Genomic DNA, 57,048 nt, shown 5'->3' on the forward strand with positions numbered 1-57,048 from the left:
CGGTTCGGCCGCCGAGTTCCCGAAGCCCGAGAAGTACGTGGCGCCGATCGCGTACAACGTGCTGCCGCTGGCCGGGTCCATCGTCGACGACGGTCTGCACGAGACGGACGAGGAGCAGAAGCTCCGCAACGAGTCCCGCAAGATCCTGGAGATCCCGGAGCTGAAGGTGTCCGGCACCTGTGTGCGCGTGCCCGTCTTCAGCGGCCACTCCCTGCAGATCAACGCCCGTTTCGCCCGCCCGATCAGCGTGGAGCGCGCCAAGGAGCTGCTGGCCGGCGCCCCCGGCGTGGCGCTCACCGAGGTGCCGACCCCGCTCCAGGCGGCCGGCCAGGACCCGTCCTACGTGGGCCGGATCCGCCAGGACGAGACCGTGGACAACGGCCTCGCCCTGTTCGTCTCCAACGACAACCTGCGCAAGGGCGCGGCCCTGAACGCGGTGCAGATCGCGGAGCTGGTGGCGGCGGAGCTGAAGGGCTGACGAGCTGGGCCCTCAGCCCCGCCTGACCTCGTAGAGGAAGCAGCCGTACTCGACGGCCCGGACGTGGACGAACGCCACGGCCGGGTCGTCGAACGCTTCCCGGAGGGCGTACGCGAAGGCGCCGGGGTCCCCGATCAGCCGCCCGCCCAGGATGTGCCCGTGGGCGGAGTAGCGGCGCAGGACGCGGTGCGAGTTGGTGAAGGGGAGGCGGTCCGTCTCCGGCCCCGCGCACTCCTCGGCGTGGACGAAGACCGGCCCCTGCTCGTCGTAGGGGCCCGGATCGGCGCCCGTGGCCGCCGCCCAGCGGCGCAGCGGGGCGTAGGAGACGAGCGCGATCCGCTCGCCGGCGCGGCTGTGGCGCAGGCAGCAGCGCAGCGGGGCGCCGCCCTCGTGGTCGGTCACGGGAGCGGGGACGCGGCCCGCGTCGTCGGCGGCGCGGAGTTCCTTGAGCACGTCCGGCGGGACGGGGTGTGCGGTGTGGCCTTTCATGGGACCAGGCTCGCGCGTAGGCGCGCCGCGCACCGGCGGGAAATGGACATCGCGTTCCGTCCCGGCCACGTGGAAGGATGGCGCAACCCACACATAACGAGGAGATGACCGCGTGCCTGGCACAAACCTGACTCGCGAAGAGGCGCGGCAGCGGGCGACGCTGCTGACCGTTGACTCGTACGAGATCGATCTCGACCTCACCGGCGCGCAGGAGGGCGGCACCTACCGGTCCGTGACCACGGTGCGCTTCGACGTCGCCGAGGGCGGCGGCGAGTCCTTCATCGACCTGGTCGCGCCGACGGTCCACGAGGTGACGCTGAACGGCGACGCCCTCGACCCCGCCGAGGTGTTCCAGGACTCCCGCATCGCCCTGCCGGGGCTGCTGCCGGGCCGCAACGTGCTGCGCGTGGTCGCGGACTGCGCGTACACCAACACCGGCGAGGGCCTGCACCGCTTCGTCGACCCGGTGGACGACCAGGCGTACCTGTACACCCAGTTCGAGGTGCCGGACGCGCGCCGGGTCTTCGCGAGCTTCGAGCAGCCGGACCTGAAGGCGACGTTCCGGTTCACCGTGAAGGCCCCCGAGGGCTGGACGGTCGTCTCCAACTCCCCGACCCCCGAACCGAAGGACAACGTCTGGGAGTTCGAGCCGACCCCGCGCATCTCGTCGTACATCACGGCGCTGATCGTCGGCCCGTACCACTCGGTGCACAGCGTGTACGAGAAGGACGGCCAGTCCGTGCCGCTCGGCATCTACTGCCGTCCCTCGCTCGCCGAGCACCTGGACGCGGACGCCATCTTCGAGGTCACCCGGCAGGGCTTCGACTGGTTCCAGGAGAAGTTCGACTACGCCTACCCGTTCAAGAAGTACGACCAGCTCTTCGTGCCGGAGTTCAACGCGGGCGCGATGGAGAACGCGGGCGCGGTGACCATCCGGGACCAGTACGTGTTCCGTTCCAAGGTGACGGACGCCGCGTACGAGGGCCGGGCGGCCACGATCCTGCACGAGCTGGCGCACATGTGGTTCGGCGACCTGGTCACCATGGAGTGGTGGAACGACCTGTGGCTGAACGAGTCGTTCGCCACCTACTCCGAGGCCGCCTGCCAGGCCGCCGCGCCCGGCTCGAAGTGGCCGCACTCCTGGACGACGTTCGCCAACCAGATGAAGACCTGGGCGTACCGGCAGGACCAGCTGCCGTCCACCCACCCGATCATGGCGGACATCAACGACCTGGACGACGTGCTGGTCAACTTCGACGGCATCACGTACGCCAAGGGCGCCAGCGTGCTCAAGCAGCTCGTCGCGTACGTCGGTGAGGACGCGTTCTTCCGGGGCGTGCAGGCGTACTTCAAGCGGCACGCGTTCGGCAACACCCGCCTGTCCGACCTGCTGGGCGCGCTGGAGGAGACCTCGGGGCGCGACCTCAAGACCTGGTCGAAGGCGTGGCTGGAGACGGCCGGCATCAACGTGCTGCGCCCGGAGATCGAGACGGACGCCGAGGGTGTCATCACCTCCTTCGCCATCCGCCAGGAGGCCCCCGCGCTGCCCGCCGGGGCGAAGGGCGAGCCGACCCTGCGCCCGCACCGCATCGCGATCGGCGCCTACGACCTCGACGGCGACGGCAGGCTGGTGCGCGGCGACCGCGTCGAGCTGGACGTCGACGGCGAGCTGACGGACGTACCGCAGCTGGTCGGCAAGGCCCGCCCGGCGGTGCTCCTGCTCAACGACGACGACCTGTCGTACGCCAAGGTCCGCCTGGACGAGCAGTCGCTCGCCGTGGTCACCGAGCACCTCGGCGACTTCACCGAGTCGCTGCCGCGCGCCCTGTGCTGGGCGTCGGCCTGGGACATGACCCGGGACGCGGAGCTGGCCACCCGCGACTACCTGTCGCTGGTGCTGTCCGGCATCGGCAAGGAGTCCGACATCGGCGTGGTGCAGTCGCTGCAGCGCCAGGTGAAGCTGGCCATCGACCAGTACGCCGCCCCGACCGCCCGCGAGGCGCTGCTCACCCGCTGGACCGAGGCCACGCTGGCCCACCTGCGCGCCGCCGAGGCGGGCAGCGACCACCAGCTGGCGTGGGCGCGGGCGTTCGCGGCGACGGCCAGGACGCCGGAGCAGCTGGACCTGCTCGACGCGCTGCTCGACGGCACGCAGACGATCGAGGGCCTGGCCGTCGACACCGAGCTGCGCTGGGCGTTCGTGCAGCGGCTGGCGGCCGTGGGCCGGTTCGGCAGTTCGGAGATCGCCGCCGAGTACGAGCGGGACAAGACCGCCGCCGGTGAGCGCCACGCGGCCACCGCGCGGGCCGCCCGCCCGACCGAGGCGGCCAAGGCGGAGGCCTGGGAGTCGGTAGTGGAGTCCGACAAGCTGCCGAACGCCGTCCAGGAGGCGGTCATCGCCGGTTTCGTCCAGACCGACCAGCGCGAGCTGCTGGCGGCGTACGCGGAGCGGTACTTCGAGGCGCTGAAGGGCGTCTGGGAGTCCCGGTCCCACGAGATGGCCCAGCAGATCGCGGTCGGCCTGTACCCGGCGGTGCAGGTGTCCCAGGAGACCCTGGACCGCACGGACGCGTGGCTGGCCTCCGCCGAGCCGAACGCGGCCCTGCGCCGACTGGTCTCGGAGTCCCGCTCCGGCATCGAGCGCGCACTGAAGGCGCAGGCGGCGGACGCGGCGGCGGCCGAGTAGGCGGTCGCCGAGCAGGCGGGGCGTCCGGTGTCGCACCGGGCGCCCCTTGCCCGTGCCGGTGCGGCGTCCGGTGTTCAGGGGCGCGCGTCCGCCGCCGTGTGCAGGGCCGTGAGTACGGTCGCGACGGCGGCGCCCTGCTCCGCGCCCTTGCGCACGGCCGCGACCACGTGCCGGACGGGGCGGTCCTCGCGGAGTTCGCGCATCACCACCCCGTCCCGGGGGACGGCCGCCATGCGCGGGACCAGGGCGACGCCCATGCCCGCCTCGACCATGGCGAGGATGGCCGGCCAGCCGGCCGCCGCGTGCCCCTGGTGTGGCCGGAACCCGGCGGCCTCGCAGGCGCCGCGCGTGATGTCGGACCAGGGCCCGCTGGCGCCGAAGATCCACGGCTCGGCGGCGAGGTCGGCCAGCCGCAGCCGCTCCGCGCGGGCCAGCGGGTGGTCGCCGGGGAGGGCGACGTCCAGCGGGTCGGCGAGCAGCGGGACGCGGGTGAAGCGCGGGTCGACGACGCTCGGCGCCTGCGCGGCCAGCGACAGCGCGAGGTCCACCTCCCCGGTGGCCAGCAGCTCGTACGCCTCCTGCGCCTCGGCTTCCCGCACCCGCACCGCGATCGCCGGGTGCGTGCCGCGCAGCGCGGTGACGGCCGGAACGACGAGGGCGGGTACGGCGGTGGAGAAGGCGCCGACCCGGACCTCGCCCGCCTCTCCCCGGACATGTGCCGCCAACTCGGCGTCGGCGCGCTCCAGTTGCTCGAACACGGCCTCGGCGTGCCGCAGCACCAGGCGCGCCGCGTCCGTCAGCCGGACCCTCCGGCCGTGGGCCCGGAGCAGTTCCACCCCGAGTTGCTTGGAGAGGTTCGTCAGCTGCTGGGAGACGGCGGACGGCGTCATGTGCAGCGCCTCGGCCGTCGCGGTCACCGTGCCCCTCTCGCGCAGCGTCCGCAGGATGTGCAGCTTGCGGATGTCCCAGTCGGCCATGGCGGCAACCTACCGGCGGACCCCGCGACCTACCGGCGGGCCCCCGCGCCCAGGACGACACCACCGAGGATCAGCGCCATGCAGCCCGCCTGCGCCCAGCCGGTCGGCTCGGCGAGCAGGGCCCAGGACAGCAGGGCGACGCACACCGGCTGGAGGTAGTAGACGACCCCGGCGCGGGTCGGTCCGATCAGGGAGATCGCCTTGTTCCAGGCGAAGAAGGCGACGGCGGACGAGGCGACGCCGACGTACAGCAGCGGCCAGACGGTGCCCGGTGCCGGGTGGAAGCCGCCCTGGACGGCGAGGCTGACGGCCTGGGCGGGCAGCAGCAGGACCGTGCCGAACAGGAACGTGGTGAACAGGAACGCCACCCCGTCCAGCCCCGCGGGCCTGCGGCGCAGCAGCGCGCTGTACGAGCCGAAGCAGCAGGCGGCGGCGATCATCCACAGGTCACCGGCCGAGAAGGCCGCCCCGTCCCCTCCGACGAGCAGCAGGACGCCCGCGCAGGCGACGGCCAGCCCGGCGATCCGGCGGGCGCCGAGCCGCACCCCGCCCGCGCGTTCGTAGAGGGCCATGAGCACCGGGGACGCCGCCATGATCATGCCCATGTTGGCGGCGGGGGTGGTGACGCCGGCCTGGTTGACGAGGGTGTTGTAGACGGTCACGCCGAGCAGGGAGGCGAGGACCACGAAGCCGAGGTGGCGCCGGATCAGGGCGCGCTGCCGCCAGGCCCGCCGGGCGCCGAAGGGGGCGACGACGGCGAGGGCCACCACCCAGCGCCAGAACGCGTGCTGGACGGGCGGGACGCTGTCGCCGAGGGCGCGCGAGGTGACGAAGCTGCCGGACCAGACGAGGGTGGCGAGGACGGCGAGCCCGAGCCCGAGGGCGACCGGCGCCGTCGACCGCGCCGGAGCGGTGGCCTGGTGAGCGGACTTTCCCTGGGCGGTGCTGCGGTGGGCGGCTGTGGCCACGAAGGTCCTTTTCCGGTCGGCGGTCTGGCGGGGTCCACTTACCGTCGCAGGGCCGGATCCGTCAGGTCCATCGAATCTTTTCGACCATTCCTTGAAGCAGAACTGAAGGGACAACCGAAAGAGAGAAGTGAAGGGAGAAGGGAAGGGAGAGGTGAAGGGAGGAGTGAAGGGTCGGGCCTTGCGGGGTCGAGAGGAGGCCGACGGAAGATACTCGTCGCATGACTGAACGCCCCTCGCAGCCCGGACCGCGCAAGGACCCCGTCGACGTGATCATCGACCAGTGGGCGGCGGTGCGGCCCGACCTGGACACGGCCGGCATGGAGGTCTTCGGCCGGATCTTCCGGCTGGCGCGTGCGATGGGCGACCGGATGGAGCAGGCGTACGCGCGCTTCGGCATCTCGCGCGGGGAGTTCGACGCGCTGGCCACCCTGCGCCGCTCCGGCGAGCCGTACACGCTCTCCCCGCGGCAGCTCTCGGCGACGCTGATGCTCACCACCGGCGGCATGACCGGCCGGCTGGACAAGCTGGAGCGGGCGGGACTGCTGCGCCGCTCGCCCGACCCGCACGACCGCCGGGGACTGCAGGTCACGCTCACCGAACGGGGTCTTGAGCTGATCGACGAGGCGGTCGGCGCGGGCCTCGCCGTCCAGACCGAGGCGCTGGCCTCGCTCGACGCGGAACGGGCCGGTCAGCTGGCCGACCTGCTGCGGGACCTCCTCGCCGGCACGGAGGAGTAGGGGCCGCCCGCACGAGCGCCGAAGGGCGCCGTCCCCTCCGCGTGCGTGCGGTGGGGCCGGCGCCCTCGGTGAAGTGGGGGGGGGGAGGTCAGGCCTTGGCGCCGACCTTCGCCTTGGCCTTGGCCTTCGTGCCGGGAGTCGACACCCGGTGGTCCGGGTGGGACCGGTCCAGGACCATGACCAGACCCGCGATGATTGCGAACAGGGCGATCGGGGCCAGGACGTAGAGACCCAGCGTCTCGACGACGCTCAGGCCGGTGCCGGGGTCGTCGCCGTCGTCGCGCGTCAGCGCGAGCGCGGGGGACGACATGAGCAGCATCATCAGCGTCGTACCGGCTGCCAGGGCGCCGGCGCGCAGGGCGTTCTTCTTGTCCACGGTGCAAAGTTAGCGAACGGTCCGGGCGACCGCGCGTCCGGGGTGCCCGTACGGGGCCCGCGGGCGTCCGGCGGGGCCGCCCCGTTCAGCCGTCCCGGTCGCGTACGACGTCGATCAGTGCGTGCAGCCGGGGCGAGGCGGCCAGGTCCTCCAGCGTCACCGGACGGCCCTCGGCGTCGGCGACGGGCAGCCGCCAGTTCGGGTACTGGTCCCAGGTGCCGGGCAGGTTCTGCGGGCGGCGGTCGCCGACGGCGTCCGGGAGCCAGATGCCGACCATCCGGGCGGGGGTGCGCAGCAGGAAGCGGTGCACGGCCTGGATCTCCGCCTCCTCGGCGGGCGTTCCGGTGTCGCCGCCGGTGCCGTGCAGCAGCCCGAGCCGGGCCAGTACGTCGAGCCACTCCGCCGTGTCCGCGGCGGCCTCGGCCCGTTCCTCCTCCAGCGGGCGGGTGAGCAGGCCGAGCCGGTCGCGCAGTTCGACGTGCTCGCCGGTGAGGCGGGCGGCGGTGGACGGCAGGTCGTGGGTGGTGGCGGTGGCCAGGCAGTCGGCCCGCCAGCGCTCGGGCGGCAGGGGGCGGCCGTCGCCGGTCCAGTCCCGTTCGAACCACAGCACCGAGGTGCCCAGCACCCCGCGTTCGCGCAGCGCCTCGCGCACCCCGGGCTCCACGGTGCCCAGGTCCTCGCCGATGACGACGGCACCGGCCCGGTGGGCCTCCAGGACGAGGACGGCGAGCATGGCCTCGGCGTCGTAGTGGACGTAGGTGCCCTCGGTGGGCGGCCGTCCCTCGGGCACCCACCAGAGCCGGAACAGGCCCATGACGTGGTCGACGCGCAGGGCGCCGGCGTACCGGAAGAGGCCCCGCAGCAGCCCCCGGAACGGCGCGTACCCGGACCCGGCGAGGCGGTCCGGGCGCCAGGGCGGCAGCCCCCAGTCTTGGCCGCGGGAGTTGAAGGCGTCCGGCGGTGCGCCCGCCGACATGCCGGCGGCGAAGTACTCCTGCTGGGCCCAGGAGTCGGCGCCGTGCGGGTGCACGCCGACGGCGAGGTCGTGGACGATCCCGACCGGCATGCCGGCCTCGCGGGCGGTGCGCTGGGCGGCGGTGAGCTGGGTGTCGGTGAGCCAGGTGAGGCGGGAGTGGAAGTCGACGCGGTCCATCAGTTCGCGGCGGGCCCGGTCGGTCTCGGCCGAGCGGGGGTCGCGCAGGCCCGCGGGCCAGCGGTGCCAGTCGGAGCCGTGCACCTCGGCGAGCGCGCACCAGGTGGCGTGGTCCTCCAGGGCGGTGCCCTGTTCGGCGAGGTAGTCGCAGTAGGCGGCGCGGCGGCCGGGGCCGAGGGGGACCTCGCGGAGCAGTTCCAGCGCCTCGCGCTTCAGCTCCCACACGGCGTCCCGGTCGATCAGGGCGCCCTTCTCCAGCACGCCCTCGCGCAGCCGCCCGGCCCGTTCCCGCAGTGTGCGGGCGCGCTCGGGGTCGGTGACGTACGCGAACTCGGGCACGTCCTCGATCCGCAGGTGCACCGGGTCGGGGAAGCGGCGCGAGGACGGCCGGTACGGGGACGGGTCGGTCGGGGCGCCGGGCACCGCCGCGTGCAGCGGGTTGACCTGGACGAATCCGGCGCCGAGGGCGCGCCCGGCCCAGGCGGCCAGCTCGCCGAGGTCGCCGAGGTCGCCCATGCCCCAGGAGCGGCGGGAGAGGAGGGAGTAGAGCTGGACGAGGAGGCCGTGGCAGCGGGCGGCGGGGGCGGGCAGCCGGGCGGGCGCGACGATCAGGTGCGCCTCGGCGGTACGGCCGTCGGGCGCGTCGGCGGTCAGCCGGTGGACCCCGTGCGCCAGCCCTTCGACTCCGTCGCGGCGCTCGCCCTGCTCGGTCTCGACGCGCAGGCGGGTGCCGGCGGGCAGGGCGGTCAGTGCGGCCGGGGTGCCGCCGCCGTCCCAGCGGACGACGGTGGGCGGCAGCAGCCGTTCGCGCAGCTCGGCCTCGCGGGCGGCGAGCGCGGCCCGTACGGCCCCGGGGCCGCTCGTGTCCACGCCGAGCGCGGCCAGCGCGAGGGTGACGGCGGTGGCCGAGGCCGGGACGGTGCGGTCCGGGGAGGGGCGGTAGGAGGTGGCGACGCCGTGCAGGGCGGCGAGCCTGGTCAGATCCTCGGGAAGGTCCTCGGTGGGCGGCTCGGCCGGCTGGGCTGCGGGCATCTGCTTCCTCTACGACCTCGTGGGTTCCGGGACGGGAACGGCGAAGGAGGGGCCGCCCTGCTCCGGCACGTCGGCCGTGAGTTCGGGCGAGGACTCGCTGGTCAGCGGTACCGCGTCGGTGAACGGCGACTCGCTGGTGAGGGGCTCGGCGTCGGGCAGCGGCGGTTCGCTGGTCAGGGGCGTCTCGGCGCAGCTGCCGGTGGCGCCGAAGACGCAGTAGTGCGGGGTCTCGGAGGCGGCGGAGGGCTCCGCCCAGGGGGTGGACGGCTCCGCCACGGGTTTGGAGGGGGCCGGCAGCAGAAGGGGCGCCAGTGCAGCCACGGGGGTCTCCTTTGGATCAGGCTCTGGGTCGGACGGTGGTTCGGGCTCTGGATGGGGCTCTGGATCGGGCTCTGGGTAAGGCGTCGTACCGAGCACGCTCGTGGCGAGTTACGCCAGCCCCTACCCAGTCCACGCGAGGACAGACGCCCCGACACGGACAACGTGACCCTGGTCACACCCACCCCCTTCCGAACACCTACAGACCCGGCCAGAAAATCCCCTATCCCACCCACAGACCACCCAAACCGACCACCGGTCCCGGCCCAGCACGGACACTCACCGTCTCGGGAACTGCGCCCCGGGGGCCGATCGTCGAAGGAACACATGACGTCACCGCCGCATCGGCTCCTCCAGGCACTCGACCGGTTCAACGCCGTTCACCCCTGGGACCACAACGCCCACTACCACCGCTGGATCCTGCGGCAGCTCCCCCGCCGGTTCGGGAGCGCGCTGGACGTCGGTTCCGGCGCCGGTGACCTGGCCCGCCTGCTCGCCACCCGCGCCGACGCGGTCCACGGCGTCGATTCGGATCCGGTGATCACCGCACGGGCGCGCGCGCTGACTGCCGCGCCGACGGCGGCCTCCTTCACCGTCGCCGACGCCCTGACCGACCTTCCCGCCGGGCCCCACGACGTCATCACCTGCGTCGCCACGATCCACCACCTGCCGTTCGCCGATGCCCTCGACGCCTTCCGTCGGCACCTGGCTCCCGGCGGCACCCTGGTCGTCGTCGGCCTCTACCGGCCGCGGACCGCCACGGACCACCTGCTGGGCGCGGCCGCCGTCCTCCCCAACGCCGTCATCGGGTGGCTCAAGAACAGGGGCCGGCCCGCCGCCGCCCCGCCCACCTCGATGACCGCCCGGACCCGGCCGGCCGACATGTCCTTCTCCGACATCACCGCGAAGGCCCACACGCTTCTGCCCGGCGCCGGGTGCGCCGCCGTCTCTTCTGGCGCTACACCCTTGTCTGGCGCCGTCCCTGACCACCCCGGTTTCCCTGCACCGAGGCCGAGGACCCCCGCAGATCCGGAGGAGTGCGTCGAGGTCACCTCGTACGACTCGGACGCCGACCGGCGCGGGCCGGAGCAGGAGCAAGCGGAGGCCCGGACGTCAGGCGGAGATGCCGTCGATCCGGGCCATGGCGTCCTCCGCGCCGTACGGCTGCAAGTACGGCAGCCAGCGCGGGTCCCGGTGCCCGGTGCCGATGATGCGCCAGGCCAGACCGGTGGGCGGGGCCGGTTTGTGGCGCAGGCGCCAGCCCAGCTCGACCAGGTGGCGGTCGGCCTTGACGTGGTTGCAGCGGCGGCAGGACGCCACCACGTTGTCCCACGCGTGCAGACCCCCGCGACTGCGCGGGATGACGTGGTCGACGCTGGTGGCGACGGCGCCGCAGTACATGCAGCGGCCCCCGTCGCGGGCGAACAGGGCACGGCGCGTGAGCGGGACGGGGCCCCGGTAGGGCACCCGTACGAACCGCTTGAGCCGGACCACGCTGGGTGCGGGCACGGTGACGGTCGCGCTGTGCAGGTAGGCGCCGGACTCCTCGAGGCACACGGCCTTGTTCTCCAGGACGAGGACGAGCGCGCGGCGGAGCGGTACGACGCCGAGTGGCTCGTACGACGCGTTGAGGACCAGGACATGCGGCACGGGTGCCTCCTTGGGCGTCGGCGGCGCGTGGCTCGCGCCGGGACGATCTGGTTCAGTCTCCCCTCATGCCTGGTCGTAGCGCCACCATGTCCCGGTAACGGGCTGGGAGTGTTTTCGACCACACGGTGTCCGCGGTCGCGGGCGTGACCAGTTCAGGCGTGGGTGAGCAGCGTCTCGCCCGCCCGTTTCGGGCCGAACCGCGTCCGGTGCCCCGTTAGTGTGGTGCATCTGCCCGTCCGGTGACCTTTCCGTGACCTTGGACCGGACCTCGGACCGGACCGCGCAGGACGGGCCGCCGCACCTGGAGGTTTCCGCCGTGTCCCTGTCCGCCGCCGTCCTGCCCCTGCTGGCCGCCGGTCCGTCGCCGACGCCGACGGCGCCGACCGTGCCCTCGCTGAAGGAGGCCCACGAGAGCGCCACCAACGCCGCGGGCTGGGTCGAGGAGAACTGGTCGACGTGGCTCGCGATCGGGCTGCGGGTGCTGCTGATCGTGGTGATCGCGCTGGTGCTGCGCGCCGTGGTGCGGCGGGCGATCACCAAGCTGATAGAGCGGATGAACCGCAGGACCGGGTCGTCGACCGCCACCGCGCTGAGCGGCCTGCTGGTCAACGCCGAGCGGCGCCGGCAGCGGTCGGAGGCGATCGGCTCCGTGCTGCGCTCGGTGGCCAGCTTCCTCATCCTCGGCACCGCCGCCCTGATGGTGCTCGGCACCTTCCAGATCAACCTGGCCCCGCTGCTGGCCTCCGCCGGTGTCGCCGGTGTCGCGATCGGCTTCGGCGCCCGCAACCTGGTCACCGACTTCCTGTCCGGCGTCTTCATGATCCTGGAGGACCAGTACGGCGTCGGCGACAGCATCGACGCGGGCGTGGCCTCCGGCGAGGTGATCGAGGTCGGGCTGCGGGTGACCAAGCTGCGCGGCGTCGACGGCGAGATCTGGTACGTCCGCAACGGCGAGGTCAAGCGCATCGGCAACCTCTCCCAGGGCTGGTCCACGGCCGGCGTCGACGTCACCGTCCGCTCCGACGAGGACCTGGACAAGGTGAAGGAGACCCTTGCCGCGGTCGGCGAGCGGATGAGCAAGGAAGAGCCCTGGAACGAGATGCTCTGGGGGCCGATCGAGACCCTCGGGCTGGATTCCGTCCTGCTGGACTCGATGGTGGTGCGGGTCTCCGCGAAGACCATGCCCGGCAAGTCGCTCACCGTCGAGCGCGAACTGCGCTGGCGCATCAAGCGGGCCTTCGACGCGGCCGGCATCGCCATCGTCGGCGGCGCCACCGTCCCGCTGGAGGGCGCCCCGGCCGCCGCTGACCCGACGGCGGGCGTCGCCGCGCCGTCGGCGTACGCGAGCACCGTGTCGCCGCAGTCCATGGCGGCCTCCCCGATCCCGCCGCCCAGCACCAGCAAGTAGCCACCCGGCCCGTGCGCTTCCCGCCCCCGAGGTAACGACTGCGTTGCCTCGGGGGCGGTCTCTTGACGGCTCCTTGCGGGCGGGCCTACGTTCTCCAGCCAACAGGAAACTTTCCTAACAGACCCTCTGGCAGGCGTTTCCCGTGATCCGCGCGGTGGACTTCCCCACCGCCCCCTGAAAAGCTGAGCGGTCGAGAGGCAGGTGTGGACACGCATGGCAGGAACCGCCGGTACGCCGGGCACCCCGCGCGTCCTGCGCGCCATGAACGACCGGGCCGCACTCGACCTCCTGCTGGAGCACGGGCCGCTGTCCCGGACCCGGATCGGCAAGCTGACCGGTCTGTCGAAGCCGACCGCCTCGCAGTTGCTGGCCCGGCTGGAGGCGGCGGGGCTGGTCCTGGCGGGCGGCACCACCGAGGGGCGTCCGGGCCCCGGCGCCCAGCTCTACGAGGTGAACCCGGCCGCCGCGCACGCCGCGGGCCTCGACGTCACCCCGGACCGCATCCTGGCCGCGGTCGCCGACGTCACCGGGCGCACGGTCGGCCGGTACGAGCTGCCCACCCCGGGCCGGCGCCCCGCCACCCCCGTCGTCCAGCAGGTCACCGACGCGCTCGACGGCGCGGTGAAGGCGGCGGGGCTGGACCGCGGCGCCGTGCACCGGCTCGTCATCGGCACCCCGGGCGCCTTCGACCCGGGCACCGGCCGGCTGCGCTACGCCTCCCACCTGCCCGGCTGGCACTCCCCCGCCCTCCTGGACGAACTCGCCGCCGCCCTGCCGATGCCGGTGGAGTACGAGAACGACGTGAACCTGGCCGCCGTGGCCGAACAGCGGCTCGGCGCGGCCCGGGGGCACGAGGACTTCGTCCTGCTGTGGAACCAGGAGGGCCTGGGCGCCGCCCTGGTCCTCGGCGGCCGGCTGCACCGCGGCTGGACCGGCGGCGCCGGGGAGGTCGGGTTCCTGCCGGTGCCGGGCGCCCCGCTGGTCCGCAAGGTCAGCCGCACCGGCAGCGGCGGCTTCCAGGAGCTGGCCGGTTCGCAGGCCCTGCCGGGACTGGCCCGGGAGCTGGGCGTCGCCGACGTGCCCTCGGGGGCGTACACCGAGGTCGCCGCCGCCCTGGTGGCCCGCGCGGCGCGGACCGGCGCCGACGACGATCCGCACCGCAGGCTGCTGCGGACCTACGCCACCCGGCTGGCCACCGGTCTCGCCTCCCTCGTCTCGGTCCTGGACCCCGAGCTGGTGGTCCTCAGCGGCACCTCCCTCACCGCGGGCGGCGAGGTGCTGCGCGACCTGGTGCGGGACGAGCTGGAGGAACTGGCCGCCTCCCGGCCCCGGCTCGCCGTCGGTGACGTGACCGAGGACCCCGTCCTGCGCGGCGCGCTGGAGAGCGCGCTCGCGACCACCCGCGACGAGGTCTTCGACACCTCGCGCTGACCCCCGCGCCGCCCGCCGACCCCCGCGCCACCCCACTGGCTTGACCCCGCCCCACCCACCACCTGTCCCCACCCTGCCCCTGGGAGCTTCGCCATGCCCGGAATATCCAGGAAAGCGGCCCTCGCGGTCGCCGCCTCCGCCTCCCTCGCCCTGCTCGCCACCGCCTGTACCGGCCAGTCCGAATCCGGCGCCTCCGACGACCCGAACGCCGAGACCACCATCACCTTCTGGCACGGCTGGAGCGCGCCCGCCGAGGTGAAGGCCGTCCAGGCCAACGTGGACCGCTTCGAGAAGGCGCACCCCAACATCAAGGTGAAGGTCGTCGGCAACATCAACGACGACAAGCTCAACCAGGCCCTGCGCGCGGGCGGTTCGAACGGCCCCGACGTGGTGTCCTCGTTCACCACCTCCAACATCGGCAAGTTCTGCTCCTCGGGCGCCTTCCTCGACCTGAAGCCGTTCATCGAGAAGTCCAAGCTCGACCTCGACGCCCTCATCCCGAAGCCGATGCTGGACTACACCCAGTTCGAGGGGACGCGCTGCGCCCTGCCGCTGCTCGGCGACGCCTACGGCCTCTACTACAACAAGGACGCCTTCGAGGCGGCCGGGATCAAGGCCCCGCCCAAGACCTGGTCCGAGTTCGCCCAGGTGGCGAAGAAGCTGACGAAGACCAAGGGCGACGGGTACCAGCAGCTGGGCTTCATGCCGAACTACCACGGCTACGAGACCGTCGTCGACCACTACATGTCCCAGTGGGACCACGCCTACTTCGACGCGGACGGCAAGTCCAACGTCGCCAAGGACCCGGCGTTCGCCGAGATGTTCACGTACCAGAAGAAGCTCGTCGACGACCTCGGCGGCTTCGAGAAGCTGGAGAAGTACCGCAACACCTTCGGCGACGAGTGGGGCGCCAAGCACCCCTTCCAGACCGGTCAGGTCGCCATGCAGCTGGACGGCGAGTGGCGGCTCGGCATGGCGAAGGACGCGGGTGTCGACTTCGAGATCGGCACCGCGCCGATGCCCGTCGCCGACGACGAGGCGGACGAGTACGGCAAGGGCTTCCTGTCCGGCACCGTCATGGGCATCGCCCCGCAGAGCAAGAAGCAGAACGCCGCGTGGGAGCTGGTGAAGTACATGACGACCGACACCGACGCCGTCGTCGCCTTCGCCAACGCCATCCGCAACGTGCCCTCCACCTTCCCGGCCCTCAAGTCGCCCGACCTGAAGACCGACCCGGCGTTCAAGACCTTCCTGGACATCGCCCAGCACCCCGAGTCGAACTCCCCGCCGGCCTCCGTCAACGGCGCCACCTACCAGCTGACCCTCCAGGACTTCGGCTACCAGTACGAGTCGGGCAAGGCGACGGACCTCAAGGCCGGTCTGGAGAAGACCGCCGCGCAGATCGACCGCGACATCGCACAGGCGAAGTAGCGGACATGACCACGTCCATGTCCGCCAACACGCTCCGCGCCAAGCGCCGTTCCTCGGCGCTTCGGACGGCGGCCTTCATGTCGCCGTGGCTCGTCGGGTTCGGCGTCTTCTTCGCCTATCCCCTGGTGTCCACCGTGTACTTCTCGCTGATGAAGTACGACGGCTTCGGCGTCCCGGAGTTCCGGGGCCTGGAGAACTGGGCGTACGTCTTCCAGGACTACCCGCTGTTCTGGCCAGCGCTGCGCAACACGCTCTGGCTGGTCCTGGTGATGGTGACCTGCCGGGTGGTGTTCGGGCTCGGGGTCGGGCTGCTGATCACGAAGATCAAGACGGGCGCGGGGGTCTTCCGCACCCTCTTCTACCTGCCCTACCTCGCCCCGCCCGTCGCCGCGACGCTCGCCTTCGTCTTCCTGCTCAACCCCGGTACCGGACCGGTCAACTCGGTCCTGGAGGGCCTGGGCGTACCGGCGCCCGGCTGGTTCACGGACGCCGCCTGGTCCAAGCCCGCGCTGACCGCGCTCGCGGTGTGGGGCGTGGGCGACCTGATGGTGATCTTCATGGCCGCGCTGCTCGACGTGCCGAAGGAGCAGTACGAGGCGGCCGAGCTGGACGGGGCGTCGGCCTGGCAGCGGTTCCGGTTCGTGACGCTGCCGAACATCTCGCCGATCGTGCTGTTCGCCGTGGTCACGGGCGTGATCCAGACCATGCAGTACTACACGCAGCCGCTGGTCGCCGGGAAGGTCGCCTCCGGGATCATCGGCGGCTCCGGACAGTCCTTCGAGCCCGGCTATCCCGACAAGTCGACCCTCACCCTCCCCCAGCTCGTCTACAACCTCGGCTTCCAGCGCTTCGACTACGGCTCGGCCTGTGTGGTCGCGCTCGTGCTGTTCGCGCTGGCCATGGCGTTCACCGCGCTGCTGATGCGCCGCCGGGGCGGTCTGATCCAGGCAGGTGACCGATGACCACCCAGGTACCGACGGCCCAGGTGCCGGCCCGGCCCGCCGCGGCCGCCGGCCCGCCGCCCACCGAGGAGCGCACCGCCCGCCGGCGCGTGCTGCTGCACTGGATCGCCGTCCACTCGCTCGGCGTGGCCGCCGCGCTCTTCTTCACGCTGCCGTTCGTCTTCGTGGTGCTCACCTCGCTGATGAGCGACCAGCAGGCGCTCACCCGCGACCTGTGGCCGCACACCTGGGAGTGGGGCAACTACCGCGCGGTCCTGGACACGCCCGGCTTCCTGACCTGGTGGAAGAACACGCTGCTGTACGCGGGGCTCGGCACCGTGCTGACCGTGGCGTCGTCGATCCCGGTGGCGTACGCACTGGCCAAGTTCCGCTTCCGGGGGCGGCACCTGTCCCTGATGCTGGTGATCTCGATGATGATGCTGCCCCCGCAGGTGATCATCATCCCGATGTACCTGTTCTGGGCGAAGCAGCTGGACCTGTCCGGCACGCTGTGGCCGCTGATCATCCCGATGGCCTTCGGCGACGCGTTCTCCATCTTCCTGCTGCGCCAGTTCCTGCTGACCATCCCGGACGAGTACCTGGACGCGGCGAAGGTCGACGGCTGCGGGGAGCTGCGCACCCTGCTCAAGGTCGTCCTGCCGATGGCGAAGCCGGGGATCGCCGCGGTGGCCCTCTTCCAGTTCTTCTACGCCTGGAACGACTACTTCGGCCCCCAGATCTACGCCTCCGAGAACCCCGGCGCCTGGACCCTCTCCTACGGCCTGGAGTCCTTCAAGGGCGCCCACCACACCGACTGGAACCTCACCATGGCCGCCACCGTGCTGGTCATGGCCCCCGTGATCCTCGTGTTCTTCTTCGCGCAGAAGGCGTTCGTCGAGGGCGTCACACTGACCGGAGTAAAGGGTTGATGACTTCATGAAACTCACCGTGGTCGGCGGCGGTTCGACCTACACGCCCGAACTGATCGACGGCTTCGCCCGGTTGCGGGACACACTCCCGGTGGCGGAGCTGGTGCTCGTCGACCCGGCGGCGGACCGGCTGGAGCTGGTGGGCGGCCTCGCCCGGCGCATCTTCGCCAGGCAGGGGCACACCGGCCGCGTGGTCACCACCTCCGACCTGGACGCGGCCGTCGACGGCGCCGACGCCGTCCTGCTCCAGCTGCGGGTCGGCGGCCAGGCCGCCAGGCAGCAGGACGAGACCTGGCCGCTGGAGTGCGGCTGCGTCGGCCAGGAGACGACCGGCGCGGGCGGCCTCGCCAAGGCGCTGCGCACGGTGCCGGTGGTGCTGGACATCGCCGAGCGGGTCCGGCGCGCCAACCCGGACGCCTGGATCATCGACTTCACCAACCCGGTCGGCATCGTCACCCGCGCCCTGCTCCAGGCCGGGCACCGGGCGGTCGGGCTGTGCAACGTGGCGATCGGACTGCAGCGCAAGTTCGCCGCGCTGCTCGGGGTGGCGCCCACCGACGTCCACCTGGACCACGTCGGCCTCAACCACCTCACCTGGGAGACCGGCGTACGGCTCGGCGGGCCCGAGGGCGAGGACGTGCTGCCCCGGCTGCTGGCCGAGCACGGGGACACGGTCGCCGCCGACCTGCGCCTGCCCCGGCCGCTCCTGGACCGCCTGGGCGTCGTCCCCTCCTACTACCTGCGCTACTACTACGCCCACGACGAGGTCGTCGACGAGCTGCGCAGCAAGCCGTCCCGGGCCGCCGAGGTGGCGGAGATGGAGCGGCAGTTGCTGGAGATGTACGGCGACCCGGCCCTGGACGAGAAGCCCGCGCTGCTCGCCAAGCGCGGCGGCGCCTACTACTCCGAGGCGGCCGTCGACCTGGCCGCCGCCCTGCTCGGCGGCGCGGGTTCCCCGTACCAGGTGGTGAACACCTACAACCGGGGCACGCTGCCCTTCCTCCCCGACGACGCGGTGATCGAGGTCCCGGCGGCCGTGGGAGGCAAGGGCGCCTCCCCGCTGCCGGTGGCGGACGTGGACCCGCTGTACGCGGGGCTGATGGCGCACGTGACCGCGTACGAGGACCTGGCCCTGGACGCGGCCCTGCGCGGCGGGCGGGACCGGGTCTTCCGGGCGCTGCTGGCCCACCCGCTCGTCGGCCAGTACGCGTACGCCGAGCAGCTCACCGACCGGCTGATCGCGCACAACCGGGAGCACCTGGCGTGGGCCTGAGCGCGAGCGTCCTCGCCGTCGACGCGGGCAACAGCAAGACCGACGTGGCCGTGGTGGCCGCGGACGGGGAGGTTCTCGGCACGGCCCGCGGCGGGGCCTTCCGGCCGCCCGCGGTCGGTGTCGAGCGGGCCGTGGACGCCCTGGCGGACGCGGTGGCGCGGGCCTTCGCCGCGGCCGGGGTGGCCTCCGTCGGCCATGTGTCGGCGTGCCTGGCCAACGCCGATCTGCCCGTGGAGGAGGAGCAGCTGGCGGCCGCGCTGCACGCGCGGGCGTGGGGCCCGAGCGTCGAGGTCCGCAACGACACGTTCGCGATCCTGCGCGCGGGGGTCGCCGAGCCGTTGGGCGTCGCCGTCGTCTGCGGGGCGGGCGTGAACTGCGTCGGCATGCGTCCCGACGGCCGCACCGCCCGCTTCCCGGCCATCGGCCGCATCTCCGGCGACTGGGGCGGCGGCTGGGGGCTGGCCGAGGAGGCGCTGTGGCACGCCGCGCGCGCGGAGGACGGCCGGGGCGAGCCGACGGAACTGGCCCGCACCCTGCCGGCGCACTTCGGCCTCGGCTCGATGTACGCCCTCATCGAGGCCCTGCACCTGCGGCACGTCGAGCCCGCACGGCGGCACGAGCTGACCCCCGTGCTGTTCGCCACGGCGGCGGGCGGCGACCCGCTCGCCCGGTCGATCGTGGACCGGCAGGCCGACGAGGTGGTGGCCATGGCGGTGGTCGCGCTGACCCGCCTCGACCTGCTGTCCGAACCCGCGCCGGTCCTGCTCGGCGGCAGCGTGCTGGCGGCCCGGCATCCGCAGCTGGACGGGCGGATACGGGAACTGCTGGCGGCCCGCGCCCCCAAGGCCGTGCCCCGGGTGGTGACGGCCCGGCCCGTGCTGGGCGCGGTGCTGCTGGGCCTCGACCACCTGGGCGCCGGGCCCGGAGCCGGGGAGCGGGCCCGCGCGCACTTCGCCGCCTGAACCGCCCGAGCCTGCCCGGGCCGCCTGAATCGCCCGCAACCGCCTGAGCTGCCCGAGCCGCCACGGGAACCGAACCGGTTCCCGTGGCGTATTCATGGGCAGGGGTGGTGCGTTGCACCGGGACCACATCAAGATCGGGTGAAGGCCGGTGCGAATGTCGGTGCGGACAGCGATACTTGCGGCGACGGATGACCATGGGGGAGGTCAGCAGTGACTCAACCGCCGAAGGGCAGCGCGGCACCGCCGCCGGACACGGCGCCGCGCCGTACCGCCTTCGCCGAGGGCGTGGACCGGCTGCGCGCGGCGGCGGTCACCGAGCCGGGGCGGCTGCGCATCATCGGCGCGGTGCTCGCCCTGCTCGTCGTCGCCTTCGGTACCGTCACCGCCTGGCAGATGAACGCGCGGGCCACGGCCGCCGACGACGTGCTCACCCGCAGCCAGCCGCTCAGCTCCGCCGCGGCCGACATCTACCGCTCCCTGGCCGAGGCCAACACCGCGGCCTCCAGCGGCTTCCTGGCCGGCGGCCAGGAGACGGAGGACTCCCGCACCCGCTACGACAACGGGATCCGCACGGCCGCCGAGGGACTGGTGACGGCCGCCGCCAACTCCGAACCGAAGTCACCGGCGGCGACGACCATCGCGAAGCTCAACCGCCTGCTGCCCGAGTACAAGGGCCTGGTCGAGCGCGCCCGCACCTACAACCGGCAGGGCTTCCCGGTCGGCGGTGCCTATTTGCGCTACGCCAACGAGAAGATGCAGAAGGAGATGCTCCCGGCGGCGGAGGACCTCTACACCAAGGAGAACCAGCGGCTGAGCGCCGACTACGGCGACGCCAAGCCCTACCCCTGGGCGGCGATCGCCCTCGGCGTCGTCCTGCTCGCCGCGCTGGCCTGGGCCCAGCACCGCAACTACCGGCGCACCAACCGGGTCCTGAACCACGGCCTGGTCGCCGCGACCGCCGCCTCCGCGGTGGTGCTGCTCTGGCTGGTCGTCGGCCACAGCGTCGCCCGGTCGAACCTGACCGACTCCTACGAACACGGCGTACGCTCCCTGAACGCGCTGAACGAGGCCCGCATCGCCTCCCTCAAGGCGCGGGGCAACGAAAACCTGACCCTGGTCTCCCGCGGCGCGGAGACCACCAAGGTGGGCGACACCACGTACGACTCCTACGACCTGGCCTTCGGCAAGAACATGGACAGCCTCGGCACGGCACTGGCCGAGGCCGGGCGGCTCGCCGACGACACGTCCGGCGAACAGCCGGTCGCCACGGCGAACGGCAACATGGCGGAGTGGAAGAAGCGCCACACCTCGGCCCGTACGCAGGACGAGAACGGCAACTACCAGCAGGCGCTGAACCTGGTCATCGGCGGTGAAGGCGCCACGGTGGAGTGCTTCGACGGCGTCGACGAGGCGCTCGCCACCGCCCTGAAGCACGAGAAGGCGGAGTTCGAGCAGGCGGCGGGCGACGGTCTGGACGCGATGGGCTACCTGCCCCAGGGCGCGGGCGTGCTCGCCGCGCTGGGGGCGGCCGGCGCGCTCATAGGCATCGGCCGCAGGCTGTCGGAGTACCGGTGAGGCGGGGTGCGGGCCCGGCGGGCCGGTGGGAAGGGGTGACCGTGGAGCCCGTTGAGTCGGTCGAGCCCGGCGAGCCCGTCGGGGCAGGACCCGTGAGAGGGGGCGTGAGGATGCGTGCGGGACGGTTGCGGACCGGTCTGAAGGGCTGGGGCGGCGTGGGGGCGATGGCCTTCGCCTGCGTCCTCGCGGTGCTGGCGGCGCTGCTCCTGCCGATGGTGCCCTGGCACGGCTCGGGCGGTGGCGGCGGTGCGGACGACGACGGCCACGGCGTGGCCCGCGGCAGCCAGGCGCGGGCCGCCGAGGAGTGCACGGCCCCGGAGAAGCAGACCCTCGCCCCGTCCGGGGACGACGGGCCCACCATCGATGAGATCCGCGCCCGCAAGGGCGAGAAGCGCAAGCTGGTCGTCGGCGTCGACCAGAACAGCTACCGCTGGGGCTACCGCGACCCGAACAGCGGCGGCGACGCCGAGCTGGAGGGCTTCGACATCGACCTGGCGCACCGGATCGCGAAGGACATCCTCGGCGACGAGGACGCCGTGCAGTTCAAGGCGATCCCCACCGACCAGCGCGTCCCCGCGATCCAGGACGGCCGGGTCGACATGGTGGTGCGCACGATGACCATCAACTGCGACCGGCTCCAGGACGTCGCGTTCTCCGCCCCCTACTTCAGGACCGGCCAGCAGGTGCTGGCCCCCAAGTCCTCGAAGATCACCGGGTACAACAGCACGCTGGCCGGCAAGGAGATCTGCACGGCGGCGGGTTCGACGGCGCTGAGCACGCTGGAGCAGGACCAGCAGGACGGCAGGCTCGCCGAGGGCGTCGACCTGCGCACCACCGTCCCCAACCAGCTGGACTGCCTGGTGCGGCTCCAGCTCGGCGAGGTGGACGCGGTGGTCACCGACGGCGCGCTCGCCGCGAGCCAGGCCGCGCAGGACCCGACGGTCGAGCTGAAGGGCGACGCCTTCACCACCGAGTACTACGGCGTGGCGATGAAGAAGGACGCCGACGATCTGGTACGCCGGGTCAACCGGGTCCTCGAGGAGTGGCGCGCGGACCGGGCCGGCGGCTGGCAGCACTCGTACGACGAGTGGCTGTCGGAGACCATGGACGACGCGGCGAAGTCGCTGCCGCCGACCCCGCAGTACCTGCGCCGCAGCTGACCGGCGGCGGCGCAGGAGAAGACAGAGCACACGCACGGCACACGCAAGTCCGCGACGGCGAGAGGTGATCGATGGGCGACACGGGACCCACCGGGCCGGTGATGGACCGGGACGAGGTGGACCGTGCGCTGGCGCGGCTCGGCGCGGAGCACGAGGCGATCGAGACCTCGCTCCTCGCCCTCCAGGACCACGCGGGCCGCAGACTCCTGGAGGGCGCCGAACTGACCGGCGTCACCGCCGAACGCTGGAGCGCCGCCGAGGCGTCGATCACGCTGCTGTGGACCTACTTCGACGCGTACACCGGCGCGCTGCGCACCGCCCGCGAGATCCGCGCCCGGCGCCGCTGGTCCAGCCGCGAGGACCTGGCGGAGCTGACGGAGCTGCTGCGCGGCGAGGCCGTCACGGTGGCCGGCTCGGCCGCCGCCACCGCCAACGCGCCCACCCTGAACGGCGGTCCGGGCCGGCTCAGCGAGCGGTACTCGCTGGCGGCACTGGTGGACCGGATGAACCAGCTCTACGCCACCTCCCTGGACATGGTGGTCGCCGCCGACGCGGTGTGGTCGGCGCTGCCCGCCCGGATCGATCTGCTCGCCGCCGAGCTGCAGCGCACCCGCAAGCTGGCCCACTCCGTGGGCGTGCGCCCCGGCGAGCACCCGGCCGGCGACGACCTGGAGCGGATCACCCGCACCCTGACCCGGCTGCGGGAACAGGTGATCTCCGATCCGCTGGCCTTCTGGACGCCCGCCCAGGGGAGTTCGGCGCCGGGCGGCGGCCGTCCCGACACCACGGTGTACGACCGGGAGGCGCGCGCCCTGGAGGAGGTGCGCCGCGAGATCGACGCGGTGCTGGCGGTGCGCCAGGACGCCGAGCAGCGGATCGTGCGGCTGCGGGACGTGCTCTCGCGCGCGGACCGCACCCTCGCCGAGGCCCGTACCGCGCGCGGCGAGGTGCTGGCGAAGATCGCCGCGACCGAGGTGCCGGTGGTCGGCGGACCGCCGATCGTGCTCCAGGAGCAGCTGGCGGCGGCCGCCGAGTACCGCAGGCACGCCCAGTGGCACCGGCTGTCGCCGCTCCTGGAGTCCCTGGAGGAGAAGGCCGAGGACGAACTGCTGCGGGCCCGCGAGTCGTTGACCGCGGTCACCGCGCCGCTCGCGGTCCGTGCCGAGCTGCGCGGCCGGCTCGACGCGTACAAGGCCAAGATGGCCCGGTTGGGCCACGCCGAGGATCCCGAGCTGGCCGAGAAGTACGAGAAGGCGCGCCGCATGCTGTGGAGCGCGCCCTGCGACCTGCGCGTCGCCGAGCAGGCCGTGCTGCGCTACCAGCAGGCGGCGGCCGAACTGCTCGGCGCCGCGCGGCGCGTGCCCGGCCAGGGCGGGCCGGTGGACCGGACGGGACCCGGCGCGTGAACGAGAAGGGGGAGGCAGCGTCATGAGCGAGGCAGGGCGGACGTGTCAGCGTCCCGGCTGCGACGGGACCTACGAGGACATGGGCGGCGGCGAGCTGTACTGCGACACGTGCGGTCTCGCACCGGTCGTCGCGGCGGGCGGCGCGCTCGGCTCGACACCGACCGGCATCACCGCGGGCGGCGGCGCGGGCCCGGGTTCGCGCGGTTCGTCGGGCAGTGGCGGCTCCCGCTCCAGCGCCCGCAGTTCGCGTACGTCGTCCCAGTCGTCGCGCTCGTCGAAGTCCCGGCGCTCGGTGTCCGGCCGGCTCTCCCGGGCGGTCTCGGGCCGCTCCACGGGGCGTTCGGTGTCGGTGCGCAGCTCCGGTTCGGGCGCCGGTTCCACGGGGCGCGGACGGCTGGGCGTCGGTCTGGTCGAGGTGCCGGCGGTGCCGCGGCCGGACCCGCGCGTGATGGTGATGGACCGCCCGGAGGTGCCCGAGCGCAAGCGGTTCTGCTCCCGCTCGGACTGCGGGGCGCCGGTGGGGCGGTCGCGCGGCGAGCGGCCGGGCCGTACGGAGGGCTTCTGCACCAAGTGCGGCCACCCGTACTCGTTCGTGCCCAAGCTGAAGGCCGGGGACGTGGTGCACGGCCAGTACGAGGTGGTGGGCTGCCTCGCGCACGGCGGCCTCGGCTGGATCTACCTCGCCGTGGACAAGGCGGTCTCCGACCGCTGGGTGGTCCTCAAGGGCCTGCTGGACACCGGCGACCAGGACGCGATGGCGGCGGCGATCTCCGAGCGGCGCTTCCTCGCCGAGATCGAGCACGCCAACATCGTGCGGATCTACAACTTCGTCGAGCACCTCGACCAGCGCACCGGCTCCCTCGACGGCTACATCGTCATGGAGTACGTCGGCGGCAAGTCGCTCAAGGAGATCGCCAACGCCCGCCGCTCCCCCGAGGGCCGCCGCGACCCGCTGCCGGTCGAGCAGGCCTGCGCGTACGGCATCGAGGCGCTGGAGGCGCTCGGCCACCTGCACAGCCGCAAGCTGCTGTACTGCGACTTCAAGGTCGACAACGCCATCCAGACCGAGGACCAGCTCAAGCTCATCGACATGGGCGCGGTGCGCCGCATGGACGACGACGAGTCGGCCATCTACGGCACGGTGGGCTACCAGGCCCCGGAGGTCGCCGAGGTCGGCCCGTCGGTGGCGTCCGACCTGTACACGGTCGGACGGACCCTCGCCGTGCTGACGTTCGGCTTCCAGGGCTACACCACCGTCTACGCGGACTCGCTGCCCGACCCGGACGGCATCGAGGTCTTCCGGCAGTACGAGTCGTTCTACCGGCTGCTGGTGCGGGCCACCGACCCGGACCCGGCCCGCAGGTTCGCCTCCGCGCAGGAGATGGCGGAGCAGTTGACGGGTGTGCTGCGCGAGGTGGTCTCGCTGCAGACGGGCCGTGCCAGGCCCGCCGTCTCCACGCTGTTCGGGCCCGAGGTCCGGGTCACGGACACGGAGTTGTTCCCGCGTCTGGACGGCGAGGTGTCACGGCTGGGGGCCAGGGTGCCCGCTGCGCGAGGGCGGCGGGGCGGCTCCGGTACGGCGGCCCTGCCGGGCGGGGCCGGGCCCGGGCTGCCGGGCGGGTCAGGACCCGCCGTGGGCGCGCCGGGCGGGACCGTCGCGCACGCCCCGCCGGTCGGCGCGGGTGCGGGTGCCGGTGCGGGACCGGGGTCTGCGGGCGCGGCGGTGGCCGGGCCCGGGGGCGCGAGCGCCTCGCTGCCGGGCGCGGTCGGTGCGGTCGGCGGGCCCGGCACCGGGCCGGGCGGCCTGGTCAAGGGCGCCGACGCGCCCACCGCCTCGCTGGCGCTGCCGGTCCCCCGGGTCGACGCCGGCGACCCCAACGCGGGCTTCCTGGCAGGCCTGATGGCCTCCGCCCCGGCCGAGCTGCTGACCGCGCTGGCCGCCGCCCCGGCGCCGTCGACCGAGACCCGGCTGCGGCAGATCCGGGCCCGGCTGGAGAACGGCGACGCGTCCGGCGCTCTTGAGGCGCTGGGCACCCTGGAGGCCGAGCGTCCCGACGACTGGCGGGTGGTCTGGTACCGCGGTCTTGCCGCGCTGGTGACCGGCGCCCACGAGGACGCCGCGCTGGCCTTCGACGCGATCTACGACGCCTTCCCCGGCGAGATCGCGCCGAAGCTGGCGCTCGCCCTGTGCGCGGAGGTGCTGGGGCAGCTCGACAACGCCGCCGAGTACTACCGGCTGGTGTGGTCCTCCGACCCGAGCCACGTCAGCGCCGCGTTCGGTCTCGCCCGGGTCCAGCTGGCCGCGGGCGACCGGACCGGCGCCGTACGGACGTTGGAGTCGGTGCCGGAGTCGTCCGTCCACTGCACCGCGGCGCGGGTGGCGGCCGTACGGGCGCGGCTGCGGCAGCGCACCGCGGCCGCGGGCGACCTGGAGTTCCTGGACGACCTGATCGCCGCCGCGCGGCAGGTCGAGGCGCTGGACGTGTACGGTCTGGATCCGGCGCGACGCGAGCAGCTGTCGGCCGAGGTCCTCGGTTGCGCGCTGGACTGGGTACTCTCCGGAGGTCGGGGTTCCGTCCCTCCCGCCGCCGGGGGACGGACGCTGCTCGGCAGCGGCCTGGACGAACGCGGCCTGCGCTTCGGCCTGGAGCGTTCGTACCGCACGCTGGCCCGGCTGGCGCGGGGCGGCGAGGAGAGGATCGACCTGGTGGAACGTGCCAATCGTTACCGCCCCCGGACGTGGGTGTAGTTGATGTCGCAGATGCCCCAGCAGGCCGCTGTGTCGAAGTGCCCGAGCTGCGAGGAACCCCTCGAGTCGGGTGACCGTTTCTGCGGTGCCTGCGGATACGACCTGTCCGCCGTGCCCGCGCGGCCCGTGGACAGCCCGACCCTCGCCATCCACGGCGTGGTGCCCGCGCCGGAGGGCGTGGACTGGCCCGTGGCCCGGGACTCGGACGGCCACGGCCACCCCGCCCCGGTCCACGCGGCGGCCGAACTGCCGGGCACCGACTCGGGCGGCTCCCCGCTGCCGCCGCCCCCGCCCGCGGCTCCGGCGGTCGCGGCCGGGGCACCGGCGTCCGGGGTGCGGTTCGACCGGCCCGGCGAGCCCGACGAGTACCCCTTGCAGGCGCCCGACCCGCGGCTGACCGCCGAACCGGCCCCGGTCCCCGGACAGCCCCCGGCACCCGGACCGGCCGCGGCTGCCGGGCAGTTTGCTCCCGCCGGGCCGGCCGCGGCCGAGAAGGTGTGCGTGGCCTGCCGCGCGGGCCGGGTCGACGACGACGGCTACTGCGAGAACTGCGGCCACGCCCAGCCCCGCGAACGCGACCACATGGAGCAGGAGTCGGGACCGGTCGCCGCCGTCAGCGACCGCGGCCTGCGCCACCACCGCAACGAGGACGCGTTCTCGGTGGGCTGCACCGCGCTGCCCGACGGCGCCCCCGCCTCCGTGGCGATCGTCTGCGACGGCGTGTCCTCGGCGACCCGCCCCGACGACGCCTCCCTGGCCGCGTCCCGGGCGGCCGGCGAGTCGCTGCTGGGCGCCCTGCCGCGCGGCACGCACCCGCAGCAGGCCATGCACGACGCCATCCTCGCCGCCTCGCAGGCCGTCAACGCGCTGGCCGAGGAGCCCGCCACCGCCCGCGAGCAGGCCCCGCACCAGAACGCGCCCGCCTGCACCCTGGTCGGCGCCGTGGTCACCGCGGGCCTGCTGGTCGTCGGCTGGGTCGGCGACAGCCGCGTCTACTGGGTCCCGGCCGACCGCACCACCCCGCCCGCCCGGCTCACCGAGGACGACTCGTGGGCCGCCCAGATGGTCGCCGCCGGCCTGATGAGCGAGGCGGAGGCCTACGCCGACGAGCGCGCCCACGCGATCACCGGGTGGCTGGGCGCCGACGCCTACGAACTGGAGCCGCACACCGCGTCGTTCAAACCGGACCGCGCCGGTGTGGTCGTGGTCTGCACGGACGGCCTGTGGAACTACGCGGAGTCCGCCGAGGAGATGGCCGAGGCCATGCCCCCGGACGCCGCCGCCCGTCCGCTGCATGGCGCCCGCGTTCTGGTCGGCCACGCCCTGGACGGCGGGGGCCACGACAACGTAACAGTGGCCCTCCTGCCGTTCCCGGCCCCGTCCCAGGGGGCAGGATCGGCCTGAGGCCCCCCGCACGGACACGGGTGGCGGGGCGGCCTCACGGACCGCAGGGGGCGGTCCGCACCAGCAGAGCCAAGACCCCCGCCACTGGGGGGACGTAGAGGGGGATGCGATCCGGCATGGCCAATTTCTCGAAGTCGAACGTGCCGCAGTTCGCGGTGGACGTCTACCAGAACGAGTACCTGCCCGAAGGCGGCCGTGAGGTCAACGCCATCGTGACGGTCACCGCGACCGGCGGCGGCACGGTCGGGAGCGCGGTCACCGCGCCCCACCTGTACTCGCCCGGACAGGGGCCGTCCGCAGCCGTGGCGCTGATGGTCGACTGCTCGGGCTCGATGGACTACCCGCCGACCAAGATGCGCAACGCCCGCGACGCCACGTCCGCGGCGATCGACACCCTGCGCGACGGCGTGCACTTCGCCGTGGTCGGCGGCACACACGTGGCCAAGGAGGTCTACCCGGGCGGCGGCCGGCTCGCGGTCGCCGACGCCACCACCCGGGCGCAGGCCAAGCAGGCGCTGCGCAGCCTGAGCGCGGGCGGCGGCACCGCCATCGGCACCTGGCTGCGGCTGGCCGACCGGCTGCTGTCCACCGCGGACGTCGCCATCCGGCACGGCATCCTGCTCACCGACGGCCGCAACGAGCACGAGTCACCCGAGGACCTCAAGGCGGCGCTGGACGCCTGCGCCGGGCGTTTCACCTGCGACGCCCGTGGCGTGGGCACCGACTGGGAAGTGAAAGAAGTCACAGGGATCGCCTCCGCCCTGCTCGGCACCGCCGACATCGTCGCCGATCCGGCGGGCCTGGCCGCCGACTTCACGCAGATGATGGAGACGGCCATGGGCAAGGAGGTCGCGGACGTGGCGCTGCGGCTGTGGACCCCGCTCGGCACCACGGTGAAGTTCGTCAAGCAGGTCGCCCCGACGGTCGAGGAACTGACCGGCCGCCGCAGCGAGGCGGGGCCGCGGGCCGGTGACTACCCCACCGGTTCCTGGGGCGACGAGTCCCGTGACTACCACATCTGCGTGGAGGTACCGGCCGCGGGCATCGGCCAGGAGATGCTGGCCGCCCGCGTCTCCCTGGTCATCCCGGAGCCCGGCGGCAGCGTGCAGAACCTCGGCGCGCAGGGTCTCGTACGGGCCGTGTGGACGGACGACATGACGGCCTCGACGTCGATCAACCCGCAAGTCGCCCACTACACCGGGCAGGCCGAACTGGCACAAGCCATCCAGCAAGGGCTGGATCTTCGCAAAGCGGGAGACATCGACGGAGCAACGGCCAAACTGGGCCGCGCGGTTCAGCTCGCCGGAGCCTCCGGAAACGCCGATACGGCGAAACTGCTTGCGAAGGTGGTGGACGTGGTGGACGCGGCGGCAGGTACTGTGCGACTGAAAGCGAAGGTCGAGGAGGCCGACGAGATGACTCTCGAGACCCGGTCGACAAAGACTGTTCGTGTAAAGAAGTGACGCACAACAACCGCGCGACACGCCCGCAAGAGAGGGAAGCTCCGACATGCCGACCTGCCCGAACGGACACCAGTCGGGTTCCGACGACTGGTGCGAGGTCTGCGGTCACCGCATGGCCGGTGCCGTGCCGCCCCCTCCGCCGCCACCGCCGCCCGGCGGCGGCTACGGCTTCCCGCCGCCCGCCGGTCAGGGCGGGCCGGGCGGCGGTCCCGGTGGCGGTCCGGGCGGTCCCGGCGGCGAGCCGCAGTTGTGCCCGCAGTGCCGCACGCCGCGCGAGGGCGGTGCGCCGTTCTGCGAGGAGTGCCGGTGGAACTTCCTGACCAACACCGCCACCTCGTACACCCCGGCCGCGCCGCGCCCGCCGGCCTCCGGCGGCCCGGCGCCGCACTTCGGGCAGCCGCCGGCCGGTCCGTCGTACGGCGGCGGTGACTCGTACGACTACCAGGGCTCCCGCCCGTCCCAGGTGAACCGTCCCGCAGAACCGATCCCGCCGGGCCCGCCGCCCTTCGGCGCCGACCCGTCGGGCCGCGGCGGCCCGGGCGGACCCGGTGGCCCCGCGGGCGGTCCCGGCGGCCCCTTCGGCTCTGGCGGACCCGGGGGCGCCGACAGGCCTGGGGGTCCCGGTGGGCCTGGTGGGCCTGGTGGGCCTGGTGGGCCTGGTGGGCCTGGTGGTTTCGGCGGCCCCGACGGGCCCAGCCGGCCCGGCGGGTTCGGTGGGCCCGGCGGGCCCAATGGTCCGGGCGGTCCCAACGGCCCGGGCGGTCCCGGCGGTCCGGGCGGCCCTGACGGGCCCGGCGGTTTCGGCGGCCCCAACGGCCCGGGCGGTCCGGGCGGCCCCAACGGTCCCGGTGGCCCCGCGGGCGGTCCCGGTGGCCCGGGTGGCTTCAACGGTCCGGGCGGCCCCGGCGGTCCGAACGGCCCCTCCGGCCCTCCGGCCCCGCCCGGTTTCGGCAGCGATCCCTCGCGTCCGGTCCCGCCTCCGCCCGGCCCCGTCCCGCCCCCGCCCGGCGGGCCCGGCGGCCCCGGTGGCGCTCCGCAGGGGTTCCAGTCCGGTCCCCCGGCCCCGCCCGCCTTCCCGCAGGAGACCAACCGCCCGCAGCAGGGCGGCCCGTCCTTCGGCGGCGGTGACGACGACTGGGTGCTCTCCCCGCCGTCGTCGACCGGCCCGGGCGGTCCTGGCGGTCCGGCTGGCCCCGGCGGGCCGAACGGCCGCGGCCCGGCCCAGGGCGGCTACGGCTACCCGCAGCCCGGCGCCACCCAGGCCCCGCCCGGCCAGGGCTTCCCGCAGCAGCCGCAGCGGCCCCAGCAGCCCACGACCTGGTCGGCGACGATCGGCCCGGACCGCGAGTACTTCATGGCGATGATGCAGCGCTCCGGCCCCGAGGCCGCGGGCCTGAACCTGCCCGCGTACTCGCCCGAGCAGCAGCGCACGCTCACCGGCAACCAGATCACCATCGGCCGCCGCAGGCACTCCACCGGCGACACCCCGGACATCGATCTGGCCGTGCCGCCGGAGGACCCGGGCGTCTCGCACCAGCACGCGGTGCTGGTGCAGCAGCCGGACGGCAGCTGGGCGGTCGTCGACCAGAACTCGACGAACGGCACCACGGTCAACGGCGGCGAGGAGCCGATCCAGCCCTTCGTGCCGGTGCCGCTCCAGGACGGCGACCGGGTGCACGTGGGCGCCTGGACGACGATCACGATCCGCCGCGGATAGCCGCGGCGCTGGACCCGGGGGGCCGCGTCAGGCGAACGGCCAGGCGTACGGCCCCTCGGGGTCGTCCAGCCACGCCCAGGCCCGTTCGCCGCTGACGGTGATGCCGTAGCGCTCGCGGCGCGGGGCGTCCTCGCGGTCCCACAGCGCGTACGCCTCCTGCGGGTCGAGCCGGCCCCGGCTCAGCGCCAGCAGGAAGCGGAACAGGTCGTCCTCCCGGGCCCGGCGCGGTACGCCGCCCAGGCCCGGCGTCTCGGGCTCCGCGCGGTCCGCGCCGCGCAGCGGCACGAAGTACGCGGGCGTGTGCAGGAAGCGTCCCTCGGCGTGCTCGGCGTCGCGGACGGTGAGCACGACGAGGCCGGTGGCCAGCGGGGTCAGGATCCGGCCGCCGGGACGGCACTGGGCCAGCCAGGCGCGCGGCACCGAGGGCAGTGTGCAGGTGGCGAGGATCCGGTCGTAGGGGGCGCGCTCGGGGACGCCGCGGGCGCCGTCGCCCGTGACGACGGCCGGGTGGTACCCGGCGGTGTCCAGGTGCCGGCGGGCCGACTCGGTGATCTCGGGGTCCAGGTCGACGGTGGTGACCAGGTCGTCGTCGCCCAGGCGATGGGCGAGCAGGGCGGCGTTGTAGCCGGTGCCGGCGCCGATCTCCAGGACCCGGTGACCCTCGCCCACGTCCAGCTCCACCAGCATCATCGCCATCAGCGAGGGCTGGCTGCTGGAGGAGAGCAGTTCGCCGTCGCGCAGCCGGGTCGCCAGCGGGGCGTCGGCGTAGGCGCCGCGCACCCAGCGCTCGCGGGCGCCGGGGTCGGGGTGCTCGCCCCACCGGCGTTCGTAGCCGCCCCGGACGCCGACGTAGTAGTACGGCACGAAGAGGTGGCGCGGGACCGCCCGGAAGGCCTCCCGCCACACCGGGTCGGCCGCCCACGCGCCGCTCAGCTCGATCTCCCGGACCAGCTCCGCCCGCGCGGAGGCGGCGAGGCTGTCCAGGTCCTCGTACCCGCCCATGCCTCCACAGTACGGGCCGGGCGCACGGCGGGCAGGGTCCCGGAGCGGTCCTAGGTCCCGGGTCCTATGTCCCCGTGTCTGAGACCATGGACGGCGTGAATGAGATTCGGCGCGGCACGCTTCAGGAGCAGACCTTCTACGAGCAGGTCGGCGGGGAGGAGACCTTCCGCCGGCTCGTCCACCGTTTCTACGAGGGGGTCGCCGAGGACCCGATCCTGCGGCCGATGTACCCCGAGGAGGACCTGGGTCCGGCGGAGGACCGTTTCGCGCTGTTCCTCATGCAGTACTGGGGCGGCCCGACGACGTACAGCGACAACCGCGGCCATCCGCGGCTGCGGATGCGGCACGCGCCCTTCGCCGTCGACCGGGCCGCGCACGACGCCTGGCTCAAGCACATGCGGGTCGCGCTGGACGAACTGGGCCTGTCCGAGGAGCACGAGCAGACGCTGTGGAAGTACCTGACGTACGCGGCGGCCTCGATGATCAACACCCCGGGCTGACGGGCGACCGACCGCCTGACGCGCGTATTCCGGTCAGCCGACGCCGGATTCCGGTCACAATCCGGTCAAGTCCACATCCCAAGCGCTTACTTCTGCCCCTCCCCCTCTGACAACATCCCGAAGAGGTCTGGACAACAACGGCGGGGGGCCGGGTGGCGGGGTACGGGGGGCTCGCGGGTTTCGTGCTGCTGCGGGCGCGGGCGCACCGCCTGCTGCTGGCCGCGGCCCTGCTCACGGTCCTGCTGACCACCACGGTGCTGGCCACCCTGACCGCCTACTCCGGCGCCATCGGCGACGCGGCCCTGCGGCACGCCCTCGCCGACGCCGGCACCGGGTCCGACGCCGCGCTGATCGTGAAGGCGGACGTACCGGCCGAGCGGCGGCAGGCCGCCGACGCCGCCGTGCGCGAGGGCGCCGCGAGAACCTTCGAGGGGCTGCCGCGCACGGTACGGACCCTGGTGCGCTCGGGCCCGTACGCGCTGCCCGGCTCCCTGCGGCCGCCCACCGAGCGGTCCGGCGACCCCGACCTGACGTACTTCGCGGCGCTCGACCCGACGCAGGTCCGCATCGACGAGGGCCGGATGCCCGCGCAGGCGGGCGGGGGCGCTGGCGGCACCGTCGAGGTGGCGGTGCCGGTGGCCGCCGCCGAGCGCATCGGCCTCTCCGCGGGCGACCGGCTCACCCTCACCGACCGGCTCGACGGCCCCGCCGTCCGCGTCGTGGTGAGCGGCCTGTACCGGCCGGTCGACGCCGGGTCGCCGTACTGGCGCCTCGACGACCTGGCCGGGCGCGGCCTCCAGCAGGGCGGCTTCACGACGTACGGGCCGCTGCTCGCCCCGCCCGGGGCGCTGAGCGGCGGCCGGGTCAGCGCGGGCTCGTCCGGGTGGCTGGTGACGGCGGACTACTCGTCGCTGACGACCGGGCGGACCGAGGAGCTGGCGGACGCGGCCCGGGGCGGCCTGGCGTGGCTGCGCGAGCAGCAGGTGCTCAGCGGCACCACCGCGGCGACGACCGAGCTGCCCGCGATCCTGGAGCGGCTCGACCGTTCGCTGGAGGTGTCCCGTTCCACCCTCCTGGTCATCGCCCTGCAACTGGTGCTGCTCGCGGGCGGCGCGCTGCTGCTGGTGGCGCGGCTGCTGAGCGTGGAGCGGGCGGGCGAGCTGCGGCTGCTGCGGGCGCGCGGCGCCTCCCGGGGCAGGCTGGCGGCGGGCTCGGCGCTGGAGGCGCTGCTGCTGGCGGTGCCCGCGCTGGTCTGCGCGCCGCTGCTGGCCGGGCCGCTGGTCCGGCTGCTGGCCGGGCAGGGGGCGCTGGCCCGGATCGGGCTGGGCTGGGAGCCGTCGGCGGGCGGCAGCGGCACGGTATGGCTGGTGGCGGCGGTGGCGGCCCTCGGGTGCACGCTGGCCGTGACCCTGCCCGCGCTGACCCTGGCGCCGGAGGCGGGCGGACGGCCCCGGGCGCTGCCGGGCTGGCTGCGGGCCGGCGCGGACGTGGGCCTGCTGGTGATCGCCGGTGTCGCCTACTGGCAGCTGGACCGGCAGACCTCCGCCTCCGGGACGGGCGAGGCCGACGACGCGGGCACCCTGGGGGTCGATCCGCTGTTCGTGGCGACGCCCACGCTGGCGCTGCTGGCCGGGACGGTGCTGGCGCTGCGGCTGCTGCCGCTGGTGGCGCGGCTCGCGGAGCGCCGGGCGGCGAGCGGGCGCGGGCTCGCGGCGGCGCTGGCGGGCTGGCAGCTGAGCCGCCGCCCGATGCGCGGGGCGGGCCCGGTGCTGCTGCTGGTGCTGGCCGTGGCGCTGGGCACGATGGCGATCGGGCAGGGCGCCTCCTGGTCCCGTTCGCAGGACGACCAGGCCGACTTCCGCACGGGGGCGCCGATCCGGGTGCAGGCCTCGGGCACGCCGGGCCCGGGCCGCACCGATCGGATCGCGGGCGTCCCGGGGGTGGCGGGGGTGGCGGGGGTGGCCCCCGCGGCCCGCTCCGAGGTCGCGCTGTCCGGCGACCGGACGGCGACGGTGCTCGCCCTGGACACCTCGCACGCGGCGGACCTGATGCTGATGCGGCCGGACCTGGCCGACGAGTCGCCGCGCGGGCTGCTGGCCGGGATGGCGCCGGGGCAGCCCTCCAAGGGCGCGGCGATCCCGGCGGGCACGGCCCGGCTCGCGCTGGCGGCGACCCTCACCGTCCCGGACGCCGAACCGGACGCCGAACCGGGCGCCGAATCGGGCGCGGGTCCGGACGCCGGACCCGGTGCGGCCGGCTCCCGGTCGGCGGACGTGACGGTCACCGTCGAGGACCGCTGGGGCACGCCGTACCGGCTGGAGGCCGGTTCGCTGGCCGCCGACGGCCGGGAACACACCCTCGGCCTGGACGTCGACGCCGGGCCGCTCACCCTGACCGGCGTCGACTTCACGGTGGTCCAGCCCGCCGGCCGGGGCGAGCGGCACCGCCTGACGGTACGGCAGGTGACGGCGACGGCCGCCGACGGGACCGTACGCCCGGTGGCGCTGCCCGACGCGTGGACGGCCGGGTCGGAGCTGTCGCCCCCGGCGGTCGGACCGGCCGCGGGCGGCGCCCCGTCCAAGCCGCGCCTGCTGGGCTCGGACCCGCTCGCCGTCGAGTACTCCACGGGCCGCTCGGACGACGGCTGGAAGATCACCACGCTGACCGTGCGGCTGCGGGCCGCGCAGCCGAAGCCGGCCGAGGTGACCGCCGTGGCCACCGACCGCTTCCTCGACTCCTCCGGGGCCCGCACCGGGCAGCGCGTCACGGTGCTGATCGGCGGCCACGACGTGCCGGTGCGGATCGTGCGCTCCGTGCGCGAGCTGCCGGGCACCGGTCCCGAGACCCCCTCGGCGCAGTTCGGCGGCGCCCTGCTGGTCGACCTGCCGGCGGTCAACCGGCGGCTGCAGGACAAGTACGGCGCCGCCGTCGCGCCCACCGAGTGGTGGCTGCGGGCCGGGCCGGGGAAGACCGACGAGGCGGCGGCGGGGCTGCGGGCGTTCCCGGACACCGCACCGGCCCAGGTCCTGGTGCGCGACGAGGTCGCCGAGCGGCTGCGCGACGACCCGTTCGGCGCCGGCCCCGGGGCGGCGTTCGCCGCGGCGACCCTGGTGGCGGCGGCGCTGGCCGCGGTCGGTTTCGCGGTGAGCGCGGCCGGGTCGCTGCGCGAGCGCGGCACCGAGTTCTCCGTGCTGCGCGCCCTGGGCGCCTCGCGCCGCCGGCTGGCCGGCACGGTCGCCGCCGAGCAGGGCGTGCTGACCGGCCTGGCCCTGCTGACCGGCGCCGCCCTGGGCGCGGTCCTGACCCGGGCGGTGATCCCGCTGACCGTACTGACCCCGCAGGCCACCCGCCCCGTGCCGGACGTCCACGTGGCGCTGCCGGGGGACCGCATCGCCCTGCTGCTGGCCGGCATGGCCGTCGTCCCGCTCCTGGTCACCGCGGCCCTGGCGCTGCGCCGCACCGACACGACGGTGACCCTCAAGGACCCGGGAGGCACCGGCCGATGAACCCACCGACCGCACCCCGGACCCCGACCCGTCCGCACGCCCACACCCGGCCGGACCACCGCACCCATCCGCACGACCGCACCCGGCAGGACCACCGCACCCGTCCGCACGCCCCCACCCCGCCGGACCACCCCACCCATCCGCACGACCCCACCCGGCCGTACCACCGCACCGCCCCACCCACACCCGCGCCCCGGGTCACCGCTCCCGACCACCCACCGCACCCACACGACGGTGACCCCCAAGGACCCGGGAGGCACCGGCCGATGAACCCACCGACCGCACCCCGGACCCCGGCCAACCACCGCGACCCCGTTCCGCCGGACCAACGGAGCGCCACCCCGCCGACGACCGTCCCCGCACCGCGCCGCACCGACACCACGGTGACCCTCAAGGACGGAGGTACCGGAAGGTGAACCCCGTGACCGCGCCCTGGGTGCGTACCCGGCTGCGGGCCGCGCCCGGCGCCGCCGTCGCGCTGGCGGTGCTGGTGGCGCTGACCGCGTGCCTGGCCGCCGCGTTCCCCCGGGCGCTGGACCGGTACACGGACGCCGGGCTGCGCCAGACCGTCGGGCGGGCCCCGGTCGACGAGAGCAGCATCCTGGTGACCGCCGGGCCCGACCTCGACGGCGGGGTGGCCCACACGGAGGAGAGCGTCCGGCCCGAACGCCTCGGCGACCTCTACGACTCCGCCCTCGGCGTGGTGCAGCGTCCCCTCGTCATCGACGAGCAGCGGTCCTCCTACGGCGTCCGCACCACCGAGACCCTGCCCTCGCCGGACACGTGGCTGCCCCGGCCCGACGGCCTCCCCGCGGAGATGCTCCTCGCCGCCCCGCACGGTCTCGCCGACCACGCCCGGCTGCGCTCCGGCCGGCTGCCCGAGGTCCCCGGCGGGGAGGCGAGCTTCAAGACCGACGAGGTGCAGGCGGCGGTGACCGAGGAGACCGCCCGCACGCTGCACATCGAGGTGGGCTCGCTCATCCACCTGTCGGGCAGCAGCGACCTCACCGTCCGCGTCACCGGCATCGTCGCGCCCCAGGCGGCCGACAGCCCCTACTGGACCGTCGAGTCCCTGCTGCGCGCCCCCTCCCTGCGCCGGGTGCCGGGCCCGATGGGGGCCTCCAACCCCAGCTACTGGGTCGGCGGCCTGCTGCTCGCCCCCGAGGCCGCTCCCGCGCTGCTGGACGTGACCACCACGGTCCGCTACTGGCACCTGACCCCCGACCCGGACGCCCTGCACGGCCGCGACCTCGACGCGCTCGCGTCCGCCGTGGCCGCCGTGGAGTCCGGTCCCGGCCTGGAGCAGCTGCGCGCGACCATCAGCCCCCTCACGGACGTCACGACCGGGCTCGACGCCGCCTTCACCACGTACGAGGAACTCCGCGGCGACATCGGCCCGCTGGTCGTCGTGGCCGCGTCCGGCGCGGGCACGGTCGCCGCCGTCGTCCTGCTGATGGCGGGCGGCCTGGCCGCCGACCGCCGCCGCGCCGAGCTGGCCCTGCTGCGGGCCCGCGGCGCCTCGGTGCGGGGCATGGCGGGGCGGCTGCTGGCCGAGACGGCCGTCGTCGCCGTGCCCGCGGGCGCCCTCGGCTTCGGCGCGGCGCTGCTCGCGCTGCCCGGCGCCCGGCTGCTCCCCGCGCTCTGGGCCGCCGTCGCGGTCACCGCCGTGGCCGGCCTCGCGCTGCCGCTGCGGGCCGTCGCCGCGCACCACGCCGTACGGATCCACGACGGCCGCCGGGACGCGGCGTCCCCGCGCGTCTCCCGGCGCCGTACGGTCGCCGAACTGACCGTCGTGGTCCTCGCCCTCGGCGCGGTGGAGCTGCTGCGCCGGCGCGGGGCCGCGGACGGCGCCGGGGGCCTGGTGGCGCTGGCCCCGGTCCTGGTCGGGGTGATCGCCGCGCTGGTCCTGGTGCGCCTGTACCCGCTGCCGCTGCGCGCACTGGCCCGCCCGGCCCGGCGGCTGCGGGGCGCCGTCGGGCCGCTGGCCCTGGCCCGGGCCGGCCGCACCTCCGCCTCCGCCGTGCTGCCGCTGCTCGCGCTGCTGACCGCGTTCACCGTGGCGGCGTTCGGCGGCTCGGTCCTCAGCGGCGTCGCCGACGCCCGCGACCGGGCGGCGCTGACCTCCGTCGGTGCCGACGGCCGGGTGGAGGCGGAGGCCGCGCTGCCCGCCGGGCTGACCGGCCGCCTCGGGCAGGCACCCGGGGTGCGGAAGGTCACCGAGGTCGGCCTCGACCACCAGGCCAGGACCAACGACGGCCGCCAGACCCTGCCGCTCGCGGCGGTGGACCCGGGCGACTACGCGGCGCTGGCCGGGCGTACGGGCCTCGGCGCGTTCCCCGCGGGCGAGCTGGGCCGGCCGGACGGGGCCGAGGGCGGCTCCGAGGACGCCGTGCTGCCCGCGCTGGCCTCCCCCGCCGTCGCCGAACGGTTCGGCGACGGCACCTTCCAGGTGCGCCTGGCCGACGGCGGCTCCGCCACGCTGCGGATCGTCCTGGTCCGCGACCGCACCCCCGCCGTAAACGGCGACGAGTTCCTGATCGTGGACCGTGCCGGACTGCCGGCCGCGGCCGCCCGGCCGAACGTGCTGCTGCTGACCGGCGACGACCTGGACGCGGGCGCGGTGCGCCGGGCGGTGGACGGCGCCGGCACCGTCCACCTGCGGTCCGAGGAGCGCGGCACGTTCGTGGACTCCCCGCTGCAGTCCGGCGCGGAACGCATCTACACGGCCGCCGTGGCCGCCGGCGCCGGCTATGCCGCGCTGGCCCTGCTGCTGTCCCTGGCGAGCGCCGCGCCCGAACGCGCCGCCCTCCTCGCCCGGTTGCGCACCATGGGCCTCACCCGTGCGCAGGGCCGCCGCCTGCTCGTCCTGGAGTCCCTCCCGCAGGCCCTGCCCGCGGCCCTGGGCGGGGTCCTGACCGGCTGGGCCGCCGTACGGCTCCTCTCCCCCGGCATCGACCTGACGACCATCGCGATGTCCTCGGCGGCGTCCCCGGCGGGACGCGCGGAGCTGAGCGCCGACCCGTGGTCGCTGGCCGTCCCGGCGGTGGCGGTGCTGGTCCTGTCGGTGGGGGTGGCGGCGCTGCAGGCGTGGTGGTCGGGTCGGCGCGGTGCGGTGGCGGAGCTACGGGCGGGGGACGCGCGATGAGGGCCCGGCCCAGACACGGCCGACCGGAGACAGGGCGGACCACGGACGCGGACACGGAGGAGACCCGATGACGACCAATCCCACCCTCGCGGAGCTGGCCGACCGCGCCACCGCGTCCCGGGACCGGCCCGCGTACGGACACGACGCCCTGATCACCTGCGACCGCCTGGTGCGGATCTTCAGCGCGGACGGGGTGGAGGTGCAGGCGCTGCAGGGGCTCGACCTGCTGGTCCGGGAGGGCGAGCTGATGGCGCTGGTCGGTGCCTCGGGCAGCGGCAAGTCCACGCTGATGAACATCCTGGCCGGCCTGGACACGCCGACCGCCGGGGCGGCCCGGGTCGCGGGGCGCGACCTGCTCGCGATGACGGCCAAGGACCGCCTGGCCTACCGCCGCACGGTGGTCGGCTTCGTGTGGCAGCAGACGGCCCGCAACCTCATGCCGTACCTGACCGCCGCGCAGAACGTCGCGCTGCCCATGCAGCTGGCCGGCACCGGCGGGCGCCGGGCGGCGCGCGCCGATCGGGCGCTGGAGCTGCTGGACCTGATGGGCGTCGCGGAGTGCCGCGACCGCCGCCCGCAGCAGATGTCCGGCGGGCAGCAGCAGCGGGTCGCCATCGCGGTGGCCCTCGCGGGCGATCCGTCGGTGCTGCTCGCGGACGAGCCGACGGGCGAGCTGGACTCGCACACCGCGGAACAGATCTTCGCCGCGTTCCGCAGGGCGAACGAGCAGCTGGGCACCACGGTCGTCATCGTCACCCACGACCAGGCGGTGGCCGACGAGGTCCGCCGCACCGTCGCCATCCGCGACGGCCGCACCTCCACGGAGGTGCTGCGCCGCAGCGAGGTGGACGCCGAGACGGGCCGCGAGACGGTGGTGGCCCGCGAGTACGCCATGCTCGACCGGGCCGGCCGGCTCCAGCTGCCCGCCGACTACACCGCGGCCCTCGGCATGCGCGACCGCGTCGCCCTGGAACTGGAGTCGGACCACATCGCCGTACGCCCGGACGACAGCGGCCATCAGCCGTGAGCGGCGGGAGGGACCGGGGCGGCGGCCCGGACGGCCCGAGCGGCGTCAGCGCACGCTGATGCCCAGCGCCCCGGTCCCCGCCCGCCGCAGCGCGACGGAGCCGAAGGGCGTGCGCAGCCGCAGCCACGCGCCGGACGAGAACAGCGTCGGCGCGCCCTCGCCGGAGCCCGGCGCCGCGGACTTCCGCAGGAAACCGAGGGACTGGGCCGCGTGCACGGCCCGCACCGGCAGCCCGGTCTCCCCGACCGTCCGGGACCAGATGTCCCGCCCGATGCGGTCGAGTTCGGCCCGTGTACGGTCCTCGGCCGCCAGCTCCTCGGTACGCGCCCGGAACTCCGCCACCGCCGCGGCGACCAGCGCGCGCAGGGCGTCCGGGGCGGGCAGCCCCGGCTCGGTCCGCCAGCCGCCGCGCGGGGGCAGCACCCCGGCCCAGGGCGGCCCGGTCACCGCGTCCGGCACGCCGGCGGTGGCCGCCTGCTCGTCCACGCCCTCCAGCAGTTCACCGGCGGAGACGGTCACGTCGAGCGTGACGTCGAGCCCGTTCTCGTACGGCTTGGCCAGCCGGACCGCGCGCACGGCCAGCACCTCGAAGGAGGGCGGCCGCCCGAAGACGGCCAGGGCCGTGCCGGCCGCCTGGAGCCGCACCGCGGCGGAACGGTCGTAGTGGAGCAGCCGGGAGAGGAAGGCCGCGAGATCCGCGGCCTCCCCCTCGTCGGCCAGGTGGAGCACCGTCATGCGGCGACGGCCTCCTCCTTGGTGTCCGAGTCCGCGTCCGTGTACTCCTGGAGGAACTCGCGCTCCCCGGCGGTGATCCGCCGGGGCCGCTGGGCCTCGAAGTCGAACGGCACGATCACCGTGGAGGCGCGGACGTAGATCTCGTCGCCGTCCTTGACCTCGTAGGCGAGGGTGAAGGACGCGGCCCTGATCTCCGTGACCCACAGCTCGATGTCGACCGGGTGGTGCCGGTGGACGAGCTGCCGCTTGTAGTCGATCTCATGGCGTGCCACCACGGACCCCTGCTTGAAGTCCTTCTCCGGGCGGAACAGGAAGTCGATACGGGCCTCCTCCAGGTAGCGGAGGAAGACCACGTTGTTGACGTGGCCGTACGCGTCCATGTCCGCCCAGCGCAGCGGGCAGCGGTAGATGTGCCGCAAGATCAGCCCCGGGTCAGCTTCTTGTAGGTGGCGCGGTGCGGACGGGCGGCGTCCGGTCCGAGCCGCTCGACCTTGTTCTTCTCGTACGACTCGAAGTTGCCCTCGAACCAGAACCACTTGGACTCACCCTCGTAGGCGAGGATGTGCGTGGCGACCCGGTCCAGGAACCACCGGTCGTGGGAGACGACCACGGCACAGCCGGGGAACTCGAGCAGCGCGTTCTCCAGGCTGCTCAGGGTCTCGACGTCGAGGTCGTTGGTCGGCTCGTCGAGGAGGAGCAGGTTGCCGCCCTGCTTGAGGGTGAGCGCGAGGTTCAGCCGGTTGCGCTCACCGCCCGAGAGGACCCCGGCCGCCTTCTGCTGGTCCGGCCCCTTGAACCCGAAGGCAGAGACGTACGCGCGCGAGGGCATCTCCACCTGACCGACGTTGATGTAGTCCAGCTCGTCGGAGACGACCGCCCACAGCGACTTCTTCGGGTCGATGTTCTCGCGGCTCTGGTCGACGTAGGAGATCTTGACGGTGTCGCCGACCTTGATGTCGCCGGAGTCCGGCTCCTCGAGACCCTGGATCATCTTGAACAGCGTGGTCTTGCCCGCGCCGTTGGGCCCGATGACCCCGACGATGCCGTTGCGCGGCAGCGTGAAGGACAGATCGTCGATGAGAACCTTCTCCCCGAAGGCCTTGCTGAGGTTGTTCACCTCGACGACGACGTTGCCCAGCCGCGGGCCCGGCGGGATCTGGATCTCCTCGAAGTCCAGCTTCCGCATCTTGTCGGCCTCGGCGGCCATCTCCTCGTACCGCGCGAGGCGGGCCTTGGACTTGGCCTGCCGCCCCTTGGCGTTGGAGCGCACCCACTCCAGCTCGTCCTTGAGGCGCTTCTGCCGCTTGGCGTCCTTCTGGCCCTCGACCTTGAGGCGGGTGGCCTTGGTCTCCAGGTACTTGGAGTAGTTGCCCTCGTAGCCGTGCAGGCGGCCGCGGTCTACCTCGCAGATCCAGCCGGCGACGTTGTCCAGGAAGTACCGGTCGTGGGTGACGGCCACGACGGTGCCCTCGTACTTGGCGAGGTGCTGCTCCAGCCAGTTGACGGACTCGGCGTCGAGGTGGTTGGTGGGCTCGTCGAGCAGCAGCAGGTCGGGCGCCTCCAGCAGCAGCTTGCACAGCGCCACACGCCGCTTCTCACCACCGGACAGATTGACCACGGGCCAGTCGCCGGGCGGGCAGCCCAGAGCGTCCATGGCCTGCTCCAGCTGGGCGTCGAGGTCCCAGGCGTTGGCGTGGTCCAGTTCCTCCTGGAGCTTGCCCATCTCCTCCAGCAGCGCGTCGGAGTAGTCGGTCGCCATCTGCTCGGCGATCTCGTTGAACCGGTCGAGCTTGCCCTTGACCTCGGCGACACCCTCCTGGACGTTCTCCAGGACGGTCTTGTCCTCGTTGAGCGGGGGCTCCTGGAGCAGGATGCCGACGGTGTAACCGGGCGACAGGAAGGCGTCCCCGTTCGAGGGCTGCTCCAGCCCGGCCATGATCTTCAGAACGGTCGACTTGCCGGCGCCGTTCGGACCGACCACACCGATCTTCGCGCCGGGCAGGAAGCTCAGGGTGACGTCATCAAGGATCACCTTGTCGCCGTGCGCCTTGCGCGCCTTGCGCATGGTGTAAATGTACTCAGCCAAGAGAAACCGTCCGGCAGCTTGATCAGGCAGTGGTCAGATACACCCCATCTTGCCGCACGGCCACCCCTGGGCGGAAACCCGTTTGGCGCGGGGGCCCTGACCTGGGGTTTCCTGAATGCCGCCTGACCCTCACTGGCCGTGATCAAGGACGTCGTAACCTTCCTCGGGTGAACGACTCCCCTTGCTCCTGCCTCCTGTGCGCGCCCCCTGCCGAAGCCCCGGCCTTGGACGAACGCGACGGACGCATAGCCGCGAACGTCACCGACCACGGCTGGCACGTGATGGGCGTCGGAGCCGGGGACGAGGCACCGGCGGACTGGGCCTACTCGATCGGCCTGTGGCACACCTTGCGCAGCCCTGAGGTCTGCATCTTCGGCCTGCGGGTCGAGACGATGATGTCCGTCGTCAACGTCGCGGGACGAGAGATCCGCAGCGGCCACCCTCTGCAACCCGACCAGCGGCGCGACGACATTCTGAACGGCTTCTCGGTAGCCGTCCGGCGGGTGCACCCGAGCTGGTACCGAGACTTCTTCGGCGCCGGGCTCGATTTCTACCAGGCACCCCCGCTTCCGGTCATGCAACTGTTCTGGCCTGACAAGGAAGGCCGGTTCCCCTGGGACGACCAGGCACAGGACTACTGCCGCACGAGTCAGCCTCAGCTGTGGATCTCGAAGGCCGAGACCAACGGGCCCTGGGCCGCCCTCGACTGAGGTCGCCAACTCGGCCCCTCCCCTGAGCCAAGCAAGCCCGGCACCGCGCTACGCGACTAACGGCTGATCGGGATCTCGTAGACGATCTCGCAGTGAGCCGCGGGCACCACAATGTCCGCTGTCTCTACGGGCCGACCGTCGGCGCTGTAGTAGGTCCGCCGGATGTGCGTAACGAGTGCGGCTTTCTGGATACCGAGTAGCGACGCCTCCTCGGCGGTCGCCTGCCTCGGCTCTGGCTGCTCCACTGCATGGCTGACCGTGATACCGATCGCGGCCATACGGTTCACGACGCCCGCTCCAGCATGCGGGCCGCCCTCGGGGAGAACGACGAGAGTGCCGGCGGTGAGTTCGTACGGCTCCCAACTCGTCGACAGCTGCACCGGCCTGCCGTCCGCCAGGAACTCGTACGCGGTCCGCACGCACAGTTCACTCTCGTCGATCCCGAGTCGCACCGCGATGTCTGCGGGGGCCGGCACCTTGGCGTCCGTCCGGCTCTCCCAATCCCCTTGTCTGCCCACGGCCTTCATATCGGCCCGGAAGGGCGACCCGCTCGGCTGCTCGCGCGCCGAGGACCGCACCACGCGGACCCTCTGCCGGGGCTCGGCCACGTAGGTACCCGACCCGGCGCGCCCCTCCAGCACGCCTTGGGAGATCAGCAGCTCCTGCGCCCTGCGGACCACGTTCTCGCCGACGCCGCACTCCTGGCCGATCTGAGCGCGGGAGGGCAAGCGGTCTCCCGGCTCCCATACGTGCTCCGCAATCCGCCGCCGGAGTTCGTCGGCGATGCGGAGATAGGGCGGCTGCTCAGGCATATGGAAAATCTAGTCCACTAGCCCTAGCCTAGTTAACTAGCTTCACTCAAAGTGATCGCTGGATGACGGAGGCTGCCCTGTGCCCGCTTCGGGAGTTAGAGCGGCGGCCATCGCCGCCCGGCTGTCCGCCCTCGGGCTTTCCACGCGAGTGGAGGAACACCACCAGCACACGTCGGTGGAAGCGGAGGTGCCGGACGCGCTCTCCGCCGAGTCATGGCGGGAGGTCCTGGACGTGGTGGCTGAGGCCGACCGCTTCGGGCTCCTCGCCACCAGCTTGAACGACCGCACCTTATGGGCGGTCGTACGCAAAGCGGCCCCCACGACGGGCGATGTCGGGGGACCGAGCCATCAACGATAGGAGCTGACCAGCGTGCTCAACCGTATCCGCCGCGCCTTCTCCCTCACCAGGGCGCGGAACTCCCCAAGAGGCAGGCATCGCCGGCCGTTAGTGCCCGCTTTTCCTCCTCTGCCTCTTCCCGTCTCTCATAGGCCCGATGGCACGTCGGCCTCCGTCTTGGGTCGTGCAGCCGACGACGCGGCATCTCACCAAAACCTGCTCAGAGGAGAGGACGTGGCCCTGGTCCGCCCATACGTCCTGGCGATGGAAGGACGCGTCCGGACACGTGCGATGGTCATCGCCCCTCACCTCTCGGCGGACGCCTGGTCAGCGCTGACGGAGGCTTACTGATGCTGCAGCGTCGACAGCCTCACATCCCGGACGCCTCGTCCGTCCCCTACCGCTCGACCGCATGCCGGATCGGAACGCACCACGTCTGCGCCGACGCCTCCCCGATGCCGGTCCCGGCCGACATCCCGGTGATCTGCGAAGCGTGCGACTGCCCGTGCCACTCGGACGTTGACCCGTCCGCGTCCTTGGGCGTGACGCGGTGAGGGCGTATGTGCCCGGCGGCGCGCTGGTCTCCAACATCGAGGTCACCGCGACCACCGTGCAGCGCGGCGACATCATCCAACTCGGCGGTCATGCCTTCCGAGTCAGAGACCTCTTCCAACTCCCCCAGGGAATGAAGCAACTGGTCTTCGAGTCGGGCGAACTGCTGACCATACATGCGCGTACCCGACTCGTCGCCGTGCGAATGCGGAGAAGGCGGTGACCGGCTCCATGCGCTCACGCCACCACGACATCGCCGACGACCTCCGCCAGCAGATCACGGCCGGCCGCATCCTGCCGAGCGAACGCCTTCCGTCCGAGGCTGCCCTCGCCGACCGGTACAGGGTCAGCACGGTGACGCTGCGAAGAGCACTCTCTGTGCTCCAGATGGAAGGCCTCGTCGAGAAGATCCACGGCAAAGGCAACTTCGTCCGCCGCCCTCACCGCAAGATCATGTACGTCGGCGGCTGGGGCACCCTGGACCCGTGGACCGCCGCCGAGCCGGACTTGCGCGTCACCATCCGCAGCACCGCAGTTCAGGCCCAAGAGCACTTGGCGACCTTGTTGAAGGTGCCTACGGGCAGCCCTGTCGTGGAGTTCACCTGCCTCAGCGTTGAAGGCGAGTCGCCCCACGGCCTGGCGCGCGCCTACATGCCGCACGACCTGGTCTCGCCCGGAGCGCTCGACGACGCCTCCACATACAGAGAGGCAGCCACAAGGTTCGCCTTCCTCGGCCCGCCTCCGACTGCTGTTCGAGAAACGGTGAGTGCTCGCCTCCCGACACCGGACGAAGCATCGGTCCTCCGGATCGGCAACGCGTCCGTCGTCCTCTCCATCACTCGCATCGCCACCGACTCCACCGGCCGCGTCGTCGAGGCCACGCTCCTGGCCTTCCCGGGGGATCGAGTCGACGCCGTCTTCACCACCCACCACGTAGTCGACGAAAGGCAGGGCAAGGGACGACAACACCGAACGAACTGCGGCTCCTCCCGTGGTCGGGCCCGGAAGGCAAGCCCTGCTACCTGAGCACCGATGAACGCGGCGGCTACATGTCCCGCCTGGCGGACAACGTCGAGGCGATCCAACTCGGCACGGCGGCTGAGCTCCTGGAGGAAGCCGATGAAACCCTCAACGACCGCGACGTGCCCCTTGACGAGATGCGGCACTTGGCAAACGAGCTGAGCGGGGCTCTCCGAGAGGTCCTCCGCGTTGCCACCAGCCGCGGTCATCTCCTGGCGGTCGGCGAACCGCGCCCCTGAGACCACCAAGAGCGGCTGTCCGCGGCAGACACTCCTTGACGCGCAGGCAGAGAAGCCCGTCTACTGATCAAGATCCACTCGCCTGACTAAGCCCACGGCTCTGTCAAGTTCAGATTCCGTGGGCTTCTGTCGCAAGTCGCCATGAGACGGAAACCGAGACGAACTGCCGCCCAGCTAGGCCACGGACTTACCTTCGGCCCGCTCGGCCGTGCCGATTACATAGTCCATCACTACTCGCGTGTACTCCCACAGGGCTGCCAGCAGGTCCGTGACGCCGAAGGCACGGCCATCGGGCAAGACGACTTGGACCTGAGCCGTAATGCTGTACCGTCCCTGGACGGACTTGATGCGGCCATTGGTCCGATGCCGGAGCAGGACGGCCCCATCTTCAAAGAGAGCAACAATCACCTCAGTGTCGGGCGGCACGCTAGCGGCTGCCCCCTCCTCAGTTTCAAACTCGACTGATGGCGCGTGCTCGACGGTCTGCGGTGCCAAGTCAGGCTTGACCTGTAGATGGTGCTTGGTGCTGTTGTCTAGGTCGCGCAGAACAACAGCAGGTCTTCATCCAGGGTGCCGCCGCGCTGGAGCCGCTGGAACGGCTGCACCTCCTCCAGAGCGTCGCGGCACCAGTCGGCCATGCAAGCCAACGCCTTCTGCCGGCTCTTCCACTCCTTGGGTGTCCCGCTGATGGGGAACATGAGCGCTTTGAGTCGCTTCTCATCCGTTACACCAGATTGCCGCGCGATGGCCACGATCAGATTGTTGAGGGTGGCCCGGAGGTGGTTGATCGCTTCTCCGAAGCGGAAGCCCCAATCGGCGAGTGGCGGAGGGTGAGACACCTGGAGCTGTAGCTCCCAGCTAAGCCGATCCTCGGCCATGCGCGCTCGTACACCAAAGGGGTTGCTGCCGGCCCAAGCTTGGATGTCGGCCGACAACCCCGCTCCAAGTTGGTGTGCTCGCGCCAGTCGGCTAATTTGGTCCGAGAAATCCACTTTGCGCCCTAACTCCCGCTGCTTGGCGCTACCTTACTGCCATCCTCCCGTCGGATACATCCCGTTTTTGCGTACCACTAGCCGCAGACTTTGGGCCCCTTCGATCGCAGCAACGAGACCGCAACTTGGGAAGCTGAGTAGGCTCTGGCGCTGGTCAGAACCGCAGTTTGACCGCACCGGGCGGCATGGCTGTGGCACGCGCCGTCACGCGCATCTTCTCTTGATCAGCTCATGAACTGCGGTGCCCTCCGCTGGTTAGCTTGTGGATCGCCGAACCACTCGAACCCGCAGACCTGTCCCGTCGTTCCCGACTGAGACCGCATGATGCGCGATGCGACTCCCAGCCGCTCTGTCGGAGATGGATTGCCATGCGTCGCGTAGTCGATGAGCCCGTCTCAGATAGGAACTGATCTTGCCCTCCCGAAGACTTTCGTACATCCCCTTCTCGACGCCTCTGAATATTTCTAGAGATGCACCATTGGGGAGCGGCATCGAGTACTCAACACCGATAAACTTATGCGAGTGAATCCTGAAGTCGGAACTTACCGTGAAGTCTTGCCAGTCCGGCGTCAAACCATCTATCGGAAGACGTTCGCACTCGCTGGCTCTTGTGGTGGCGAACTGCGAAGCCGAGCTATTGTCACCAGCGAATCTCAAGATGGAATGAGCGGCATTTCTCGCAAGAGTGCGGAATAGCCATTTCCTACCGTCCTCAGGTATCCGGAAAACGACTGGCAGATCATCCACGTTCGCTTCATAGCCGGCACGAGCGGATCGAAGCTCCTCCTCGCTTGCATCACTCCCTACACCGGATAATTCTCTTCGCCGCGCCATAAATTGCTCGAAAGTCGGCCTGCCTGACGTCCACTGCTGCGGCCCTGGATCCTCTGATACCAGTTCATCGAACTGGTCATACTCGCCAGCCCACAGATCATCATCACCAGGTGGATCAAAAACATTAACCGATATTCCCGCCATGGAGAGGCGGGAGGCCACTATAAGACTTGGCAAGGTTCGCGAGCCCAACTCAATGGAACCCACCTGCAAAGAAGCCGTGGCTAGTTGCTGCCTGGCATGATATGCACTTCCATGCGTTCCTTTACATTCTAGCGCATACACTTTGCAGCCTGATGTTCCACCTCCAGCACGCTGCCCAACCAGAAAGTAGTCCGGGCGCATTGTTGCCTTATTCTTCTGCCGGACTGGCCCTACTCCATCGATGAAACCCGAGTGCAAGGCCACGTCCACATCGACACTAGAGAACAGCCAGCCCGGGTATTGACGCTCAAGTATCCGTTTGGCGACCACCAACGCCAAACCAATACCCAATTGCTCCGATTGGGCTACCTTGTGATGGTGAACTACGTCAGAGCCGCTCTTAGTTAAGGCCAGGATTCTCTTCTGATTGCTCCTCAGGGTTGCACAGTAACGCACATGAGCCCAGTGACGGGCTATGTCCGCAAACGGCGAGGCTGTAACGAAAGTGGTCGCTAACCCCAACTCACGTAGTACTTCTGCCGGGCTAGATACGATCCCGTTCAACAGGGAAGGCTCGATTGGGTATACCGGCTTTCGATACAAATAGGAAGCTCCGCGTTTGGGGCCGATTCTTTCGCGAGCTTCTCTCTCGACTTCTTCCGCGAGTCCCGGCTCAGAGTTCACGACGAGGTTGGCAGGAGTTCCCAAATCTTGCACCAATGAACTGAAGTCCACGCGCATTACCCCCAATGCAGTTGCGCCCTCTAGGGATCCTGACGGTAAGTTGCTAGGCTCAGGGGCGCAAGAGCACCTCCCAGGCGCACGGTTGCAGGGACGCTGCTCCAGTTAGCGCCTCCTGCCGCCCGCTTGGGCAATTAAAGGAGTAGTACAGACGGCTTGCCGGCTCCGGCAAGCTCAGCCTGAGCCGTACGACTGAGAGACTCCAGGCCTAGCTGCCCCTGCAGTAGCTGCCCCTGCAGCTTCGCCCCGCAGCCGTCGGTAGCTTGTGCAGCATGGGGCCGCTCGCTGATACACGCCTTGTACAGCCGCAACTGATCACCGACGGCCGTGACCTGCCGGCCGCCTTATCGATCAACGTCCTGACCTGCTGCTGAGCTGTCGGTAGCTGTCGACGTTGGTCAACACTGAGCGCCCTTCCACGGCCCTAGGACGGCCCGGGAGGGCACTCTCGTTCATACCCTGCGGCAAAGACTCAGGCCGTCGGCGTCTACGGGCGTATCCTTGACGCGGCAAGGGGGAGGGTATGCAAAAAGACGCGAGTAGCAACGTCGAGAACTCCGATGCGAATGAACTTATTCCGACTCTCAGCGGAGCCTACGGAATTCGTTTTCTACACTTCGTGCTAGCTCTGCCCGATTCATGGGAGGAGGGGGACGGACTCTCGACCGAGCAAACTGATGCGGCGATCGCTTTGTACAGCTGGCTGCAGGCTTTTCAGCACATGGATGCGCCGAATCGATGGATAAATCTGGCATCTTTTTCCACTAGGCGACTGATGCGCGCGGACATATCTAACGCATCGGCGCTTAGAGAGATATGCGGCGGCGACCTGGAAATTCCGCAAGGCGATGAAGGGGATGAGGTTCATCGTATTCTGTCCGGCTACGCTAGAGACGCCTATCCTGCGTTTCTTATCAAACGTCCGGATGAAGAATGGGCCATGGGTGGGTTCTTCTATCATCCCGATGATCGAGAGGAGGTCGAGTTTTACAGAGGTGTACTCAAGGATGCCCAGCTGAAATACCTATTCCCTGAGTATGTGGACAAGAATCCGGATGAGCTCGACTACTCCACATTGCGTAACGTCGACTCATTGCTTTACTTTGAATCTGGTCAAGGCGGTAGCTATCAACTACCACTTTTGGCTTCACACCTTATCAACTCGGCCTATATGCGATGCGCCGTTGCGGGTGACGACAGTTTCGACGCATACATGGCTACTATCGCCCAAAACCTGGCTGATGCTCGAGGCATGGCGGCTGGGCGGACGGCGAAGGTTCCCGTAATATTGGGTTTCTCTAATGTTTCGATTTCTGATATTGATCGGATCGAACTCCCTTCAGGTCATCTGAGGAGAGTCTCGTCCCTGGATGCATGCTTCCTCCCGACCCAACCATCTATCGATGCGCTGCTTGTACTCGATGTGCCGGTGAAGCTTGCCGTCAAAGCCAAGCATCCGAGGAATGATGAGGAACACGGTGACGAAGTGTGGAATCGCGCTCAGAGTTCATTCCAGAATTGGCGTAATTCCCTGCAGTGGAAAACAGACTGCCATCGTTTGGCTTTCATGCTTGCCGACAGCGACAGTCACCGTGCTGGCGCAATTCAGGTTTTGCAAGCCGTCATCAACCCTCTTCAGGGATCCGCCTTTATGTCGTGGAGTGATGGCAGAGTGCAAACGTCTGCCACGACGGTTAACATCGATGCCGGAAGGGTGGATGGTATCCGTGGTTGGGTTGAGAACGTAACAGCTCTGCATCCGCGTTCACTGCGAGTAGCAATGCGCCGGATTCTGTCAGCTGCGAGCTCACGCACGGATCCCTCAGATGCTCTGGTGGATGCCGTCCTAGCCTGGGAGAACATGTTCAGTGACTCGCCGGAGACCTCGCTTCGCGTATGCGGGTCCCTTTCCCTTTTGCTGGAACCTGTTGATCGGGGCAGGCGGAGGGCACTAGTCAAAGAATTGACCGACATTTATTCGACTCGAAGCGCCATCGTTCATGGGAACGCAAGAGAGCCGAGCGCTGAAGTGATTTTCGCGGACGGTGACAGAGCGCTTGCGGTCGCTGTGAAAGCGATGCGTAAGTTGTACGAGAACCCGGATCTTTTGAGATCTCAGAATGCGAGCGCAAGGGGGAAGGAAGTGTTGCTGGGGCTCGTTGATATTCGCTAGAAGGTGGCGAGTTGCGCTGATAGTTCTGGTCGGTTAAGGGCCTGGTCGGAGAGGCTTGCACGGCGTTTAGGTCGGCGGAGCGGCTTTGGGCTGGAGCTGCTTTGGGGCGAGTGATCTTGGCCCCGTAAGCTTCCGGCGAGTCGGGCAGTCTGTGGACCTGCCCGTTAAAGCACGACGTTGGGGCCAAGATCTTAGAGGCTCGCCCCAAAGAGCTCGTAACGCGATCTTGAGTGGGTGTGCTGGTCGAGCGTGTCCGGTGTGATGATCTGGCCGTTGTTGCTCGTGTGAGTACTCGGCCGTGGATCGTGGACGATGCCCTGTGGGCAGTGATCAAGCCGCTGCTGCCGCCCTGGCCTGAGCGGTCGCCGGGACCGAAGCCGGTGGACGACCGGTTATGCCTGCAGGGCATCCTGTACGTCCTGCACCAGGACATCGCCTGGCAACTGTTGCCCCTGGAGTTGGGGTTCGGCTCCGGACAGACCTGCTGGCGGCGCCTGAACCGCTGGCAACAGGCGGGCGTCTTCAAGCAGCTGCACCGCATCCTGCTCGCGAGACTGAACACGGCCGGCGAACTCGGCTGGTCTCGCGCATGCATGGACGGTTCCTACGTCCGTGCGAAAAGGGGGGAGCCGCAACCGGTCCGTCGCCGGTCGACCGGCGGAAGACGGGCAGCAAGCACCACCTGGTCTGCGACGGGAAGGGCACCCCACTCCACGTCATCACGACCGCGGCAAACGTCAACGACATCACTCAGCCCCTCGCCCTGATCGACGGCATCCCGCCGGTGGCCGGACGAGTCGGCGCTCCCCGCCAACGGCCAGAGGCTGTGCTCGGCGACAAGGCGTACGACTCCCGGGCCGTCCGCCGCGAACTGCGCAAGCGCCGGATCATGCCCGTCATCTCCCGCAAGGGTGCCCCGAACATCAAGGGCCTAGGCAAGCTCCGCTATGTCGTCGAGCAGACCTTCGCCTTGCTCCACCAGTTCAAACGCCTCGCCGTCCGATGGGAGCGCTGCCTCGAACTCCACGACGCACTGGTCTCATTGGGCTGCAGCCTCATCTGCTGGAGGCGCCTCAAGAAGACCGGAGCATGAGCTTGCGCCGCACTTCTAGGAGTTCCGGCTCACGATTGAGTTGGCGTATGACGCGAGATCGTGGACCCATATCTGCAGGCGCCGTCTCCTGAGCGCATCCAAGAGGGGAAGGGTGTGCCGATAGGTCGCTGACCAGGTGATATTGGTGCCGCCGTGGAGGGCAGGGTCCAAGTCCACGGCCCCCCGATGAGACGTGAACAGCCCTGCAGCCTGCTCGTAACTGAACCGCTGGTCGGGAATCATCTCGACGACGCGCTCGCGGAAGCACACACGCCCAGTGCGAGAACGGATGGTGCGGACGTCACCAACGCGTGCCGGTCGGTCGACTCCCGCAGGCACGTCCCACCCGACGTCGGCGTAGGCCGACCACGCCGGCCAGGATTCCGCCTCCAGGAGCGCCTCGTACACGAGGGCGGCAGAGGCCGATGAGTGCGAGGACGCGGAGATAGCAAGGGACGACACACGGGCAAGGGTAGGCCGCCTCTCACCATGATCGTGTTACCAGCTCTAAGGTCACTCACCAGCTCCTCTTCACCAGCGGTATCGGCGCAGCCATCTGGAGCCAGGCGTTTAACGACCAGTCCTGGAAGCCCGCTCTCGCCTCCGCCGGCATCATCCCGGCCCCCGAGAAGGGCAAGCGCTACGCCGCCGCTCGCGAACACGGCATGCACGCGCTCCGGCACTTCTACGCCTCGGTCCTCCTGGACGCTGGGCAGAGCATCAAGGCCCTGAGTCTGTACCTCGGTCACAGCGACCCGGGGTTCACCCTCCGGGTCTACACGCACCTCATGCCGTCCAGCGAGACGCGGACCCGGAAAGCCATCTCCGCGATGTACCGGGCCGCCGGTCACGCTCACGACGGCCCAGAGACGGCCCAGGCTGCCTGAGACGGCCCCTCATCGGCGGGAAACCTGCTGGTGAGGGGCCTTTCCATGCCCGCTCGCGGTAAGTAACATCCCATCTTGCCGCACCGCCACCCCTGGGCGGAAACGCGTTCTCTGCGGGGGCTCTGACCTGGCCATTCCTGGATGGCGTCCGAGCCGCGTGGCCGAGGCCGCTCCAGTGTCAGTACCTGGGGCTATGGTGCGTCCGCCAACGAGGGCGACGCTCTGGGGGAGGGGCTGTGGGAGCCAAAATGGGACTGCTGGTGTGCGCCGACGGAGACGCCGCGGGAATGCTGCGTCAAGTGGGGGCGGCTGACCTTGTACGGACGACGGCCATGCTGCGGCGGCTCTATCCGGGCTGAGATCGATGAGTGCGAGGGTTCGAATCTCTCTGACGGCGTGTACCCCGCCGAAGGGGACGGTGTACGCGGCCAGCTGGCCCGGCGTGGAGGTCGTGGGCGACCAGAGTCTGATGATCGACATCCCCTTCCGGGCTTCCGGAACACCTGGTGGCGGCAAGCGCCGGCCGACGGCTCGTCCTTCACGCCATGCACAGCGCCGTCGACTGGCTGGCGTTCGCGGTGTGGAAGGACGGACGCCTCGTCCGCTCGCTGAGCCTCTCGCCGGACAGCGGCATCACCGAGAACATCGGCGAACCGCTCCCCTTCGAACTGCCTTACTGGGCCGGAGACCGTCCGGCGGACATCGTCCCCTGGCCCGGCGAGGAGGAAGAGCCGTACGCCCTGCCCTTTCACCCCTTGGAGTTGGGCGAGGACGCGTTGCGCGCGCTCTGCGGCTTCGTCCAGGAGGGCCGACCCGAACCTGACGACGTCAACGCGGATGCCATCAGACTGCATGGCTTCCATGTGAGAGAGCCGAATGGGCCCGACTCCGCCGGACAGGAAGCAGAACTACGCACGGCCGCGGCAGCCATGGATCCGCCACGCTTCTACACCCTGGGACCTGACGGCGCACTGATCGAGCGGCCAGGCCCTTGACTCGATCAAGTTTCTTCTGCTGAGTCCCAGCGGAACTCCTTCACCGAGTGATCGGGATCTCGTAAACGATCTCGCAGTGAGCCGCGGGCACCCCAATGTCCGCCGTCTCTACGGGCTGGCCGTCGTCGCTGTAGTAGGTCCGCCGGATGTGCGTAACGAGTGCGGCTTTCTGGATACCGAGTAGCGACGCCTCCTCGGCGGTCGCCTGCCTCGGCTCCGGCTCGGCTGCCTCTACCACTGCCTGCGAAACCGCATGCCCTACGACCCCGAACGGGCCTTCGGCGCACCCGTCGCGCTCACTGCCTAAAGCCGCGGGCCCACGAAGATGTCGACTGCGGCCGCGCTCCAGCCAGGCTCGTCAACAGCAACACGGATTTGCCGCCTGCCCCCTTCACCGATGAGGCTCACGAAGCGCGTCACACCCATGACATCACCGATGACCAACCGTCCGTCAGCCAACGAGATCGGCCCCTCGAAGACGGTCGCGAAGGAAGGATCCGGCCCTGGCGCCTCGTCGAGCGGATCGGTGAAGATCCGGATCTTGACGAGTCGAACCTGAGCCTGAACCCGGATGGCCACATGAGTGTCACACCCGACCGCGGCCTCGCCTCTCAGCTCCAACACCGGCAGCCAGTCGGTCGACCCCAACGCCAGAACAGGATGATTCACCCGAATCTCCACGCCGGCGACCTGCATATTCGACCCTCTCTGGTGTCCGCCTTACGACGCGCCGCGATGTTATCGGGTGGCTCCGACAGACGAGGCACCTCACCTCTGACCCCTGGGGTCGGAGGTGAGACTGCCACGCACTGAGTTGACCTCCGATGACATGAGATGTCTTGGACTGCTCGGCGATGCTGTGGTCGCGGGTGGGGACCAGGGTGCCGTCCACGATCAGGACGGTGTTCGTGCGGAACCGCTTGCGCTGCTGGGGTGCGAGTGCTGGTCCGAGGTGGTCGGTGATGCGGTCGGCCGCAGACTTGGACACCCCGAACAGCGGTGCTAGTTGGCGCAGGGTGAGGTTGGTGCGCCAGTAGGCGGCGACCAGCAGCACCCGGTCCTCCAGCGGCAGGCCCCACGGCCGGCCCCTGCGGACCGGATCGGCGCCCTCGCGCCGGAGCGAGGTGATCAGCTTGCCGAATTGCCTTGGGCTCAGCTCGCTGAACGGGGATATCCACGCGGGATCCGAAGCCGTGATGAGGTGGCTGGATGGGGTGCAGGGTCGTTCACCTGCGTTCATTGAGGGCTCGTCACCAGGCTGAGGCCGGCTCCCAGCCTTGGCTGAACGTCGGTGAATCAGGCTGAATGAGAAGGAAACTGGGACTGCCCGTCCGGCGGTCGTTGTCAGTGGCCTCGCCTAGTCTCCGGCCATGAGCATGATCGGTGAGTACCTGCGTGTCACGGCTGCTGAGCTTGACCGAGCGATCCAGGACCCCGACTGGGCTTTGGACTTCGTCGAAGAGGTCCAGGACGCCGAGGAGGAGACGGAGCCCGCGCCGGCCGAGGCGCGTCACTTCAGCACGTACAAGGCCTGGGACATGCTTCGCTTCCTTCTGTCGCGTGCTGGGTTTCCCGTGAACGTGATCCACGGTGAAGAGCCGTTCGCCGAGGACGAGGACTGGGGGTATGGGCCTCCGAAGTACCTGCGGCCTGAGCGGGTCCGGCTTGCGGCGAAAGCTCTGCGTGGCACCAGCTATGACCAGCTCGTCAGTGGCGTGGATCCTGCTGAACTGACCGGTGCCGAGGTGTATCCGCTCGGATGGAGTGAGTCTGGCTCGCTGGAGTGGGGGCGTCCCTGGTACGACGGGCTTACACAGTTCTTCGAGGCTGCTGCCAGGGTGGACGACGCGATGCTCGTCTGGCTGGACTGACAGGCGCAGACACCGGTGAGACCTCAGCTTGAGAAGCTGCGATCATTCGCGGTTGATCAGGGCGCTGAACTGGGCGAACGTCTGGCCTGCGGCCTCGCCAGCGTCGCTCGGTTCAACCGTGATTCCCCGCTGTTCCCCGCTCGATCTGGTGCGCTTGTGGTGCGCAGTGGCTCGCCGCTTTGAGACCAGCTACCAGTCCCGCCAGGAGTCGGTGATCTCGGCACGGTCGATGCCCCTTCGTGCCGCCAAGGCAGCCACGTCGATGCCGTGTTCGCTCAAGGTCTGGTCGATGCACTCGCACAGCTGCTCACGCTCGTCTGTGCAGAACCCGGCACCGCCGTGCTCGTCGTCCTCGTTGATCGCGTTGAGATCCAGAACGACCCGCTCAACCGCGCCGAGGACCTCCTCGTCAGAGGGCTCCCTCAGCGCACGTATGTCCTCCTCGAACGCCTGCAAGGCGTCGTCCGTCGCCTTCAGCAGAGACTCCGGGAAGAGCTCCGCCATGGCGGCGCATTCCGGGGCCAGCGTCCCGGCAGCCAGTTCGCGCGCCTCCTGGGCTACGAGGGCACGCCAGTTCTCGGGTGGGCTGATCGCCATGCCGAGGATGGTAGGCCCGAGCGCTGACACTCGCGCCGCGGGCGTAGGGAGCGACCCCTGGTTTGGAAGATCGCGTACCCGGATCCGGGCTGAGCTGGCGGGACGCTGAAATGTGGGTTTCTCCTCATCTTGCCGCACCGCCACCCCTGGGTGGAAACCCGTTTGCGGGGGCTCTGACCTGGGGCTTCGTGGGGCGGGGCACCGTGCCGCCGTGTTGGCGGTGGGGCGAGACGCTTGGCGGGGGCGGTTAGGGCGTGGCCGGGGTCACTGTTCGTTCCTTCGGCGGATGAAGAGGAGGACCGCGCCGCCGATGACCACGAGGCCGATGGCCGCGCCG

General features: G+C 71.5%; 46 protein-coding genes and 5 pseudogenes (1 of these 51 cut by a window edge). 32 read left to right on the forward strand and 19 right to left on the reverse strand.

The genetic code is table 11. From position 1 onward, the window contains the following. Nucleotides 1-478, forward strand: the final stretch of a protein-coding gene (locus K7854_RS20395; protein ID WP_226027982.1) for an aspartate-semialdehyde dehydrogenase. 539 nt of this gene lie to the left of the window's left edge; 478 of the gene's 1,017 nt are visible here — the last part of the coding sequence; its start codon lies beyond the left edge, outside the window; its stop codon occupies nucleotides 476-478. 12 nt (nucleotides 479-490) lie between these two features. Here the strand turns inward: K7854_RS20395 and K7854_RS20400 are convergent, their stop codons facing one another. Then, nucleotides 491-967 (reverse strand): DUF1203 domain-containing protein, encoded by a 477-nt coding sequence (locus tag K7854_RS20400; protein ID WP_226027983.1) that lies wholly within the window; start codon nucleotides 965-967, stop codon nucleotides 491-493. 112 nt (nucleotides 968-1,079) lie between these two features. On the opposite strand from K7854_RS20400, the gene pepN reads away from it, so the two are divergent. Beyond that, nucleotides 1,080-3,653, forward strand: coding sequence for an aminopeptidase N (gene pepN / locus K7854_RS20405; protein ID WP_226027984.1), 2,574 nt, complete (start codon nucleotides 1,080-1,082; stop codon nucleotides 3,651-3,653). A 74-nt stretch (nucleotides 3,654-3,727) separates the two neighbouring features. On the opposite strand, the gene K7854_RS20410 is transcribed toward pepN, so the two are convergent. Together K7854_RS20410 and K7854_RS20415 are read right to left on the reverse strand one after the other, a co-directional pair. Continuing rightward, on the reverse strand, nucleotides 3,728-4,630 hold the full coding sequence (locus K7854_RS20410; RefSeq protein ID WP_226027985.1) for a LysR family transcriptional regulator: 903 nt from the start codon (nucleotides 4,628-4,630) through the stop codon (nucleotides 3,728-3,730). 29 nt (nucleotides 4,631-4,659) lie between these two features. Further along, on the reverse strand, nucleotides 4,660-5,598 hold the full coding sequence (locus tag K7854_RS20415) for a DMT family transporter (protein ID WP_226027986.1): 939 nt from the start codon (nucleotides 5,596-5,598) through the stop codon (nucleotides 4,660-4,662). Between the two features lie 218 nt (nucleotides 5,599-5,816). Here K7854_RS20415 and K7854_RS20420 point away from each other — a divergent pair, with 218 nt between their 5' ends. Further along, on the forward strand, nucleotides 5,817-6,335 hold the full coding sequence (locus K7854_RS20420; protein ID WP_226027987.1) for a MarR family winged helix-turn-helix transcriptional regulator: 519 nt from the start codon (nucleotides 5,817-5,819) through the stop codon (nucleotides 6,333-6,335). 88 nt (nucleotides 6,336-6,423) lie between these two features. Here the strand turns inward: K7854_RS20420 and K7854_RS20425 are convergent, their stop codons facing one another. The 3 genes from K7854_RS20425 to K7854_RS20435 form a co-directional block, all read right to left on the reverse strand. Then, on the reverse strand, nucleotides 6,424-6,711 hold the full coding sequence (locus tag K7854_RS20425) for a hypothetical protein (RefSeq protein WP_226027988.1): 288 nt from the start codon (nucleotides 6,709-6,711) through the stop codon (nucleotides 6,424-6,426). Between the two features lie 85 nt (nucleotides 6,712-6,796). After that, nucleotides 6,797-8,896 (reverse strand): 4-alpha-glucanotransferase, encoded by a 2,100-nt coding sequence (malQ, locus tag K7854_RS20430; protein WP_226027989.1) that lies wholly within the window; start codon nucleotides 8,894-8,896, stop codon nucleotides 6,797-6,799. A gap of 9 nt (nucleotides 8,897-8,905) precedes the next feature. Further along, nucleotides 8,906-9,217, reverse strand: a complete 312-nt coding sequence (locus K7854_RS20435; RefSeq protein ID WP_226027990.1) for a hypothetical protein — start codon at nucleotides 9,215-9,217, stop codon at nucleotides 8,906-8,908. A 324-nt stretch (nucleotides 9,218-9,541) separates the two neighbouring features. On the opposite strand from K7854_RS20435, the pseudogene K7854_RS20440 reads away from it, so the two are divergent. Beyond that, nucleotides 9,542-10,200 (forward strand): annotated as a pseudogene (locus tag K7854_RS20440) (class I SAM-dependent methyltransferase). Nucleotides 10,201-10,327: 127 nt separating this feature from the next. Here K7854_RS20440 and K7854_RS20445 read toward each other — a convergent pair. Next, on the reverse strand, nucleotides 10,328-10,864 hold the full coding sequence (locus tag K7854_RS20445; RefSeq protein ID WP_061444733.1) for an HNH endonuclease: 537 nt from the start codon (nucleotides 10,862-10,864) through the stop codon (nucleotides 10,328-10,330). 316 nt (nucleotides 10,865-11,180) lie between these two features. On the opposite strand from K7854_RS20445, the gene K7854_RS20450 reads away from it, so the two are divergent. The 14 genes from K7854_RS20450 (at nucleotide 11,181) to K7854_RS20515 (ending at nucleotide 30,713) form a co-directional block, all read left to right on the forward strand. Then, nucleotides 11,181-12,272: a mechanosensitive ion channel family protein gene (locus K7854_RS20450; protein WP_486389172.1), complete on the forward strand. Its 1,092-nt coding sequence runs from the start codon at nucleotides 11,181-11,183 to the stop codon at nucleotides 12,270-12,272. A gap of 213 nt (nucleotides 12,273-12,485) precedes the next feature. Beyond that, nucleotides 12,486-13,703: an ROK family transcriptional regulator gene (locus K7854_RS20455; RefSeq protein ID WP_226027991.1), complete on the forward strand. Its 1,218-nt coding sequence runs from the start codon at nucleotides 12,486-12,488 to the stop codon at nucleotides 13,701-13,703. A gap of 93 nt (nucleotides 13,704-13,796) precedes the next feature. Beyond that, entirely contained in the window at nucleotides 13,797-15,134 is a 1,338-nt protein-coding gene (locus K7854_RS20460) for an ABC transporter substrate-binding protein (RefSeq protein WP_226027992.1), read from the forward strand. 17 nt (nucleotides 15,135-15,151) lie between these two features. After that, complete coding sequence (locus K7854_RS20465; RefSeq protein ID WP_226028023.1) at nucleotides 15,152-16,096, forward strand: carbohydrate ABC transporter permease; 945 nt, start codon at nucleotides 15,152-15,154, stop codon at nucleotides 16,094-16,096. Then, on the forward strand, nucleotides 16,093-17,004 hold the full coding sequence (locus tag K7854_RS20470; protein WP_109032890.1) for a carbohydrate ABC transporter permease: 912 nt from the start codon (nucleotides 16,093-16,095) through the stop codon (nucleotides 17,002-17,004). Before K7854_RS20465 ends, K7854_RS20470 begins: the two co-directional genes overlap by 4 nt. Before the next feature lie 7 nt (nucleotides 17,005-17,011). After that, nucleotides 17,012-18,277: a 6-phospho-beta-glucosidase gene (locus K7854_RS20475; RefSeq protein WP_226027993.1), complete on the forward strand. Its 1,266-nt coding sequence runs from the start codon at nucleotides 17,012-17,014 to the stop codon at nucleotides 18,275-18,277. Then, complete coding sequence (locus K7854_RS20480; RefSeq protein ID WP_226027994.1) at nucleotides 18,268-19,239, forward strand: N-acetylglucosamine kinase; 972 nt, start codon at nucleotides 18,268-18,270, stop codon at nucleotides 19,237-19,239. The genes K7854_RS20475 and K7854_RS20480 overlap by 10 nt, the downstream gene beginning before the upstream one ends. A 210-nt stretch (nucleotides 19,240-19,449) precedes the next feature. Continuing rightward, nucleotides 19,450-20,814 carry a GlnX family signal transduction membrane protein gene (locus K7854_RS20485; protein WP_226027995.1) on the forward strand — a complete coding sequence of 455 codons (1,365 nt, stop codon included), beginning with the start codon at nucleotides 19,450-19,452 and terminating at the stop codon, nucleotides 20,812-20,814. Between the two features lie 110 nt (nucleotides 20,815-20,924). After that, a complete protein-coding gene (locus tag K7854_RS20490; RefSeq protein ID WP_226027996.1) occupies nucleotides 20,925-21,974 on the forward strand; it encodes a glutamate ABC transporter substrate-binding protein in 1,050 nt (349 codons plus the stop codon). Between the two features lie 71 nt (nucleotides 21,975-22,045). Then, entirely contained in the window at nucleotides 22,046-23,380 is a 1,335-nt protein-coding gene (locus K7854_RS20495) for a coiled-coil domain-containing protein (RefSeq protein ID WP_226027997.1), read from the forward strand. 22 nt (nucleotides 23,381-23,402) lie between these two features. Then, a complete protein-coding gene (locus K7854_RS20500; protein WP_226027998.1) occupies nucleotides 23,403-26,129 on the forward strand; it encodes a serine/threonine-protein kinase in 2,727 nt (908 codons plus the stop codon). 3 nt (nucleotides 26,130-26,132) lie between these two features. Beyond that, entirely contained in the window at nucleotides 26,133-27,533 is a 1,401-nt protein-coding gene (locus K7854_RS20505) for a PP2C family protein-serine/threonine phosphatase (protein ID WP_226027999.1), read from the forward strand. Between the two features lie 116 nt (nucleotides 27,534-27,649). Next, complete coding sequence (locus tag K7854_RS20510; RefSeq protein WP_226028000.1) at nucleotides 27,650-28,996, forward strand: vWA domain-containing protein; 1,347 nt, start codon at nucleotides 27,650-27,652, stop codon at nucleotides 28,994-28,996. Between the two features lie 46 nt (nucleotides 28,997-29,042). Continuing rightward, nucleotides 29,043-30,713, forward strand: a complete 1,671-nt coding sequence (locus tag K7854_RS20515; RefSeq protein WP_226028001.1) for an FHA domain-containing protein — start codon at nucleotides 29,043-29,045, stop codon at nucleotides 30,711-30,713. A 27-nt stretch (nucleotides 30,714-30,740) separates the two neighbouring features. Here the strand turns inward: K7854_RS20515 and K7854_RS20520 are convergent, their stop codons facing one another. Next, on the reverse strand, nucleotides 30,741-31,715 hold the full coding sequence (locus K7854_RS20520) for a methyltransferase domain-containing protein (protein WP_226028002.1): 975 nt from the start codon (nucleotides 31,713-31,715) through the stop codon (nucleotides 30,741-30,743). 86 nt (nucleotides 31,716-31,801) lie between these two features. Here K7854_RS20520 and K7854_RS20525 point away from each other — a divergent pair, with 86 nt between their 5' ends. The 4 genes from K7854_RS20525 (at nucleotide 31,802) to K7854_RS20540 (ending at nucleotide 39,893) form a co-directional block, all read left to right on the forward strand. After that, nucleotides 31,802-32,215 (forward strand): globin, encoded by a 414-nt coding sequence (locus K7854_RS20525; protein ID WP_011028501.1) that lies wholly within the window; start codon nucleotides 31,802-31,804, stop codon nucleotides 32,213-32,215. A gap of 152 nt (nucleotides 32,216-32,367) precedes the next feature. Continuing rightward, nucleotides 32,368-35,721, forward strand: a complete 3,354-nt coding sequence (locus K7854_RS20530) for an ABC transporter permease (RefSeq protein ID WP_226028003.1) — start codon at nucleotides 32,368-32,370, stop codon at nucleotides 35,719-35,721. A 421-nt stretch (nucleotides 35,722-36,142) separates the two neighbouring features. Then, complete coding sequence (locus K7854_RS20535) at nucleotides 36,143-38,866, forward strand: ABC transporter permease (protein WP_226028004.1); 2,724 nt, start codon at nucleotides 36,143-36,145, stop codon at nucleotides 38,864-38,866. A gap of 67 nt (nucleotides 38,867-38,933) precedes the next feature. Then, nucleotides 38,934-39,893, forward strand: coding sequence for an ABC transporter ATP-binding protein (locus tag K7854_RS20540; protein WP_226028005.1), 960 nt, complete (start codon nucleotides 38,934-38,936; stop codon nucleotides 39,891-39,893). 45 nt (nucleotides 39,894-39,938) lie between these two features. On the opposite strand, the gene K7854_RS20545 is transcribed toward K7854_RS20540, so the two are convergent. Genes K7854_RS20545 through ettA form a run of 3 tightly spaced genes read right to left on the reverse strand, consistent with a single transcriptional unit; the run spans nucleotide 39,939 to nucleotide 42,714 of the window. Next, nucleotides 39,939-40,628 carry a DUF8185 domain-containing protein gene (locus K7854_RS20545; protein ID WP_226028006.1) on the reverse strand — a complete coding sequence of 230 codons (690 nt, stop codon included), beginning with the start codon at nucleotides 40,626-40,628 and terminating at the stop codon, nucleotides 39,939-39,941. Next, on the reverse strand, nucleotides 40,625-41,047 hold the full coding sequence (locus K7854_RS20550) for an acyl-CoA thioesterase (protein WP_226028007.1): 423 nt from the start codon (nucleotides 41,045-41,047) through the stop codon (nucleotides 40,625-40,627). The genes K7854_RS20545 and K7854_RS20550 overlap by 4 nt, the downstream gene beginning before the upstream one ends. Nucleotides 41,048-41,049: 2 nt before the next feature. Continuing rightward, entirely contained in the window at nucleotides 41,050-42,714 is a 1,665-nt protein-coding gene (gene ettA, locus K7854_RS20555; protein WP_226028008.1) for an energy-dependent translational throttle protein EttA, read from the reverse strand. A gap of 224 nt (nucleotides 42,715-42,938) precedes the next feature. Between ettA and K7854_RS20560 the strand changes: the two genes are divergently transcribed. Next, a complete protein-coding gene (locus K7854_RS20560) occupies nucleotides 42,939-43,424 on the forward strand; it encodes a DUF4262 domain-containing protein (protein ID WP_226028009.1) in 486 nt (161 codons plus the stop codon). A gap of 56 nt (nucleotides 43,425-43,480) precedes the next feature. Here K7854_RS20560 and K7854_RS20565 read toward each other — a convergent pair whose 3' ends face one another. Beyond that, nucleotides 43,481-44,236 (reverse strand): GntR family transcriptional regulator, encoded by a 756-nt coding sequence (locus tag K7854_RS20565; protein ID WP_226028010.1) that lies wholly within the window; start codon nucleotides 44,234-44,236, stop codon nucleotides 43,481-43,483. 79 nt (nucleotides 44,237-44,315) lie between these two features. Here K7854_RS20565 and K7854_RS20570 point away from each other — a divergent pair, with 79 nt between their 5' ends. The 4 genes from K7854_RS20570 to K7854_RS20585 all read left to right on the forward strand — a co-directional run bounded on the left by K7854_RS20570 (nucleotide 44,316) and on the right by K7854_RS20585 (nucleotide 46,384). Next, the gene (locus K7854_RS20570; RefSeq protein WP_226028011.1) at nucleotides 44,316-44,594 is read left to right on the forward strand and encodes a hypothetical protein; all 279 of its coding nucleotides are present in this window, start codon (nucleotides 44,316-44,318) and stop codon (nucleotides 44,592-44,594) included. Between the two features lie 529 nt (nucleotides 44,595-45,123). Then, complete coding sequence (locus tag K7854_RS20575) at nucleotides 45,124-45,348, forward strand: hypothetical protein (RefSeq protein ID WP_226028012.1); 225 nt, start codon at nucleotides 45,124-45,126, stop codon at nucleotides 45,346-45,348. A gap of 8 nt (nucleotides 45,349-45,356) precedes the next feature. Then, nucleotides 45,357-46,151, forward strand: a complete 795-nt coding sequence (locus K7854_RS20580; protein ID WP_264087516.1) for a GntR family transcriptional regulator — start codon at nucleotides 45,357-45,359, stop codon at nucleotides 46,149-46,151. After that, the gene (locus K7854_RS20585; protein ID WP_226028024.1) at nucleotides 46,103-46,384 is read left to right on the forward strand and encodes a hypothetical protein; all 282 of its coding nucleotides are present in this window, start codon (nucleotides 46,103-46,105) and stop codon (nucleotides 46,382-46,384) included. Before K7854_RS20580 ends, K7854_RS20585 begins: the two co-directional genes overlap by 49 nt. A gap of 533 nt (nucleotides 46,385-46,917) precedes the next feature. Here K7854_RS20585 and K7854_RS20590 read toward each other — a convergent pair. Next, a complete protein-coding gene (locus K7854_RS20590; protein WP_226028014.1) occupies nucleotides 46,918-47,319 on the reverse strand; it encodes a hypothetical protein in 402 nt (133 codons plus the stop codon). A 2,299-nt stretch (nucleotides 47,320-49,618) separates the two neighbouring features. On the opposite strand from K7854_RS20590, the gene K7854_RS20595 reads away from it, so the two are divergent. Both K7854_RS20595 and K7854_RS20600 read left to right on the forward strand, forming a co-directional pair. Then, nucleotides 49,619-51,268: a HEPN domain-containing protein gene (locus tag K7854_RS20595; RefSeq protein ID WP_226028015.1), complete on the forward strand. Its 1,650-nt coding sequence runs from the start codon at nucleotides 49,619-49,621 to the stop codon at nucleotides 51,266-51,268. Between the two features lie 302 nt (nucleotides 51,269-51,570). Then, nucleotides 51,571-52,361, forward strand: a protein-coding gene (locus K7854_RS20600; RefSeq protein ID WP_372481050.1) for an IS5 family transposase whose coding sequence is annotated in 2 segments (ribosomal slippage) — nucleotides 51,571-51,886 and nucleotides 51,886-52,361 — 792 coding nt in all. Because the reading frame shifts where the segments join, the coding sequence is not laid out codon by codon here. A 15-nt stretch (nucleotides 52,362-52,376) separates the two neighbouring features. Here K7854_RS20600 and K7854_RS20605 read toward each other — a convergent pair. After that, nucleotides 52,377-52,823: an SRPBCC family protein gene (locus K7854_RS20605; RefSeq protein WP_226028016.1), complete on the reverse strand. Its 447-nt coding sequence runs from the start codon at nucleotides 52,821-52,823 to the stop codon at nucleotides 52,377-52,379. Between the two features lie 50 nt (nucleotides 52,824-52,873). Between K7854_RS20605 and K7854_RS20610 the strand changes: the two are divergent. After that, nucleotides 52,874-53,248 (forward strand): annotated as a pseudogene (locus K7854_RS20610) (tyrosine-type recombinase/integrase); the annotation flags it as partial. A gap of 488 nt (nucleotides 53,249-53,736) precedes the next feature. Further along, a pseudogene (locus K7854_RS20615) lies at nucleotides 53,737-54,243 on the forward strand (DUF6928 family protein); the annotation flags it as partial. 40 nt (nucleotides 54,244-54,283) lie between these two features. Here K7854_RS20615 and K7854_RS20620 read toward each other — a convergent pair. From K7854_RS20620 to K7854_RS20630, 3 genes and pseudogenes are all read right to left on the reverse strand, one after another. Then, nucleotides 54,284-54,505, reverse strand: a pseudogene (locus K7854_RS20620) (UTRA domain-containing protein); the annotation flags it as partial. Between the two features lie 41 nt (nucleotides 54,506-54,546). Continuing rightward, the gene (locus tag K7854_RS20625) at nucleotides 54,547-54,939 is read right to left on the reverse strand and encodes a hypothetical protein (protein WP_226028018.1); all 393 of its coding nucleotides are present in this window, start codon (nucleotides 54,937-54,939) and stop codon (nucleotides 54,547-54,549) included. A 142-nt stretch (nucleotides 54,940-55,081) separates the two neighbouring features. After that, nucleotides 55,082-55,483: pseudogene (locus K7854_RS20630) on the reverse strand (transposase family protein); the annotation flags it as partial. A gap of 130 nt (nucleotides 55,484-55,613) precedes the next feature. Between K7854_RS20630 and K7854_RS20635 the strand changes: the two are divergent. After that, entirely contained in the window at nucleotides 55,614-56,114 is a 501-nt protein-coding gene (locus K7854_RS20635) for a YfbM family protein (protein WP_226028019.1), read from the forward strand. A gap of 189 nt (nucleotides 56,115-56,303) precedes the next feature. Here the strand turns inward: K7854_RS20635 and K7854_RS20640 are convergent, their stop codons facing one another. Together K7854_RS20640 and K7854_RS37815 are read right to left on the reverse strand one after the other, a co-directional pair. Further along, complete coding sequence (locus tag K7854_RS20640) at nucleotides 56,304-56,711, reverse strand: hypothetical protein (protein ID WP_226028020.1); 408 nt, start codon at nucleotides 56,709-56,711, stop codon at nucleotides 56,304-56,306. Between the two features lie 264 nt (nucleotides 56,712-56,975). After that, the coding region (locus K7854_RS37815; RefSeq protein WP_372481051.1) for an LPXTG cell wall anchor domain-containing protein at nucleotides 56,976-57,048 on the reverse strand (73 nt) is incomplete at its 5' end.

The sequence above is a fragment of the Streptomyces hyderabadensis genome (assembly GCF_020404845.1).
Lineage (GTDB): Bacteria > Actinomycetota > Actinomycetes > Streptomycetales > Streptomycetaceae > Streptomyces > Streptomyces hyderabadensis.

Excerpts from the sequence above, each read along its gene's own strand:
- K7854_RS20545 (WP_226028006.1), bottom strand. The coding sequence starts at position 40,628 with ATGACGGTGCTCCACCTGGCCGACGAGGGGGAGGCCGCGGATCTCGCG.
- K7854_RS20595 (WP_226028015.1), top strand. The coding sequence starts at position 49,619 with ATGCAAAAAGACGCGAGTAGCAACGTCGAGAACTCCGATGCGAATGAA.
- K7854_RS20500 (WP_226027998.1), top strand. The coding sequence starts at position 23,403 with ATGAGCGAGGCAGGGCGGACGTGTCAGCGTCCCGGCTGCGACGGGACC.
- K7854_RS20515 (WP_226028001.1), top strand. The coding sequence starts at position 29,043 with ATGCCGACCTGCCCGAACGGACACCAGTCGGGTTCCGACGACTGGTGC.
- K7854_RS20400 (WP_226027983.1), bottom strand. The coding sequence starts at position 967 with ATGAAAGGCCACACCGCACACCCCGTCCCGCCGGACGTGCTCAAGGAA.
- K7854_RS20420 (WP_226027987.1), top strand. The coding sequence starts at position 5,817 with ATGACTGAACGCCCCTCGCAGCCCGGACCGCGCAAGGACCCCGTCGAC.
- K7854_RS20520 (WP_226028002.1), bottom strand. The coding sequence starts at position 31,715 with ATGGGCGGGTACGAGGACCTGGACAGCCTCGCCGCCTCCGCGCGGGCG.
- K7854_RS20410 (WP_226027985.1), bottom strand. The coding sequence starts at position 4,630 with ATGGCCGACTGGGACATCCGCAAGCTGCACATCCTGCGGACGCTGCGC.
- K7854_RS20470 (WP_109032890.1), top strand. The coding sequence starts at position 16,093 with ATGACCACCCAGGTACCGACGGCCCAGGTGCCGGCCCGGCCCGCCGCG.
- K7854_RS20490 (WP_226027996.1), top strand. The coding sequence starts at position 20,925 with ATGCGTGCGGGACGGTTGCGGACCGGTCTGAAGGGCTGGGGCGGCGTG.
- K7854_RS20525 (WP_011028501.1), top strand. The coding sequence starts at position 31,802 with ATGGACGGCGTGAATGAGATTCGGCGCGGCACGCTTCAGGAGCAGACC.
- K7854_RS20565 (WP_226028010.1), bottom strand. The coding sequence starts at position 44,236 with ATGCCTGAGCAGCCGCCCTATCTCCGCATCGCCGACGAACTCCGGCGG.
- K7854_RS20640 (WP_226028020.1), bottom strand. The coding sequence starts at position 56,711 with ATGGCGATCAGCCCACCCGAGAACTGGCGTGCCCTCGTAGCCCAGGAG.
- K7854_RS20505 (WP_226027999.1), top strand. The coding sequence starts at position 26,133 with ATGTCGCAGATGCCCCAGCAGGCCGCTGTGTCGAAGTGCCCGAGCTGC.
- K7854_RS20465 (WP_226028023.1), top strand. The coding sequence starts at position 15,152 with ATGTCCGCCAACACGCTCCGCGCCAAGCGCCGTTCCTCGGCGCTTCGG.
- K7854_RS20455 (WP_226027991.1), top strand. The coding sequence starts at position 12,486 with ATGGCAGGAACCGCCGGTACGCCGGGCACCCCGCGCGTCCTGCGCGCC.
- K7854_RS20460 (WP_226027992.1), top strand. The coding sequence starts at position 13,797 with ATGCCCGGAATATCCAGGAAAGCGGCCCTCGCGGTCGCCGCCTCCGCC.
- malQ (WP_226027989.1), bottom strand. The coding sequence starts at position 8,896 with ATGCCCGCAGCCCAGCCGGCCGAGCCGCCCACCGAGGACCTTCCCGAG.
- K7854_RS20580 (WP_264087516.1), top strand. The coding sequence starts at position 45,357 with ATGCGCTCACGCCACCACGACATCGCCGACGACCTCCGCCAGCAGATC.
- K7854_RS20510 (WP_226028000.1), top strand. The coding sequence starts at position 27,650 with ATGGCCAATTTCTCGAAGTCGAACGTGCCGCAGTTCGCGGTGGACGTC.
- K7854_RS20495 (WP_226027997.1), top strand. The coding sequence starts at position 22,046 with ATGGGCGACACGGGACCCACCGGGCCGGTGATGGACCGGGACGAGGTG.
- K7854_RS20540 (WP_226028005.1), top strand. The coding sequence starts at position 38,934 with ATGACGACCAATCCCACCCTCGCGGAGCTGGCCGACCGCGCCACCGCG.
- K7854_RS20635 (WP_226028019.1), top strand. The coding sequence starts at position 55,614 with ATGAGCATGATCGGTGAGTACCTGCGTGTCACGGCTGCTGAGCTTGAC.
- K7854_RS20475 (WP_226027993.1), top strand. The coding sequence starts at position 17,012 with ATGAAACTCACCGTGGTCGGCGGCGGTTCGACCTACACGCCCGAACTG.
- K7854_RS20625 (WP_226028018.1), bottom strand. The coding sequence starts at position 54,939 with ATGCAGGTCGCCGGCGTGGAGATTCGGGTGAATCATCCTGTTCTGGCG.